Annotated in this window: 46 protein-coding genes (2 of these 46 cut by a window edge); 32 read left to right on the forward strand and 14 right to left on the reverse strand. The window is 60.1% G+C overall.

Annotated features, from left to right (window positions below; genetic code table 11):
- From QEP12_RS01035 to QEP12_RS01045, 3 genes are all read right to left on the reverse strand, one after another.
- Window positions 1–953, reverse strand: the 5' portion of a protein-coding gene (locus QEP12_RS01035; protein ID WP_284213091.1) for a DctP family TRAP transporter solute-binding subunit. It extends 85 nt beyond the left edge of the window; 953 of the gene's 1038 nt are visible here — the first part of the coding sequence; the start codon lies at window positions 951–953; the stop codon falls past the left edge of the window.
- 62 nt (window positions 954–1015) lie between these two features.
- On the reverse strand, window positions 1016–2314 hold the full coding sequence (locus tag QEP12_RS01040; protein WP_174862446.1) for a TRAP transporter large permease: 1299 nt from the start codon (window positions 2312–2314) through the stop codon (window positions 1016–1018).
- A complete protein-coding gene (locus tag QEP12_RS01045) occupies window positions 2311–2871 on the reverse strand; it encodes a TRAP transporter small permease (protein WP_284213092.1) in 561 nt (186 codons plus the stop codon). The genes QEP12_RS01040 and QEP12_RS01045 overlap by 4 nt, the downstream gene beginning before the upstream one ends.
- A 197-nt stretch (window positions 2872–3068) precedes the next feature.
- Here QEP12_RS01045 and QEP12_RS01050 point away from each other — a divergent pair, with 197 nt between their 5' ends.
- The 5 genes from QEP12_RS01050 to QEP12_RS01070 all read left to right on the forward strand — a co-directional run bounded on the left by QEP12_RS01050 (window position 3069) and on the right by QEP12_RS01070 (window position 7549).
- Window positions 3069–4019 (forward strand): LysR substrate-binding domain-containing protein, encoded by a 951-nt coding sequence (locus QEP12_RS01050; protein ID WP_284213093.1) that lies wholly within the window; start codon window positions 3069–3071, stop codon window positions 4017–4019.
- A 320-nt stretch (window positions 4020–4339) separates the two neighbouring features.
- A complete protein-coding gene (locus QEP12_RS01055; RefSeq protein ID WP_219162790.1) occupies window positions 4340–5236 on the forward strand; it encodes an amino acid ABC transporter substrate-binding protein in 897 nt (298 codons plus the stop codon).
- Window positions 5237–5345: 109 nt separating this feature from the next.
- On the forward strand, window positions 5346–6101 hold the full coding sequence (locus tag QEP12_RS01060) for an amino acid ABC transporter permease (RefSeq protein ID WP_174862451.1): 756 nt from the start codon (window positions 5346–5348) through the stop codon (window positions 6099–6101).
- A gap of 3 nt (window positions 6102–6104) precedes the next feature.
- Entirely contained in the window at window positions 6105–6776 is a 672-nt protein-coding gene (locus QEP12_RS01065) for an amino acid ABC transporter permease (RefSeq protein ID WP_174862452.1), read from the forward strand.
- Between the two features lie 32 nt (window positions 6777–6808).
- On the forward strand, window positions 6809–7549 hold the full coding sequence (locus QEP12_RS01070) for an amino acid ABC transporter ATP-binding protein (RefSeq protein WP_284213095.1): 741 nt from the start codon (window positions 6809–6811) through the stop codon (window positions 7547–7549).
- A 201-nt stretch (window positions 7550–7750) separates the two neighbouring features.
- Here QEP12_RS01070 and QEP12_RS01075 read toward each other — a convergent pair whose 3' ends face one another.
- On the reverse strand, window positions 7751–8530 hold the full coding sequence (locus tag QEP12_RS01075) for a siderophore-interacting protein (RefSeq protein ID WP_284213096.1): 780 nt from the start codon (window positions 8528–8530) through the stop codon (window positions 7751–7753).
- Window positions 8531–8620: 90 nt separating this feature from the next.
- Here QEP12_RS01075 and pyrC point away from each other — a divergent pair, with 90 nt between their 5' ends.
- The 6 genes from pyrC to QEP12_RS01105 all read left to right on the forward strand — a co-directional run bounded on the left by pyrC (window position 8621) and on the right by QEP12_RS01105 (window position 14157).
- Window positions 8621–9664 (forward strand): dihydroorotase, encoded by a 1044-nt coding sequence (pyrC, locus tag QEP12_RS01080; RefSeq protein ID WP_284213097.1) that lies wholly within the window; start codon window positions 8621–8623, stop codon window positions 9662–9664.
- Window positions 9665–9967: 303 nt separating this feature from the next.
- Window positions 9968–10663, forward strand: a complete 696-nt coding sequence (locus QEP12_RS01085) for a hypothetical protein (RefSeq protein WP_174862454.1) — start codon at window positions 9968–9970, stop codon at window positions 10661–10663.
- Between the two features lie 174 nt (window positions 10664–10837).
- Window positions 10838–11215, forward strand: coding sequence for a hypothetical protein (locus tag QEP12_RS01090; RefSeq protein ID WP_284213098.1), 378 nt, complete (start codon window positions 10838–10840; stop codon window positions 11213–11215).
- 125 nt (window positions 11216–11340) lie between these two features.
- Entirely contained in the window at window positions 11341–12210 is an 870-nt protein-coding gene (locus QEP12_RS01095; RefSeq protein WP_174862456.1) for an NYN domain-containing protein, read from the forward strand.
- A 230-nt stretch (window positions 12211–12440) separates the two neighbouring features.
- Entirely contained in the window at window positions 12441–13316 is an 876-nt protein-coding gene (gene htpX, locus QEP12_RS01100) for a protease HtpX (RefSeq protein WP_219162783.1), read from the forward strand.
- Between the two features lie 145 nt (window positions 13317–13461).
- Window positions 13462–14157: a chromosomal replication initiator protein DnaA gene (locus tag QEP12_RS01105; protein WP_284213099.1), complete on the forward strand. Its 696-nt coding sequence runs from the start codon at window positions 13462–13464 to the stop codon at window positions 14155–14157.
- A 207-nt stretch (window positions 14158–14364) separates the two neighbouring features.
- Here QEP12_RS01105 and QEP12_RS01110 read toward each other — a convergent pair whose 3' ends face one another.
- Window positions 14365–15267, reverse strand: a complete 903-nt coding sequence (locus QEP12_RS01110) for a LysR family transcriptional regulator (RefSeq protein ID WP_284213100.1) — start codon at window positions 15265–15267, stop codon at window positions 14365–14367.
- Window positions 15268–15405: 138 nt separating this feature from the next.
- Between QEP12_RS01110 and QEP12_RS01115 the strand changes: the two genes are divergently transcribed.
- From QEP12_RS01115 to QEP12_RS01160, 10 genes are all read left to right on the forward strand, one after another.
- Window positions 15406–17520: a 3-hydroxyacyl-CoA dehydrogenase NAD-binding domain-containing protein gene (locus tag QEP12_RS01115; RefSeq protein WP_284213101.1), complete on the forward strand. Its 2115-nt coding sequence runs from the start codon at window positions 15406–15408 to the stop codon at window positions 17518–17520.
- Window positions 17521–17688: 168 nt separating this feature from the next.
- Entirely contained in the window at window positions 17689–18885 is a 1197-nt protein-coding gene (locus QEP12_RS01120; protein ID WP_284213149.1) for an acetyl-CoA C-acyltransferase, read from the forward strand.
- A gap of 152 nt (window positions 18886–19037) precedes the next feature.
- Window positions 19038–20234, forward strand: coding sequence for an acyl-CoA dehydrogenase family protein (locus QEP12_RS01125; RefSeq protein WP_219162779.1), 1197 nt, complete (start codon window positions 19038–19040; stop codon window positions 20232–20234).
- A 24-nt stretch (window positions 20235–20258) separates the two neighbouring features.
- Window positions 20259–21395: an acyl-CoA dehydrogenase family protein gene (locus QEP12_RS01130; RefSeq protein ID WP_174862458.1), complete on the forward strand. Its 1137-nt coding sequence runs from the start codon at window positions 20259–20261 to the stop codon at window positions 21393–21395.
- Window positions 21396–21460: 65 nt separating this feature from the next.
- Window positions 21461–22267, forward strand: a complete 807-nt coding sequence (locus QEP12_RS01135) for an oxepin-CoA hydrolase, alternative type (protein WP_174862459.1) — start codon at window positions 21461–21463, stop codon at window positions 22265–22267.
- Between the two features lie 25 nt (window positions 22268–22292).
- Entirely contained in the window at window positions 22293–23543 is a 1251-nt protein-coding gene (locus QEP12_RS01140; protein WP_284213102.1) for a CaiB/BaiF CoA transferase family protein, read from the forward strand.
- 107 nt (window positions 23544–23650) lie between these two features.
- Entirely contained in the window at window positions 23651–24652 is a 1002-nt protein-coding gene (locus QEP12_RS01145; RefSeq protein WP_376747610.1) for a Bug family tripartite tricarboxylate transporter substrate binding protein, read from the forward strand.
- Window positions 24653–24695: 43 nt separating this feature from the next.
- On the forward strand, window positions 24696–25682 hold the full coding sequence (locus QEP12_RS01150) for a Bug family tripartite tricarboxylate transporter substrate binding protein (protein WP_284213103.1): 987 nt from the start codon (window positions 24696–24698) through the stop codon (window positions 25680–25682).
- 163 nt (window positions 25683–25845) lie between these two features.
- Complete coding sequence (locus QEP12_RS01155; protein ID WP_174862460.1) at window positions 25846–26595, forward strand: electron transfer flavoprotein subunit beta/FixA family protein; 750 nt, start codon at window positions 25846–25848, stop codon at window positions 26593–26595.
- A gap of 156 nt (window positions 26596–26751) precedes the next feature.
- Window positions 26752–27684: an electron transfer flavoprotein subunit alpha/FixB family protein gene (locus tag QEP12_RS01160; RefSeq protein WP_284213104.1), complete on the forward strand. Its 933-nt coding sequence runs from the start codon at window positions 26752–26754 to the stop codon at window positions 27682–27684.
- A gap of 159 nt (window positions 27685–27843) precedes the next feature.
- On the opposite strand, the gene QEP12_RS01165 is transcribed toward QEP12_RS01160, so the two are convergent.
- The 3 genes from QEP12_RS01165 to QEP12_RS01175 all read right to left on the reverse strand — a co-directional run bounded on the left by QEP12_RS01165 (window position 27844) and on the right by QEP12_RS01175 (window position 32149).
- A complete protein-coding gene (locus QEP12_RS01165) occupies window positions 27844–29664 on the reverse strand; it encodes a DUF3413 domain-containing protein (protein WP_284213105.1) in 1821 nt (606 codons plus the stop codon).
- Between the two features lie 243 nt (window positions 29665–29907).
- On the reverse strand, window positions 29908–30957 hold the full coding sequence (locus QEP12_RS01170; protein WP_284213106.1) for a porin: 1050 nt from the start codon (window positions 30955–30957) through the stop codon (window positions 29908–29910).
- Between the two features lie 214 nt (window positions 30958–31171).
- Window positions 31172–32149, reverse strand: a complete 978-nt coding sequence (locus QEP12_RS01175) for a GMP reductase (protein ID WP_219162771.1) — start codon at window positions 32147–32149, stop codon at window positions 31172–31174.
- Window positions 32150–32436: 287 nt separating this feature from the next.
- Between QEP12_RS01175 and QEP12_RS01180 the strand changes: the two genes are divergently transcribed.
- Window positions 32437–34884 carry a UvrD-helicase domain-containing protein gene (locus QEP12_RS01180; RefSeq protein ID WP_284213107.1) on the forward strand — a complete coding sequence of 816 codons (2448 nt, stop codon included), beginning with the start codon at window positions 32437–32439 and terminating at the stop codon, window positions 34882–34884.
- Window positions 34885–34971: 87 nt separating this feature from the next.
- Here the strand turns inward: QEP12_RS01180 and QEP12_RS01185 are convergent, their stop codons facing one another.
- The 3 genes from QEP12_RS01185 to QEP12_RS01195 all read right to left on the reverse strand — a co-directional run bounded on the left by QEP12_RS01185 (window position 34972) and on the right by QEP12_RS01195 (window position 37325).
- Complete coding sequence (locus tag QEP12_RS01185) at window positions 34972–35814, reverse strand: BPSS1780 family membrane protein (protein WP_174863015.1); 843 nt, start codon at window positions 35812–35814, stop codon at window positions 34972–34974.
- 150 nt (window positions 35815–35964) lie between these two features.
- The gene (locus QEP12_RS01190) at window positions 35965–36921 is read right to left on the reverse strand and encodes a homoserine kinase (protein WP_284213108.1); all 957 of its coding nucleotides are present in this window, start codon (window positions 36919–36921) and stop codon (window positions 35965–35967) included.
- 68 nt (window positions 36922–36989) lie between these two features.
- Window positions 36990–37325: a hypothetical protein gene (locus QEP12_RS01195; RefSeq protein WP_219162768.1), complete on the reverse strand. Its 336-nt coding sequence runs from the start codon at window positions 37323–37325 to the stop codon at window positions 36990–36992.
- Between the two features lie 135 nt (window positions 37326–37460).
- Between QEP12_RS01195 and polA the strand changes: the two genes are divergently transcribed.
- A complete protein-coding gene (polA, locus tag QEP12_RS01200) occupies window positions 37461–40304 on the forward strand; it encodes a DNA polymerase I (protein WP_284213109.1) in 2844 nt (947 codons plus the stop codon).
- Between the two features lie 113 nt (window positions 40305–40417).
- On the opposite strand, the gene QEP12_RS01205 is transcribed toward polA, so the two are convergent.
- Complete coding sequence (locus QEP12_RS01205) at window positions 40418–41542, reverse strand: type I restriction endonuclease (RefSeq protein WP_284213110.1); 1125 nt, start codon at window positions 41540–41542, stop codon at window positions 40418–40420.
- A 90-nt stretch (window positions 41543–41632) separates the two neighbouring features.
- Between QEP12_RS01205 and QEP12_RS01210 the strand changes: the two genes are divergently transcribed.
- The 3 genes from QEP12_RS01210 to QEP12_RS01220 all read left to right on the forward strand — a co-directional run bounded on the left by QEP12_RS01210 (window position 41633) and on the right by QEP12_RS01220 (window position 43679).
- Complete coding sequence (locus QEP12_RS01210) at window positions 41633–42346, forward strand: AzlC family ABC transporter permease (protein WP_174863017.1); 714 nt, start codon at window positions 41633–41635, stop codon at window positions 42344–42346.
- Complete coding sequence (locus QEP12_RS01215; RefSeq protein ID WP_284213111.1) at window positions 42343–42651, forward strand: AzlD domain-containing protein; 309 nt, start codon at window positions 42343–42345, stop codon at window positions 42649–42651. The genes QEP12_RS01210 and QEP12_RS01215 overlap by 4 nt, the downstream gene beginning before the upstream one ends.
- A 191-nt stretch (window positions 42652–42842) precedes the next feature.
- A complete protein-coding gene (locus QEP12_RS01220; protein WP_284213112.1) occupies window positions 42843–43679 on the forward strand; it encodes a ZIP family metal transporter in 837 nt (278 codons plus the stop codon).
- Window positions 43680–43750: 71 nt separating this feature from the next.
- On the opposite strand, the gene QEP12_RS01225 is transcribed toward QEP12_RS01220, so the two are convergent.
- Both QEP12_RS01225 and QEP12_RS01230 read right to left on the reverse strand, forming a co-directional pair.
- On the reverse strand, window positions 43751–44533 hold the full coding sequence (locus QEP12_RS01225) for a LytR/AlgR family response regulator transcription factor (RefSeq protein ID WP_219162763.1): 783 nt from the start codon (window positions 44531–44533) through the stop codon (window positions 43751–43753).
- A 30-nt stretch (window positions 44534–44563) separates the two neighbouring features.
- Window positions 44564–45553, reverse strand: a complete 990-nt coding sequence (locus tag QEP12_RS01230) for a sensor histidine kinase (RefSeq protein WP_284213115.1) — start codon at window positions 45551–45553, stop codon at window positions 44564–44566.
- A 142-nt stretch (window positions 45554–45695) separates the two neighbouring features.
- Between QEP12_RS01230 and argH the strand changes: the two genes are divergently transcribed.
- From argH to QEP12_RS01260, 6 genes are all read left to right on the forward strand, one after another.
- A complete protein-coding gene (argH, locus tag QEP12_RS01235) occupies window positions 45696–47153 on the forward strand; it encodes an argininosuccinate lyase (protein ID WP_284213116.1) in 1458 nt (485 codons plus the stop codon).
- A gap of 190 nt (window positions 47154–47343) precedes the next feature.
- Entirely contained in the window at window positions 47344–48384 is a 1041-nt protein-coding gene (locus QEP12_RS01240; protein WP_284213118.1) for a Bug family tripartite tricarboxylate transporter substrate binding protein, read from the forward strand.
- Between the two features lie 234 nt (window positions 48385–48618).
- Window positions 48619–54537 (forward strand): alpha-2-macroglobulin family protein, encoded by a 5919-nt coding sequence (locus QEP12_RS01245; RefSeq protein ID WP_284213119.1) that lies wholly within the window; start codon window positions 48619–48621, stop codon window positions 54535–54537.
- An 87-nt stretch (window positions 54538–54624) separates the two neighbouring features.
- A complete protein-coding gene (locus QEP12_RS01250) occupies window positions 54625–54927 on the forward strand; it encodes a YciI-like protein (protein ID WP_174863515.1) in 303 nt (100 codons plus the stop codon).
- A gap of 190 nt (window positions 54928–55117) precedes the next feature.
- Window positions 55118–57175: a BCCT family transporter gene (locus QEP12_RS01255; protein ID WP_284213120.1), complete on the forward strand. Its 2058-nt coding sequence runs from the start codon at window positions 55118–55120 to the stop codon at window positions 57173–57175.
- Window positions 57176–57292: 117 nt separating this feature from the next.
- Window positions 57293–57671, forward strand: the start of a protein-coding gene (locus QEP12_RS01260; protein WP_284213121.1) for an ABC transporter ATP-binding protein. 662 nt of this gene lie beyond the right edge of the window; 379 of the gene's 1041 nt are visible here — the first part of the coding sequence; its start codon is at window positions 57293–57295; the stop codon falls past the right edge of the window.

Here is a 57671-nt window from a genome sequence, read left to right on the forward strand (position 1 = left end):
TTGGTGGCGTCGGCAAACACCTTGCGTTGCGCGGCGTTCAGGTCGGTCACGGTCACGCCCAAGGCAGTCAGTTCTTTGACCAAAGGCTTGTCGGCTTCGCTCATGCCCTTGCGGGAAATGACGATTTGCTCTTTGGCGGCATCCAGTGCGGCTTGCTTGACGATGGCTTGGTCTTCCTTGGTCCAGCTGGCCCACACGTCCTTGTTCACCACGTAGATCAGCGGATCGTTCATGTAGCCCCACAGCGTCAGGTGCTTTTGGCCCACGGTGTTGAGCTTGGCCGCCATGTACACGGACACGGGGTTTTCCTGGCCGTCCACGGCGCCGCTGGCCATGGCGGGTTGGGCATCGGCCCAGCTCATTTGCGTGGGGTTGGCACCCAAGGCCGTGAAGGTGTCTAGGAACAGGGGCGAGCCAACCACGCGGATCTTCATGCCTTTCAGGTCTTCGGGCTTGGCAATTGCGTGCTTGGAGTTGGAGATTTCACGGTAGCCGTTTTCCCCCCAAGCCAGTGGCAGCACCCCGGCCTTGTCGATGGTCTTGAAGATTTCCTGGCCCACTTGGCCTTGCACCACGGCATCCACCGCCGCGTAGTCGGGGAACAGGAAAGGCAGCGAGAACAGGTTCAGCGCCTTGACCTGGGGCGACCAGTTGATGGTGGAGCCCACGGCCATGTCGATCACGCCTTGGCGGATGGCGCTGAACTCGCGCGTTTGGTCGCCCTGGACCAGGGAGGTGCCGGGGTACAGCTTGATGTTGATACGGCCCTGGGTGCGTTCGCGCACTTTGTTGGCCCACAGCTCAGCGCCCTTGCCCCAAGGGAAGGCCGTGCCCAGCACGATGGATAGGCGGTATTCATCTTTGTACTTGGCTTGCGCATGGGCGGCAGGCAGGCCCATGGTGAGCAAAGTGGCGGCGGCTGCCGTGACGGTCAGGAAAGTGCGCAATTTCATGGTTTGTCTCCTCTTGGGGTTTAAGTTTTTAAGCACTCAGAAAAATCAGTAACTCAGAAAAATCAGTAGCCCAGCTTGGCGGGCAGCCACAGCGCCAGCTGCGGGAAGGCAATGACCAGCAGCATGACGCCGAACATGGCGATCAGCATCGGGATCACCCAGCGGATGGTGCTTTCCATGCGCACGTTGGCAATCCGGCAAGAGACCATCAGGTTCACGGCCAGTGGTGGTGTGAATTGGCCCAGTGCCACCTTCAAGGTCAGGATGACGCCAAACCACACGGGGTCCCATTGGTAGTGGTTCATGATCGGCAGCAGCAGCGGCACAAAGATCAGGAAGATGGAGATGCCGTCGAGGAACATGCCGACGGTGATCAGCAGCAAGATCAGCAGCATCAGCACGCCGTATTCACCCAGGCCGGAGTTGACGATGGCAGCAGCCACCGGATCAATCACACCCAGCGTGGACAGTGAGAAGGCAAAAATACCGGCCAGCGACACCACCAGCATGATCACGGCCGACAGCTCACCGGCTTCGCGCAAGATGGTGAACAGGTCGCGCAGGCCAATCGTGCGGTGGATGCACATGCCGACAAACAGGCCGTAGAACACGGCCACCACTGCGGCCTCGGTGGGGGTGAACCAGCCGGCGCGCATACCGCCCAAAATCAATATGGGCGCGGCCAAGCCCCAAATAGCTTCTTTGAAGCTTTTCCACAGCTCTGGCCGGGGCAGTGCGGCTTCCAGGTGGCCCATCTTGTGTTTGCGCGCCATCCACACAGCAGGCACGATCAAGGCAATGCCCGCCAGAATGCCGGGCACCATGCCCGCGGCAAACAGCGCCGGTACCGAGGCGCCGGGCACCAGCACCGAGTAAATGATGAAGGCCACCGAAGGCGGAATCAGGATGTCGGTGGCGGCAGCCGCGCCCACCACGCTGGCCGAGAAGCTGCCGGGATAGCCTGCGCGGTACATGGCGGCAATCATCACGCCGCCCACAGCCGCCGCATTGGCGGGGCCGGAACCCGAGATGCCGCCCAAGAACATGGCCACCACAATCGCCACCAGCGGCAGCATGCCGGCACCACGGCCGACGATGGCAATCGCAAAATTCACCAAGCGGGCGGCGACGCCGGAGCGGTCAAAGATGGAGCCCACCAGCACAAACATGGGAATGGCCAAGAGCGGGTACTTGCCCAGACCCGCATAGAAGTTTTGCGGCACAGCCAGCAGGCCGAACCATTGCGTATCCAGACTGGCCAGCGCAATGCAGGCGGCGCCCGCTAAACCCAGGGCCGCGCCAATCGGCACGCCCAAGAACATCAATACCAAAAAGGCGACAAACAGGAGCGTGGCGATCATGGCTGCTCCTTGCTGGTGGCTTCGGCGGACTCGATGATTTCGCTCTCCAACGCGCCGGGCTTGCCTTGGCGGATGAACAGGCCAATGGCGCGGGCGGTGATGGCCAGCGAGCAAATGGGCAACCAGATGGAGTACCACCACTGCGGCACACCAATGCCGGGCGAGGTTTCTTCATAGCGCCAGTCGTCCCACACGACGCGGGCGCTCAGCACCACCAGCAATCCAAAAAGTAGAGCTACGGACGCAGAACCCAAGCGCGCCAGCGCCCTTTTTCGTGCTGCAGTGCCGCGACTGGTGAGGAATTCAATGCGGATGTGCTGATCGCGCGCGACGGCTGCGCTGCCAGCCACCATGGCCAGCAAAATCATCAGAAATATGGAGATTTCTTCGGTCCAGGCAAAGGAGGCATCGGTGAAATAGCGCACCAGCACGTTGCCAAACGTGATCAGGGCCAGCAGCGCCATGATGATGACGGTGAGCCAATCTTCAATGCGAAGGGAACGTGGCTCGTCAGAGCCTGCGGCCTCAGGGGCCGGGCTGGATGTGGGTTCGGACATGTCGCGGAATCGAAAACAGAAGCAAGAGAGGGCGCTGGTGCGATTCCGGAGCAGGCTGTGTTGTGCACGCCAGCCGGACGCTGAGCTCGGGCACGGATGGGCGCGCAAGCTCAAGCAGCATTATTGGAGCTTTCTTTTACATTGACTATGCGGAACCTACTGAGGCGTCAGATTCCGGCAAGGCGATAATCACGGCTATGGAAACAAAATGGCTTGAAGACTTTGTAAGTCTGGCTGAAACGCGCAGCTTCAGCCGCTCCGCCCAACTGCGCCATGTGACACAGCCCGCGTTTTCGCGCCGTATTCAGGCGCTGGAGGCGTGGGCCGGTACCGATTTGGTCGATCGCAGCTCTTACCCTACGCGTCTGACGTCGGCGGGCAAGACCATGTACGACCAAGCGCTGGAGATGCTGCAGTCGCTGCAAAGCACGCGCTCCATGCTCCGCGCCCACTCCAGCAGCGACAAAGGCATGGTGGGCTTCGCCGTGCCGCATACGCTGGCGTTTACCTTCTTCCCCTCGTGGGTGTCGCAGGTGCAAGAGCAATTTGGCTCTTTCAAAAGCCGCCTGATTGCGCTGAATGTGCACGATGCCGTGATGCGGCTGGTGGAAGGCGGCTGTGACTTGCTGATCGCCTACCACCACAGCTCTCAGCCTTTCCAGCTTGACTCTTCGCGCTATGAAATGGTGCGTTTGGGTGAAGAGCTGCTGGCTCCCTACGCCAAGCCGGATGCCAAGGGCCAGCCTATGTTCATGCTGCCGGGCACGGCGGCAGAGCCCTTGCCGTTCCTGGCTTATGGGCCTGGAGCCTATTTGGGGCGCTTGACGGAGTTGCTCCTCAAAGAAGCAGACATGCCGGTGCACCTGGAGCGTGTCTACGAAACCGATATGGCCGAAGGCCTGAAAGCCATGGCGATCGAGGGGCATGGCGTGGCATTCCTGCCGTATAGCGCAGTGCGCAACGAATTGGCCAGTGGGCGCCTGGTCAGCGCCGTGCCGGCAGGGTCGAGCAAATTTCAGCTGCCCATGGATGTGTTGGCCTACCGTGAAAAACCCACGGGCAAAGACGCACAAAAAACCGTGGTGCAGGCCTTGTGGAGTTTTTTGCAGCAACTGGCTGCCGAGCAAGAGCAGCGCAAGGCCAACTAGCTGGCACAGAGATTGCAAAGAGGGTGGTAGCACCCTCTTGCGAAGCGATTTCCCGGGAGACCGGGACATCGCTTTTTTTTGCCTTTTTCACCAAATAAGTGCAAAAAATGGAGCTTTTTAGGGGTTTGTACGCATCAAACTTTTTCTTGGAAGCGGTTTCAACCTTTTACGATGGAAGACATTCCGCTTGGCGATGTGAGAGGGGCGGTAATTTCTGTCACATACCGGACAAAGTGTGGCAGATTATGTACATCATGCATGACCCTATGCGTTAAGCGATGGGCTGCTTGTTCACCAAGATTGACTTTGAGGAGCTCTGTATGAAGAAACATTTGCTGGCAGTCGCCGTATTGGCGTTGGCAACTGGAAGCGCGATGGCGCAAGCCAATGACACTTTGGCGAAGGTCAAGGCATCTGGCAGCCTGACGCTGGGCGTGCGTGAATCTTCGGGTGCACTGGGCTACACCTTGGGTGACGGCAAATACGTGGGTTTCCACACTGAAATGGCTGAAAACATCACGGCCGATATTGGCAAGCAGCTGGGCACCAAGGTGCAAGCCAAGTACCAGCCCGTGACGTCGCAAAACCGTATTCCGCTGGTCGTGAACGGCACCGTGGATCTGGAGTGCGGCTCCACCACCAACGACCTGAACCGTCAAAAGGATGTGGATTTCGCCAACACCACTTACGTGGAGCAAGTGCGCATCGCCGTGAAGGCCAACTCTGGCATCAACGATGTCAAGGACTTGAATGGCAAGACCGTGGCCACCACCACGGGCACCACTTCGGTGCAGTTGCTGCGCCAGAACAAGCGCGCTGAAGGCATCGAGTTCAAGAACATCATGGGCAAGGACCACGCCGACAGCTTCTTGCTGCTGGAAACCGGCCGCGCCGATGCGTTCGTGATGGACGGTTCGATTCTGGCGGGCAACATCTCGAAGTCCAAGAATGCCAAGGATTTCAAGATTGTGGGCGAGCCGCTGTCCACCGAGCCAATCGCTTGCATGGTGCGCAAGAACGATCCTGCCTTCCTGAAGGCCGTGAACGATTCCATCGCCCGCCAGGTCAAGGACGGCACGCTGGCCAAGCTGTGGGACAAGTGGTTCATCCAGCCGATTCCTCCAGCCAACGTGGCGGTAGGCTTGCCTTTGTCGGATGCGACCAAGGATGCTTGGAACCACCCCAACAACAAGCCTAAGGAAGATTACAACAAGTAATTCTTAGCCGACGGGATGCGCGCCCCACCTGCATCTTGCGGGCCGGGGCGTTTTCCGTTGGAGGGCCTGTCCGAGACAGGCGTAAGGTGGTTAATTGGAAGGAAATCCTATGAATTGGGATTGGCAAATGTTCTGCGAAGACACGCTGGATCGCACGGTGCGCGAAGGCTGTTTTGGCAAGGACGGCGACATCACCTATCTGGACTGGATGCTGTCGGCCTGGGGCTGGACGGTCTCTGTGTCCATCTTGGCGCTGCTGCTGGCGCTGGCTGTTGGTGTAGTGATCGGTACCTTGCGTACCTTGGAAAACCGTCCCTGGACGGTGCGTTTGGGCAATGCGTGGGTGGAGTTTTTCCGCAATATCCCGTTGCTGGTGCAAATTTTTATCTGGTACCACGTGGTGCCATCCATCTTCCCGGCGATGAAGTCCGTCTCGGGCTTTGTGCTGGTGGTGTTGGCCTTGGGTTTCTTCACTTCGGCGCGGATTGCCGAGCAAGTGCGCTCGGGCATTCAGGCCTTGCCCCGTGGTCAGCGCTATGCGGGCATGGCCATGGGCTTTACTACCTGGCAGACCTACCGCTATGTGCTGCTGCCCAATGCGTTTCGCATCATCATTCCGCCGCTGACTAGCGAGACGATGAACATCTTCAAGAACTCGTCGGTGGCGTTTGCCGTGTCGGTGACCGAGCTGACCATGTTCGCCATGCAGGCGCAGGAAGAAACAGGTCGCGGCATTGAGGTCTATCTGGCCGTGACCGGCCTGTACATCGTGTCGGCCTTCACCATCAATCGCATCATGGCCTTCATTGAAAAGCGCACCCGTGTGCCGGGCTTGGTGGCAACCACTGCAGCGGGAGGTCACTAAGCCATGAACTTCTCTTTGGATTGGTCTTTCTACAACTGGGACCTGATCAGCAACTTCGTGATCAAGGGCCTGGGTTTCAGCCTGATGCTGACCGTCATCGCGACGCTGGGCGGTATTTTCTTTGGCACTTTGCTGGCGCTGATGCGCTTGTCGGGCAAGCAGTGGCTGGTCGTGCCCGCCACCATCTATGTCAATGGCATGCGCTCCATTCCGTTGGTGATGGTGATCTTGTGGTTCTTCTTGCTGGTGCCGCTGGTCATTGGCAAACCGATTGGCGCCGAAATGTCGGCCATCATCACCTTCATCGCGTTTGAGGCCGCCTATTTCTCGGAAATCATGCGCGCGGGCATCCAGTCGATTCCACGGGGGCAGGTGTTTGCAGGGCAGGCCATGGGCATGACCTACGGCCAGAACATGCGCCTGATCATCTTGCCCCAGGCATTCCGCAACATGCTGCCGGTGCTGCTGACGCAAACCATCATCTTGTTCCAAGACACCTCGCTGGTGTATGCGATTGGCGCTTACGACATGCTCAAGGGCTTTGAAGTGGCGGGCAAGAACTTTGGTCGCCCCATGGAAGCGTATTTGGCGGCGGCTGTTATTTACTTTGTGATCTGCTTTGCCCTGTCGTATATGGTCAAGCGGCTGCACAAAAAGATCGCCATCATTCGTTGATGCGCACGGTCTGAAAGATTGAGGATTTATTCATGATCGAACTCAAGAACGTCTCCAAGTGGTATGGCAGCTTCCAGGTGCTCAACGACTGCTCCACCCGCATCAAAAAGGGTGAAGTGGTGGTGGTGTGCGGCCCTTCGGGCTCTGGCAAGTCCACGCTGATCAAGACCATTAACGCGCTGGAGCCCATCCAAAAGGGTGAGATTTGGGTGAATGGCACGGCCGTGCACGACACCAAGCACACCAACTTGCCCAAGCTGCGTTCCACCGTGGGCATGGTGTTCCAGCACTTTGAGCTGTTTCCCCACCTGACGGTGACGGAGAACCTGACGATTGCCCAGATCAAGGTGTTGGGCCGCAGCCCCGACGAAGCCAAGGTGCGTGGCCTGAAGATGCTGGACCGCGTGGGCCTGATGGCGCACAAGGACAAAGTGCCCGGCCAGCTCTCGGGCGGTCAGCAGCAGCGCGTGGCGATTGCCCGTGCGCTGTCCATGGACCCGAACGTGATGCTGTTTGACGAACCCACGTCGGCGCTGGACCCTGAAATGGTGGGCGAAGTGCTGGACGTGATGGTGAGCCTGGCCAACGAAGGCATGACCATGATGTGCGTGACGCACGAAATGGGCTTTGCCAAGAAGGTGGCCAGCCGCGTGATCTTCATGGACGTGGGCGGCAAGATTTTGGAGGACTGCACCAAGGAAGATTTCTTTGGCAACCCCGATGCGCGCCAGCCGCGTACCAAGGATTTCCTGAGCAAAATTTTGCAGCACTGATGCCAGGCCTGCGGCCCGCAAGGCCGCCACGCGCATGAGTCGATAAAAAAAGCCGCTGACCACAGCGGCTTTTTTTGTTGGGAGTGCGTGCCCCAAGCATGCACGGGGTAAGCATGCCAAGCATCAAAAGCGGCGCTAGCGCTTATGCAGCAAGCGCTGGTAGCTATGAATTTCTGTAGGTGGGCGCTATGGGGCTGGGTGTTATTCCTTGTCAGCCAGCTCTTCGTGGTGTGCCACTTCGCCGTGCTTCCAGTACGCGGCGATGCGCATGCGCTTGGGGCTGGCGCCCTTGGATACAGCCATTTTGCGCAGCGCGGCCATTTCGCTGTGCTCGCCCGCTGCCCAGACAAAGCCATGGCCTTCGGCTGGGGGCAATGCTTCCATCGCGCGGGTCAACGTGTCCACCCACTGCACATCCAGTTGCGCCGGGGATTGCAGGGGCCGGCGGTCGGCTTCGGGCACGGCCAGGCGCACCGTGACTTTGGCTGTGGCAGGCAGCTGCGCCAAACCGCGCTCGATGGCAGGCAAGCCGCTGGCGTCGGCCAGCAGCCAGTACCAGTCAAAGTCTTTGGCAATCACCATGGAGCCGCGCGGCCCGGCCACGCCCACCCAGGAGCCCATGGGTGCCGTGCGTGCCCATTCGGTGGCGGGGCCGTGCTCGTGCAGGGCAAAGTCCACGGTCAGGGTGTTGGTGGTCCAGCGAAGCGGGGTGTAGTCGCGCATGGTGGGGCGGGGGCCGTCGATGAAAGGCTTGCCATCCACCATCTGGGGCAGCAGGGGCTTTTCCAGACCTTCTTGCGGCAGGATGAGCTTGAAGTGGTCGTCAAACCCCGCGCTGGCAAAGTCACGCAGCTCGCCCACCAGGGTCAGGCGCAGAAAGCCGGGGCTGATTTGCTCGCGCGAGAGCAGTTGCAGGTGGCGGGCCTTGAAAGGGTGGCGCACGCGTTCAAAAGCAGGGGCAGCGGTCACTTCGTTGGTCATGGTGTTGTGTTTTTTTAAATGAGAGTGTTTCTCATTATGCCCACAAGATTTGCAGCCCTGCTGGCAGGCAGTCAATGGGACAATAGCGGCATGACTGCCCCCACCACCCTCACCATTACCCGCCCCGATGACTGGCACCTGCACGTGCGCGATGGCGATGCCATGCGCTGCGTGGTGCCGCACAGCGCCCGCCAGATGGGCCGTGCCATCATCATGCCCAACCTCAAGCCGCCAGTGACGACGGCCGAACTGGCCGTGGCTTACCGCGAGCGCATTCTGTCGGCTGTGCCCGCTGGCAGCCAGTTCCAGCCGCTGATGACGCTGTACCTGACGGACAACCTCACGCCCGACGAAATCGTGCGCGCCAAGGCGGCTGGTGTGGTGGCCTGCAAGCTGTACCCCGCCGGGGCCACCACCAACTCCGACCACGGCGTGACTGATCTGCGCAAGATCTACCCCACACTCGAAGCCATGCAGCGCGAAGGCCTGGTGCTGCTGGTGCACGGTGAAGTCACCGACCCCAGCATTGACCTGTTTGACCGCGAGGCGGTGTTCATCGAGCAGCAGCTCCAGCCGTTGCGCAAGGATTTCCCGGAACTCAAGATCGTCATGGAGCACGTGACGACCAAGGAAGCGGCCGAGTACGTGGCTGCGGCCGACGACTTTCTGGCCGCCACCATCACGCCCCAGCATTTGCTGTTCAACCGCAACGCCATCTTCCTGGGCGGCGTGCGCCCGCACTTTTACTGCCTGCCCGTGCTTAAACGCGAAACCCACCGTTTGGCCTTGGTGCAAGCGGCGACCAGCGGCAGCAAGAAGTTCTTCTTGGGCACCGACAGCGCACCGCATGCGGCCCACCTGAAAGAAGCCGCCACCGGCTGCGCGGGCTGCTACAGCGCGCATGCGGCCATCGAGATGTATGCCGAAGTGTTCGACGGCGTCGGTGCGCTGGACAAGCTGGAAGCCTTTGCCTCCTTCAACGGCGCCGATTTTTACGGCCTGCCGCGTAACACCGACACCATCACCCTGGTCAAGGAAAGCTGGACTCCCCCCGTGAGCTTTGAGTACGGCGAAGGCGCCCAGCTCAAGCCGCTGCGCTTTGGCGAAGCCCTGCCTTGGAAGATGATGGATTAAAAACAGGAGCTTGTAGCGCAAGTATTTACTGGATTTGCAAGTAATTTGTGTCTGAAAACAAGCAAGGGGCTGCGTAAGTAGCTCCTTTTTTTATGGTTCTACAGAAGCTGACTTTTCCTGGAAGAAGACTGCTTTCAGACTTCCCTTCTCATGTGGGCTATTTGTGAGCAGAGGTAAGCTGCGTGTGGTAATGCAGCGCTTTATTCCTAAAATGCCTTCATCATTGACCTTTTACAGGCTAATGCTCGTGCAGGCGCCTGTCTACGCAGACCGTCTTGCTGCGGCATTATGGAAAAAAACAATATGCAATACCGCCCTCACGTTCTGGCAGCGAGTCTGATGTTGGCCGTTACCTCGGCCATGGCGCAGACGACAGTTGCGAACCCTGCCGCAGTTTCCTCTGCGAAGACGTTTCCGCTTCAGGGTGAGTACGCGCAGATCGAGACGAGCAACACCCGTGCCATGGTGGGGCTGCTGAATGGCGGTACTGCCGCAGACAAAGCCATGGTGGTGGACACCTTGGTGCAGCGACCCGGAAAGTTTCAGCCGCCCGTGCTGTTTGCAGTGTCTCAGACCCTGTTTCAAGCCGACAAGAAGGATGATGCGGCCTTCTTGTTTTATGCGGCCCAGCTGCGGGCACGCATGGATGCCAATCTGAGCACTGACCCGAGTGCCGGGCAGGCGGTGGGTGTCTTGAGTCAACACTATGGAACACAGATCAACCACTACATGCTGCAGGATCTGGACAAGGCGCAGCAGTTGATGGCTCAGGTGCAGGCTTGGGATCTCCAAACACCCTACGACTATGACCGCCGCTGGATCAGCCTACATGGCATGGGCGCGTTCCTGGCATCTTCCAACCCAGGCCAGGCTGCCAAGCCGTTGATGGTGGCCGAGGATCAGTGGCAGGCCGTGATCGCAAAGACGCGCAAAGACTACTTTGACGGCTTTCGCGAATCTTTGGACGAGCTGCGAGCCAGCGCAGCGGCCAAGCGTTAAGAGTTGATCACACCGTTTTTGAAGCGCTGCTGCCTTGCCTGGCCGTACGAAGGTATTGCCTGTGAGTTTGCATCGCACTTCAAACGCAAGCCTGTGGCTTGCTCGGTGGTGATCTGAGCTTTGGGTGAAGCCGGGATTTCAATATGTGCAACGAGAAACAACTAGGAGACAAGCGTGAGAGCACTTAAAAAAACAGGAGCAGCTATTGCTCTGGGCGGCATGTTGATGACTGCGGTACATGCCGCCGCTTTGGATGAAACCTCGTCCAAATTGATCCACATGACAGCTCAGTTTACTGAGATGGGTCTGGCCTGTGGCGAAACGTCTGCCAGCGATGCCAGTGCAGGCAAGGCCAAGCAGCGTCAGGTCATGCAGGCCCAAGGCATTGATGCACAAAGCTATGACAAGGCTTATGACGCGGCAAGCGCAGACTTCCGTAAAAAGTGGGCGGCTCTACCTGCCGAGAAGCAAAAAAGCACTTGTGCCGGGATGAAGCGTAAAAGCCAGGAAAGCGCGGCCCGCCTCAAGGAAAGCGCAGTCAACCTCAAATAAGCTGCCATGGCAGAACCAGTCCAGCTGGCGGTAGTGGATGATTTGCATGCAAAGGGGAGAGAGTCGGTTTACTCTCGCTGGAGTCGATGCATGAAAAATATGCCCTATTGCACACAGGAGACTGCATGCCCGTTGATACCCAGCCCCGTATTGCTCTGTTGATTGATGCGGACAACGCGCCCGCCGAAATGATTGATGAGATCTTGACGGAGCTTTCCACCTTCGGTGTCATCAACACCCGCCGCGCCTATGGCAACTGGACCAAATCGGGCCTGCATGGCTGGCAAAACAAATTGCTGGAATACGCCGTGCGGCCCATGCAGCAGTTTGATTACTCCAAAGGCAAAAACGCCACTGACATGGCCATGACGGTGGACGCGATGGAGTTGCTCTACACCGAAAAGCCCGATGCGTTTGGCATTGTTTCGTCCGATGCGGATTTCACTCCACTGGTCATGCACTTGCGCGCCAAAGGCGCGGCCGTGTATGGCTTTGGTGCCGAGCAAACGCCCAAGGCGTTTGTGAATGCATGCTCGCGCTTTTTGTATTTTGATGCCTTGCTGGAGCTGGGCGATGGCATAACCAGCCGCAGTGACCGGCGCGGGCTGTACGAGGCCGACGCTGAGCCACGCTTGCCCGCAACGTCCCCCCCGCCGTCGGAGCTGAATCCGCATGTCAGCAACGGCAACGTACCCGGTGGCACGGGTGTGGCTGCGCCTTCCTCCTGCAGCTTGCGGGTGCCAACGCACCTGCTGCGGCAGAACACACAGTTGATTGACATGCTGCGTGATGCTGTGAAAGCCACGCAGGATGAAACAGGCTGGGCGCGGGTGGCTGCAGTGGGCACGCACATTGGCAATAAATTGTCCTTTGATGCGCGCAACTACGGCTATGCCACGTTGACCAAGCTGCTGGCGGCCACACAGGCTTTTGAATTGCGCGATGAAGGCACGCCCCGGGTGGCGGTGCGCGATTTGTCGTGCGTGGAGATGTAGCAGGGCCGCCCAGAGCCTCAGAATGCGTGGAACTTCGGCGGCACAACACTGCTCCAAACAGCGATTGCTTCTATGATGGCTGTCGTAAAAAAGCGTGCACTCCAACAAGACCTAAATTCAATAACAGACGGGGTGTGGCAGGTGACAACGCTTGAATCCGCAGATTGGGCCCTCATTTTGCAAGCTGAGGCCATGAACCTGTTTTTTCCCCACCGTGGAGAAATCTAAGAATGAAACGTATCGCTCTCTTTTTGTTGACCAACATTGCCGTCGTGGCGGTGCTGGGTATCACGGCCAGCTTGCTGGGCGTGAATCGCTTTTTGACCGCCAACGGACTGAATCTGGGCGCCTTGCTGGGCTTTGCCTTCATCATGGGCTTTGGCGGCGCCATCATCTCGCTGCTGATCTCCAAGCCTGTGGCCAAGTGGAGCTCGGGCGTGCACGTGATCGAGCAACCCCGCAACGCCGATGAGGCCTGGATTGTGGACACCGTGCGCAAGTTTGCCGACAAGGCCGGCATTGGCATGCCTGAAGTGGGTATCTACGAAGGTGAACCCAATGCATTCGCTACCGGCGCCTTCAAGAACAGCGCGCTGGTGGCGGTGTCCACCGGCCTGCTGCAAGGCATGACGCGTGAAGAGGTGGAGGCCGTGATTGGCCATGAGGTAGCCCACGTTGCCAATGGCGACATGGTGACCATGACGCTGATCCAGGGTGTGATGAACACCTTTGTGGTGTTTCTCTCGCGCGTCATCGGCTATGCGGTGGACAGCTTTTTGCGCAAGGGTGATTCGGAAAACTCCGGCCCCGGCATTGGCTACTACGTGACCACCATCGTGATGGACATTTTGCTGGGCTTTGTGGCTGCCATGATTGTGGCCTGGTTCTCGCGCCAGCGTGAATTCCGTGCCGACGCCGGTGCCGCACAGTTGATGGGGCGCAAGCAGCCGATGGTCAATGCCTTGGCCCGCTTGGGTGGCATGGTGCCCGGTGAGCTGCCCAAGAGCATGCAAGCCATGGGCATTACCGGCAACATCGGCAAGCTGTTCTCCAGCCACCCGCCCATTGAAGAGCGTATTGCCGCACTGCAAAGCGCGCAGCCATAAACGAAGCGGTGGCGATGGCGGCGTGCGCTGGCCTTGTCACAACTTGTGCGCAGTCTTTACCCGCGCTTTACCAGTTTAAGAAGAACCCCGGTCAACATTTGGCCGGGGTTTTCGTTTGAGAGGTATACCCCTGAAAGGAGTTGCCATGTCATCCACTGTTTCTTCTCGTTCACGCCATCTCAGCGTCCGGTTATGGGCTGCTGCCGCGGCTGTGGCAGGTGCCGCGTTGCTAAGCGGCTGTGTGGTGGCTCCTTTGGAGGATGGCTATAACGACTACGGCTACACCAGCACTACGGTCTACACCACCTATGGCCACCCACCACCACCGCGTGTGGAGTACCGTTATGCGGCGCCATCCCCCTCGCACATCTGGATAGGGGGTGATTGGTTCTGGGCCGGCAGCCGTTATGACTGGCGACCTGGTTATTGGGCGCCTCCGGGCTACCGGCCTGTACCGCGTCCACCCCACCTGGGATACGCGCCACCCCCGCCCGTGCGGCCGATGCCGCCCATGCCCAGCCGCCCATCGATACGCCCGGATGAGCAGCCGCGCCCACCGTATTGGCGTCCCGAAGGGGGGCAGCCACCCCAGGTGCGCCCTGAACGGCCCCGTCCTGGCGCAGATCGCCGGCAGATCTTGCCCTCGTATCCCTCGCAGCCAGGCATGGAGCGCCCAGAGCGCCCCCGTCCGCCGCACATTCGGCCCGATGAGGGAGAGCGCCCACGGCCAGATATGCGGCCTGACCGCCCCCGCCCCGAGGCCAGGCCTGCATGGCGCTCGGATGCCGAAGAGTCGCGCCGACCCTTCCCACGCCGTGAGCGCGACCGTCGTGACGAATGAGATTTTCGGCTGACAAATCCGCTGCCCAAGCTGCAACCCGCTGGTGCCTTCCAGCGGGTTTTTTTTATGCTTGACTCCCTTATTCCCGATTGCATGCTGGCTGCGTTGCACAGGCCGCCATAGAGACAGCCACCGAGATCGTGGCTGAGGCTGCGTGGTGGGAGTGGGTTGGTTTGGTTTGTGGTGGCGTGGGTATGTCGCGCGGGTTTACAGCGCCGTAGTGTCTGCACCGCGTGCCTTGGCCAGCAAAAAATCAATGCAGGTGCGCACCGCCCGCGTCTGGTGGCGGTTGGGCAAATACAGCAAATACATGTGCGTGCCAAAAATACTCAGGCGGTAGTCGCTCAGGGTGGTCAACACCTCGCCGCTGGCAATCTTGTCTTGCAGCACATAGTCGGGCACCAGGCCCACGCCCAAGCCAGCCAGAATGCCTTCGCGCAAAAACGGAAAGTGCTCGGAGCTGAGAGTGGGCTCCAGGGTGACTTCCTGGCGCTCCATCCCTTGGTAGGCGGCCACACGCAACTGGCGGCCCATGACACCTGCCGTAATCAAAGGGCTGGCGCGCAGCTCCATCAGCGTTTGTGGCAGGCCGTGTCGTGCCGCGTAGTCTTGGGAGGCACAGGCGATGTAGCGCACATCCCCCAAGCTGCGCGCAATCACGGACAGCGGGGGCTCTTGCATCACGCGGATGGCAATGTCCACCTCATCGCGCAGGTTGTCGGCGCGGTTCTCGAACAGCACATCCAGCACGATGCCAGGGAACTGGCGCTTGAACTCAATCAGCCACGGGCTCATGACGATCTGCCCGTAGCCGCTGGGCACGCTGATACCCACGCGCCCGCGCAGCTCCTGGCCCAGGCTGGTGATGGTTTCGCGCGCGGCCAGCATTTCGTTGTGGATGTTGCGCCCGTGCTCGTACAGGCGCAGCCCGACCTCGGTGGGCTCTACCCGGCGCGTGGTGCGTTTGACCAGTTGCACGCCCGCTTGCTTTTCCAGTTGTGCCAAGTGGTAGCTGACGTTGGCACGCGTCATCTTGAGCTTGCGCGCGGCCTGGCTGAGGTTGCCGCTATCAATGATTTCCACCAGCAGGGTGAGCGATTGCAAATCCACAGGGGGTACTCCTAGGGTTAACCCTTTGCGTTGTCAAAACTTATTTGACAGTCTGTCAATTAATCAAGTGATTGTAAAGAAGCATTGTCGTAGTAAAAACGGCTTTTCCCCTGAATACCGATAGCCGGAGACACGCGCATGAGTTTCGAAAACACTGCTTCTGTGGTTCAAACCCGCCTGGATGGCGAGGTACTGGTCGTTAGCATCAACAACCCGCCGGTCAATGCCCTGGGCCAGGCGGTGCGTGCTGGTTTGCTGGCTGCCGTAGAGCAAGCTGCGGCCAATGCGGCCGTGCAAGCCGTGCTGATCGTGGGTGAGGGCAAGGCCTTCATCGCCGGTGCGGACATCCGTGAATTTGGCAAGCCCGCCATGCCCCCTTCCTTGCCCGAAGTGTGCAACGCCATCGAAGCCAGCAACAAGCTGGTAGTGGCTGCGCTGCACGGTGCCGCACTGGGTGGCGGTCTGGAAATCGCGCTGTCGGCCCACTACCGCCTGGCGTTGCCCAAGGCGCTGCTGGGTCTGCCCGAAGTGAATCTGGGCCTGCTGCCCGGCGCCGGCGGCACCCAGCGTGCACCGCGTGTGATGGGTGTGAAGGCCGCGACCGAGTTGATGCTCAGCGGCAAGCACCTGAATGCCAAGGCCGCCGCAGCGGCAGGCTTGGTCGACAAGCTGGTGGATGGCGACGACGTGGTCGCTGCAGGTTTGGCCTACACCCGCGAACTGCTGGCGGCTGGCACTGCCGTGCGCCGCACCCGTGACATTGAGATTACCGACAAGGTGGGCGCACTGGCCGATCTGGAAGCGCTGGCCATTGACACCGCCAAGAAGGCGCGTGGCCTGTTCTCGCCGCTAAAAATCATCGAGTGCGCCAAGGCGGCCGTGAACCTGCCCTTCGAGCAGGGTCTGGCCCATGAGCGCGCCCTGTTCGTGCAGTGCCTGGAAAGCCCCCAGCGCCAAGGCCTGATCCACGCTTTCTTTGCCGAGCGTGAAGTGACCAAGATTCCCGAAGCCAAGGCCGCTGCACCGCGCGCCTTTGCCAAGCTGGCCATCATTGGCGGCGGCACCATGGGCGCTGGCATCACCGTCTCGGCCTTGGATGCAGGCTTTACCGTGACCATGATTGAGCGCGATGCCGAGTCCATCGCCCGTGGCCAAGCGAATGTGGAGAAGGTCTACAACGGCTTGATCGCCAAGGGCCGTATGACCGAAGAAGCCAAGGCCGCTGTGATGGCCCGCTACACCCCTTCGACCAGCTACGACGACATTGCCGATGTGGATCTGGTGATCGAAGCCGTGTTTGAAGACCTGGAAGTCAAAAAGGCGGTGTTCAAGGAACTGGACCGCGTGTGCAAACCCGGTGCCGTGTTGGCCACCAACACCTCCTACCTGGACATCGACGCGATTGCTGCGTCCACTAGCCGTCCGCAAGACGTGATTGGCCTGCACTTCTTCAGCCCCGCCAACATCATGAAGCTGTTGGAAATTGTGGTGCCTGCCAAGGTGTCCGCAGACGTGGTGGCTACCGCGTTTGAGCTGGCCAAGAAGATGAAGAAAGTGCCGGTGCGCGCGGGTGTGTGCGATGGCTTCATCGGCAACCGCATCTTGGCCGTGTACAAGCAAGCGGCCGACTACATCATGGAAGACGGTGCTTCGCCCTACGAAATTGACGAAGCCGTGCGTGGTTTTGGCTACCCCATGGGCCCCTTCCAGGTGACGGATTTGGCCGGTGGCGACATTGGCTGGGCGACCCGCAAGCGCCGCGCAGCCACGCGCAACCCTGCAGCACGCTACGTGGAAGTGGCCGACCGCATCTGCGAGAACGGCTGGTTCGGCCAGAAGACCGGCCGCGGTTTCTACCTGTACCCCCAAGGTGCCCGCGTGGGCCAGCCTGACCCCGAAGTGCTGGCGATTGTGGATGCCGAGCGCGCCAAGAAGGGCGTGACTCCGCGCAAGTTCACACCGGAAGAAATCCTGCGCCGCTACATGGCCGCCATGGTCAACGAAGGCGCCAAGGTGGTGGAAGAGGGCATTGCCCTGCGCCCCCTGGATGTGGACGTGACCTTTATCTCCGGCTACGGCTTCCCGCGCTACCGCGGCGGCCCCATGAAGTGGGCCGACATGCAAGGCCTGGACAAGGTGCTGGCAGACATCAAGGAATTCGAGCAAGAAGACCCGCTGTTCTGGAAGCCCGCAGCGCTGCTGGAAAAGCTGGTGGCCGAAGGCAAGAACTTCGACAGCCTGAATCAGGGCTAAGCCACTTCGCTGGCGCGAAACCCGCAGCGCACCCCGTGTGCGCTGCATCAAATAAAGAAGCTGTTAGCGCAGGAAATACAAGGACTTCAAGCTGAAAAGACTTTGAAGTACAGGAAACACCAGCGCTAACAGCTATCAAAAAACCAAACTGAGACAAACACCATGAACATGCGCGAAGCCGTCATTGTTTCTACCGCCCGTACCCCGTTGGCCAAGTCGCACCGCGGCGAATTCAACGTGACACCTGCTGCACAACTGGCCGCTTTCTCGGTCAAGGCGGCGGTGGAGCGCTCGGGCGTGGACCCAGAAATGATCGAGGACTTGATCCTCGGCTGCGGCAACCCCGATGGTTTTCAGGGGCGCAACCTGGGCCGCCAGACCGTGATCCGTGCGCAGCTACCCTTGAGCATTGCGGGCACCACCATCACCCGCTACTGCGCCTCCGGCCTGCAATCGATTGCGATTGCGGCGGGCCGCGTGGTGGCGGAAGGTGTGGATGCGATGCTGGCCGGTGGCGTGGAAACCATCTCGGGCATTCGTGCCGGCAACAATTTGCCCACCGACATGGACCCCTGGCTGATGCAGCACAAGCCCGAGCTGTTCATGGCCATGATCGACACCGCCGATGTGGTGGCCAAGCGCTACCACATCTCGCGTGAAGACCAGGACGCTTTCTCGCTGCGCAGCCAGCAACTGACCGCCGCCGCGCAAGCCAATGGCGTGTTCGACAACGAGATCATTCCTTGCGCCACCACGATGGCGGAAAAGAACAAGGAAACCGGCGAAGTCACCTACCGCGACGTGGTGGCCACCAAGGACAACTGCAACCGCGCCAGCACCACGCTGGAAGGTCTGGCCAAGCTAGAGCCGGTGAAGGGCCCTGGCAACTTCATCACCGCAGGCAATGCCTCGCAGCTGTCCGACGGCTCCAGCGCCTGCGTGGTGGTGGAGGCCAAGGTGGCCGAGCGTCTGGGCCTCAAGCCCCTGGGCGCTTTCCGTGGTTTTGCGGTGGCCGGTTGCGAGCCCGATGAGATGGGCATTGGCCCCGTGTTTGCCGTGCCCAAGCTGCTCAAGCGCCATGGCCTGACCGTGGATGACATCGACTTGTGGGAGCTGAACGAAGCCTTTGCTTCGCAAGCCCTGTACTGCCAGCGCCAGTTGGGCATTCCGCTGGAGCGCCTGAACGTCAACGGCGGTGCGATCTCGATTGGTCACCCCTTCGGCATGACCGGCGCACGTCTGGCCGGTCACATCCTGCTGGAAGGCCAGCGCCGCAAAGCACAGGGCCAGCGCGTGAAATACGGCGTGGTCTCTATGTGCATTGCCGGTGGCATGGGCGCAGCAGGCCTGTTTGAAATTTATTGATACCCCCTGAGTCGCTGCGCGCCTTCCCCCTGAAAGGGGGACGACAGCCTCGCGTCGGGGCGGCCCTAGCTCGCTGTCTCTGACCTCAGAGTCAGCGGTGCGAATGACCGAAGCGCGCAGTACAAGGAACAGGAATTACTGAGGAAAAAGCAATGGATTTGCAATTTACCCCCCAAGAACAAGCCTTCCGCGCGGAAGTGCAAGCCTTTCTGAAAGAAAAGCTCAGCCCCGCGTTGGCCAACAAGGTCCGTGGTGGCCAAATCCTGAGCAAGCAAGACTTGCAAGGCTGGCACGACGTGCTCAACGAGCGTGGCTGGCTGGCCAACCATTGGCCTGCCGAGCACGGCGGCCCAGGCTGGGGCGCGGTCGAGAAGTTTATTTTTGAGAACGAGTGCGCGCTGGCTGGTGCCCCCCGTCTGGTGCCGTTTGGGGTGAACATGCTCGGCCCCGTGCTGATCAAGTACGGCAATGAGCAGCAAAAGAACTACTGGCTGCCCCGCATCCTGAACGGTGCGGACTGGTGGTGCCAGGGCTATTCCGAACCCGGCTCGGGCTCGGACTTGGCCTCCGTCAAGACCACTGCGGTGCGCGATGGCGACCACTACATCGTCAACGGTCAAAAGACCTGGACGACGCTGGGCCAGCACGCCAACATGATCTTCTGCTTGGTGCGTACCAACAAGGACGTGAAGGCACAAGCGGGTATCAGCTTCTTGCTGGTGGACATGAACACCCCCGGCGTGGAAGTGCGCCCCATCATCACGCTGGATGGTGAGCACGAAGTCAACGAAGTGTTCTTCACCGACGTGAAGGTGCCCGTGGAAAACCTGGTGGGCGAAGAAAACAAGGGCTGGACGTATGCCAAGTACCTGCTGACGTACGAGCGCACCAACATCGCCGGCGTGGGTTTCTCCGTGGCTTCGCTGGAAAAGCTCAAAGTGGCGGCCAGCCGCACCCTGTACAAGGGCAAGCCCCTGTCGCAAGACCCGCTGTTTGCTGCACGTTTGGCCAAGGTCGAGATCGATCTGGAAAACATGAAGACCACCAATATGCGCGTGATCGCTGCAGTGGCGGGCGGCGGTGTGCCCGGCGCGGAAAGCTCCATGCTCAAGATCAAGGGCACCGAGATCCGCCAGGAAATCCTGTCGCTGATTCGCCGCGCCATGGGCCCCTACGCAGCACCGTTTGAAGAGGCTGCCATGCACGGCACCAACACCGAGCCTACCGTGGGCCCTGAAGAGGCGTACTCGGCCGCTGCCGCTTACTTCAACTACCGCAAGCTGTCGATCTTCGGCGGCTCCAACGAAATTCAGAAAAACATCATTTCCAAAATGATTTTGGGTTTGTAAGCAGAGCACAGAAGGAACAAGACCATGAACTTCGAACACACCGAAGACCGCCGCATGCTGGCGGACACCTTGAACCGCTTTGTCTCTGAGCAATACGGTATCGAGCACCGCAACAAGATCGCTTACGGCGAAGAAGGCCACAGCGCGCAGCTGTACGCTCAATTTGCCGAGCTGGGCGCCATTGGTGCGCTGTTCAAGGAAGAAGACGGCGGTTTTGGCGGCGCAGGCTTTGACATCAGCGTGGTGTTTGAGTCGTTGGGCCGTGGCCTGGTGGCCGAGCCCCTGCTGGGTGCGCTGGTGGTGGGCCAGGCCTTGATCGCTGCGGGCACTGAGTCGCAAAAAGCCAAGCTGGAAGACATCGTGGCCGGTGGCGTAATCGCTGCGCTGGCGCACGACGAACCTGGCAGCCACTACGAGCTGAACAACGTCAAGACCACCGCAGCCAAGTCGGCCAGCGGCTGGGTGCTCAACGGCGCCAAGGGCGTGGTGGCATTCGGTGCCAAGGCTGATTTGCTGCTGGTATCGGCACGCACCTCGGGCAACCAGTATGACCAGGACGGCATCAGCCTGTTCCTGGTGGATGGCAACACCGCAGGCATCACCAAGCGCAGCCTGCAGCGCTTTGAAGGCGGCCGCGTGGCAGAGCTGACATTCAACAACGTACAGCTGAGCACCGACGCATTGCTGGGCGCCGAAGGCAAGGGCTACGGCGTGCTGGAGCACATCAGCGGCTACGCACTGCTGGCGCTGGCAGCCGAATCCGTGGGTGCCATGGACGTGGCCAAACAGCACACGCTGGAATACCTGCAAACGCGCAAGCAGTTTGGCGTGGCTATCGGCACCTTCCAAGCCCTGCAACACCGCATGGCCGATGTGCTGCTGGAAATCGAGCAGGCCCGCTCGGCCGTGATCAACGCGGCAGACGCTATCGACAATGCTGAAGGTATAGCCCAGCAAAAGGCGCTGTCGGCTGCCAAGTACACCGTGGGCTATGTGGGCACCAAGGTGGCGCAAGAGAGCATTCAGCTGCACGGCGGCATCGGCATGACCTGGGAGCTGCCGCTGGCGCACTACGCCAAGCGTCTGGTCATGATCGATCACCAGTTTGGTGACGAAGACTTCCACTTGGCACGCTTTAGCGAGCTGGGTCAGGCAGCCTAAGCACCTGTGGTGGCGCGCGCAATTTTTTGCGCGCGGTCAAGCGATAAGAACAAAGGAGACACACTGTGAGCCAAGCACTGCTGGTACGACGCGAGGGGCATGTCCTCATTCTCTCCAACAACAATGTGGCGGCGCGCAACGCGCTGTCCCCCGAGTTCTATGCGGCCGTCACGACCGCGCTGGCGGACGCCGCTGCCGATGCCAGCATCGGGGCGGTCATCCTCACTGGCGAAGGCGGGCATTTCTGTGCAGGCGGCGATCTGCGCCAGCTAGCCAAGCGCCGTGAGCTGCTCGTGGCGCAGCGCCGTGAAAAGTTGGAAGGTTTGCACGATTTGATCCGCGCCGTGCGCGATTGCCCCAAGCCTGTGATTGCCGCGGTAGAAGGTGCTGCGGCGGGCGCAGGGCTGTCGCTGGCCTTGGCCTGCGACATGCTGGTGGCGGCCAAGAACAGTGTGTTCTCGGTGGCGTATGTGAAGGTGGGCTTGACGCCCGATGGCGGCGCCACGGCGTTCTTGTCGGAGTTTGTGTCGCGCCAGGTGCTGACCGAGCTGTGCCTGACGGGCGAGCGCATCAGCGGCGAGCGCATGCACGCATTGGGCCCTGTCAATCGTTTGGCAGAGCCCGGGCAAGCCGTGGAGCAGGCCATGGTGCTGGCTCAGCAAATTGCCCAAGGCCCTGAACTGGCGAACGCCCGCATCAAAGACCTGTGCCGCCAGGCACCGCGCAGCACGCTGGAGCAGCAACTGGAGCTGGAAGCGCAATACATGGTGCAGTCGCAAGAGACTGAGGAATCGCGCGAAGGCATTGCGGCGTTTTTGGAAAAACGCGCGGCCAATTTCCGTCAGAGCGCCGCTGTGGCACTGACGAAATAAACACGTATCAGGGAGCAAAAAAGTAATGACCGCCAATCAAGCCGTGCCTGAAGGCATGGATTTTCCGCTGGAAGGCGTGCGCGTTCTGGACTTGTCGCGCGTGTTTGCCGGCCCCTTGTGTGGGCAGGTATTGGCTGACTTCGGTGCCGACGTGGTCAAGGTCGAGCACCCCGGACGCGGTGACGACACCCGCGACTGGGGCATGCGCATCGGCAAGACCGAGACCACCTACTACAACAGCATGAACCGCAACAAGCGTTCGGTCACGCTGGATTTGCAAAGCGCTGAAGGCGTGCAAATCATTTATGACTTGCTGCCGCAGTTTGATGTGGTGATTCACAATTTCAAGCACGGCGGTGCGGACAAGCTGGGCCTGGGCTACGAGAAGCTCAAGTCCATCAAGCCCGATCTGATTTACTGCAGCGTGGCGGGCTACAACAGCGACACGCCCGAGGCCAAGCGCCCCGGCTATGACTTGGTGATTCAGGCTGAAGCGGGCCTGATGGCCATCAACGGCGAAGAAGGTACGCCGCCCCTGAAGTTTGGCGTGGCCGTGGTCGATTTGATGACCGGCATGTACGCTGCGCAGGCTGTGCTGGCGGCGCTGTACCGCAAGAGCCGCAATGGCCGAGGCCGCCAGATTGAGCTGGCGCTGTACGACTGCGGCCTGACCATCAACGGCTACTACGCGCTGGATTCCATGCTGCTGGGCCACGACACCCAACGCTACGGCAATGCCCACCCCTCCATCGTGCCCTACGGCCTGTTTGATGCGGCCGATGGCCCGCTGATCATCGGCGTGGGCAACAACCGCCAGTACGAAGCGTTTTGCCGCAACGTGATTGAGCGCCCGGATTTGTTTGAAGACCCGCGCTACGCCACCAACGTGGAACGCGCCAAGAACCGTCTGGAAATTTTGCCGCTGCTCAAGTCCATCATCGCCACGCATCCGCGCAAGCAGTTGCTAGCACGCATGCAAGCGTGCGGCATTCCTTGCGGCGAGGTGGCAGGCTTGCACGAAGCGCTGACCAGCGAGCGCACCCAGCAAACCGGCATCTTCCAGCAAATGCCCCATCCCGTAGCGGGGCAGACCTGGGTGTTTGCACCGCCGTATCGCCTGGACGGCCAGCGCCTGCCAATTCGCCACACCCCACCTACGCTGGGGGAGGCCACCCGCGAGGTGCTGCAAGAGCTGCTGTCCATGAGTGATGCACAGCTGCAGGCACTGAAAGACAAGGGTGTGCTCACCTTGCCAGAGGCACCAAGCAGCACTTGATTTTGACGGTCAGGCCCGTGACAGGACCGCTCCAGCAGAGGGCGGCTTGCAGGGTAGGAGGCCTGACCACTTTGCGTGAACCCACGCGTACCCAGGGAGACAATTACATGGACAAGCTTCACCCCAACCGCCGCCAGTGGATGGCCACCGCCGCTGCTGCAGCAGGCACCAGCCTGGTCGGTTTGCCCGCGTGGGCCAAGTCGGCCTATCCGAACAAGCCGATCCGTTTCATCGTGCCCTTTAACCCCGGCGGTGCAACCGACATCGTCGCTCGCGTGCTGGCCGAAGCCATGAGCAAGCGCCTGGGCCAGCCCATCGTGGTGGAAAACAAGGCGGGTGCGGCCGGCATGCTGGGCACAGACCAAGTCGCCAAGTCAGCACCGGATGGCTACAACGTCTTGTTATCGCTCAGCACGTCCATGCTGATCAACCAGTACCTCTACACCAAGATGGCCTACAACCCGCAAAAGGACTTGTTGCTGCTGTCGGAGCTGGCCTCGGCCCCCGTGACCTTGGTGGTACACCCTTCGGTGCCCGCCAACACCATGCCAGAGCTGCTGGCGTGGGTGAAGGCCAACAAGGGCAAGGTCTCGTATGGCAGCTGGGGTGTGGGCTCGTACGCACACCTGGGCGGCGCGTACATGAGCAAGACCATGAACGCCGACATGTCCCATGTGGCCTACCGGGGCGAGGCGCCCATGATCCAGGAGCTGATTGGTGGCCAGCTGCAGCTGTGCTTCTCCAGTGCCCAAAACACCAAGCCCTTCATTGACAACGGCCGCCTCAAAGCGATTGGCGTCACGGGCAAAGCGCGCATGTCGGTGCTGCCCAATGTGCCCACGATTTATGAGCAAGGCGTGACCGATGACGCCTATGCGATTGCAGGCTTTGTCGGCATGGCGCTGCCTGCAGGCACTCCCCAAGCCGTGGTAGATGCGCTGTCCGCAGCCATCCAGCACGCCGCCCAAGACCCCAAGGTCAAAGAGCGCATCGACGGCGCAGGCTTCCTGCCCGTTTTCAGCAGCCCCGACGCATTTAGCAAAACCTATGCGCAGGCGGCACCCGTATGGAAAGCATTGGTCGAATTGGCAGAGGCCAAGGTCGACTGAACCCCTTAACCGTAAAAAGTAATAGCAACAAGAGACAACCGTTATGCAAACAACACGCACCATCACCCGCCGCCTGCTGCTGGCTACCGCCGCGACCGTGGTTGCAGGCAGCGCTTTTGCGCAGCAAGCCTGGCCCGCCAAGCCCATCACCCTGATCGTGCCCTTCCCAGCAGGTGGCCCGACGGATGTGGTCTCGCGCATTGTGGGTAAAGAACTGGCAGACCGTTTGAAGCAGCCCGTGATCGTGGAAAACCGCGCTGGCGCTTCGGGCTCGATTGCCGCCATGCAGGTCAAGCGCGCAGCACCCGATGGCTACACGCTGATGACCTTGGCCACCCCCACACTGTTTGCACCGCTGTTCTACAAGGGTGCTGGCTACGACGTGACCAAGGACTTCACGCCGATTTCCATGATTTATGACCTGCCCATCGTCATGGTGGTCAACCCCACCAAGCTGCCCGGTGTCAACACCCTGCCCAAGCTGATTGAAACCGCACGGGCGCAGAAAGACCCGCTCAACTACACCACCAGCGGCGCAGGCAGCTTTGGCCACATGAGCATGGAGTTGCTCAAAGAGCTGGGCAAGTTCGACATGCAGCACGTGGCCTACAAGGGGGGCGTGCCTGCCATTACCGACACCATTGGTGGTCAGGTGCCCATCATGTATGCCGACTTGGTCGCTGCGCTGCCGCACATCAAATCCGGCAAGCTGGTGGCTGTGGCTGTGGGCTCGCCCGAGCGTGTGAGCGTGGTGCCAGAGATCAAGACCATTGCCGAACAAGGCATTGATGGCTTTGCCGCGGTATCGCTGGGCGCTTTGCTTGGCCCCAAGGGCATGCCTGCCGATGTGGTGGCCCGCCTGAACAAGGAAGTCAAAGAAATCCTGGCAGACAAAGCCGTGCAAGAGCGCATCTTGGGAGCGGGCGCCATTGCCAACTTCATGCCTGCGCAGCAGTTGCAAGACAGCCTGGCCAAGGACTACGCCAAGTGGAGCAAAGTGGTCAAGGACAAGGGCATGGTGGCGGAATAATGCCCTGCTGTGCGTCCCCCGCAGGGGCGCACAGCATTGCGAATGAAGCCTGCATTAGCCATTGGTGAAGCCTCATTTCTGAAATACTGAATTCATAGCTGCCAGCGCTTGCTGTATAAGCGTTAGCAACCGTTTTAACCAACAACTTCCGAAAGAGAAAACCATGAAGGTATTGGTACCCGTCAAGCGCGTGGTGGACTACAACGTCAAGGTTCGCGTCAAATCCGATGGCACAGGCGTAGACATCGCCAACGTCAAGATGAGCATGAACCCGTTTGACGAAATCGCGGTGGAAGAAGCCGTGCGCCTCAAAGAAAAAGGTGTGGTCACCGAAGTGATCGCCGTCTCCTGCGGCGTGACCCAGTGCCAGGAAACCCTGCGCACCGCCATGGCCATTGGCGCTGATCGTGCCATCCTGGTGGAGACCGATGCCGAGCTGCAGCCCCTGGCCGTAGCCAAGCTGCTCAAAGCCTTGGTGGACAAAGAGCAACCCGGCCTGGTGATTCTGGGCAAGCAGGCCATTGACGGCGACAACAACCAGACCGGCCAGATGCTGGCTGCGCTGGCCGACCTGCCTCAAGCGACTTTCGCCTCCAAGGTGGAAGTGGCTGGCGACAAGGTCAACGTGACCCGTGAAGTGGACGGTGGCCTGGAAACCCTGGCGCTGAGCACCCCCGCCATCATCACCACCGACTTGCGCCTGAATGAGCCCCGCTACGTCACCTTGCCCAACATCATGAAGGCCAAGAAAAAGCAGCTGGATGTGGTCAAGCCTGAAGACCTGGGCGTGGACGTCGCACCCCGCATCAAGACCTTGAAGGTGGCCGAGCCCGCCAAGCGCGGCGCTGGCGTGAAGGTGCCCGATGTGGCGACGCTGGTCGACAAACTGAAGAACGAAGCCAAGGTGATCTGACCTCCTGAGCGGCTTCGCGTCTTCCCCCAGGGGGGGGACGACAGCCTCGCGTCGGGGCGGCCCTCGCTCGCTGTCCCTAACTTTGGGGCGTGCGGGTTTTGAAGGCCGCGCCCCATGCGCAGACTTCGCAAGAACGTAAAGAATTTTGGAGTTGATATGACTTCTCTCGTAATCGCTGAACACGACAACGCCTCCATCAAGGGCGCCACCCTCAACACCGTGACCGCGGCCAAGGCCTGCGGCGGTGACGTGCACGTGCTCGTCGCTGGTGAGAACGCCGCAGCGGCCGCCCAGGCTGCCGCCCAGATCGCCGGCGTGTCCAAGGTCATCCACGCCGATGGCGCTAGCCTCAAGGACGGCCTGGCTGAGAACATCGCAGCCCAGGTGCTGGCCATCGCCGGCAATTACAGCCACATCCTGTTCCCCGCCACCGCCAGCGGCAAGAATGCCGCCCCCCGCGTGGCTGCCAAGCTGGACGTCGCCCAGATCAGCGACATCACCGCCGTGATTGCCGCCGACACCTTCGAGCGCCCCATCTACGCGGGCAACGCGATTGCCACTGTGCAAAGCGCTGACGCCACCAAGGTCATCACCGTGCGTGGCACCGGCTTTGATGCCGCAGCGGCCACCGGTGGTTCTGCGACAGTGGAAACCGCAGCCGCTGTCGCCGACTCTGGCAAGAGCGCCTTCGTGGGCCGTGAAGTGACCAAGAGCGACCGCCCCGAGCTGACGGCCGCCAAGATCATCGTCTCCGGTGGCCGTGCCCTGGGCAGCGCCGAGAAGTTCAACGAAGTCATCACCCCCCTGGCCGACAAGCTGGGCGCCGCCATCGGTGCCAGCCGTGCGGCGGTGGATGCGGGCTACGCCCCCAACGACTTGCAAGTGGGCCAGACCGGCAAGATCGTGGCGCCCCAGCTGTACATTGCTGCCGGTATCTCGGGTGCGATCCAGCACTTGGCGGGTATGAAGGACTCCAAGGTGATCGTGGCGATCAACAAGGACCCCGAAGCGCCCATCTTCTCGGTGGCCGACTACGGTCTGGAAGCGGATTTGTTTGCGGCAGTGCCAGAAATGGTGGGCAAGCTGTAAAAAGCTTTTCAGCCATAGCACAGAATGACAAAAGGAGCCGCATGGCTCCTTTTGTTTTTGTAGCTACCAGCGCCCGCAGAATAAGCGGCAGCGCCTGTTTGAGGGTAAATCGGCAGTGTGTTGAAGGGGGCACAACCAGCGCTGCGAATGCCCGCCTATTTATTTGTTGAAACGGCTCATCTGTTCCATCGCCTGCTGCACATGCTCAAAGTTGGGCGAGTCTTTGAGTGGCCGGTAGCGCTTGTCGACCAGTTGGAACTGTCCTGCCGAGCCGACTTCCAGAATACGGTCTTTGCCGATGATGGCGTATTGGCTGTAGCCAGAGGACAGCAGCCAGTCGCGATCGCTGGGGGTACCCAGCAGGTCAATCCCGGTAGAAAAATCCTGTGCCGGGTTTTGCACCCCGAGGTAGTTTTTCATCAGGGTCGGCACGATGTCTGCGTGGCTGGTGAAAAGGCCTTGCCAGCGCGCATCGGCTGCCAGCCCTTGGCCCACCATCACAAACGGCACTTTCACCTGAATGTCGGAGAAGTTGCTGTTGTGGCCCCAGTAGTTCAGGCCGTTGTCGTTGATCTCTTCGCCGTGGTCGCCGGTAATGATGACGATGGTGTTGTCCAGCGCACCCGAGGCTTGCAGGGTGTCGAGCACTTTTTTGGCCTGGCTGTCGACAAAATGCACACTGGTCTTGTATGCGTTGATCCAGGGCTGGGTGTCGGCACTCGGGGTGCGCTGTGTGTAGTCCAGCCGCTGTGGCAGGGGTTCGTAGCGGTGCGGGTAGTCCTTGGGGTATTCGTAGCCGTGCGGCGCATCGTAGAACAGGAACGAGAAAGAGGGCTGGTTGGGGTTGCTGTGCTTGAACCAGTCGATCCATTCATTGGTGATGGCGATGTCGCGCTCGACGACGGTGGCGCCGGGGCTGGCGGTGCGCAGGTTGGGAACCTTGGAGAACACCGTCTGGTCAAACTCGGGATTGTTGAGCTGTGCAGAAGCAAAAATGCCGAGCTGGTAGTTCAGCGCCTGGAGGCGATCCATGAACAGCGGGCTGGTGCGGTTGTCCAGCATGCTGTGCCAGTAGGAGCCGGGCAGCCCGTAAAACATGCCGAAAATGCCTACGCGTGTGGCATTGCCCGTTGACATGTGCTGGTTCAGCATGCGGCCTGACTGCGCAAATTTCCACAAGTTGGGCGTGTTTTCTGCATTGAAGGTTTCTGCCCGCCAGGAGTCGATGACGAGAAACACCAGGTTCACCGGCTTTTCCACGGCATTCACTTTCAGCGGTTGGACGGGGTAGCGCAAATCACTGTTTTGCTTTTGTGCGGTCAGCAGTTTCTGGCGCTCCAGCGCTTCTTCGTCCACCCAGCCATATTTGCGCATGGTGCTGTTGGAGGTGGCGGGATAGAACAGCGGCAGGTAGCGCTTGATCTGGGTGATGGGCTGGTAAGCGTGCGCCGCAGCCCAGACGTGCATGGAGTTGCATGTCAGCAGCGACAAAATGGCCAGCATGCCGAATTTGCGCGTGGTCTTGAGGCTCTGCGCGGTGGGGCTGCGTTCCAGCAAGTGCAAAAGTCCATATTCCAGTGCCCACAGCAAGGCAACGCCAGCCCCCGCCATGAGCCACATGGAGATGGGAAACTCAATCACCTGGCCGGCCATGAACATTTCCAGCACCACCGCATTGATGTGGAAGCGGTATTGCGCAAACACATTCGTGTCTACAAAGAGCAGCGCAATCACCAGCGTTGCTACGGCAGAAATGCTGAGTTTGCGTGCCAGCCCTGGCAAAAAGGCACAAGGCAGCGCCAGCAATGCCACGGCGGCGCCCAGCAGCGCCATCTGAGAGAACGTGCCTGTGATGATGAACAGCCAGTCGAGCAGGCTGTCTGGCATTTCAGGCAAAAAATGAAAATAACGGGTAGCGATCAGCGACGCTATCAAGATATTGATGGAAATGAATTTTCCGTAGTTTCTGATTTTCAGCATAGAAATCCGGGCACACGCACAAACTAAGGCACCGATTGTGCCGCTTTCTCTCTATCTGCCCTGAACGCACCAGTCAAAGCCGTGTGCAGATGGCGAATGGCGCAGGCAGGCGCGTGCGGCCATGTCCGGAATTACACAAGAAAATAGCTTCCAGCCCTTATGTTTCAAGCGCTGGAAGCTATCAATTCAGGTAGCGAAAAAGGAGCCCCGAAGGACTCCTTTCCCCACCAGGAAGTTCACACCTTAGAAGGAGTGGCGCAGACCCACTTGCACGGCATGCTGTTTGCCGCTGTCGCTCAGGGTGGCGCCCGAGTCAGCCACCAGGCTCATGGTGCCGCCGTCCTTGTTCTTCAGGTAGGAGTACGTGCCGTACAGCGCGGTGCGCTTGGACAGGTTGTGCTCATAGCCCAGTGAGAACTGGTCGGCCTTTTGCGCATCCAGGCTGGCCATGTTGTGGCGCTCGTAGCGGTTGTATGAGGCCTTCACCACACCTGCAGCGCCCACGGGGGCCGCTGCACCCAATGTGTAGGTCTTGTCCTTGTAGTCCGCCATGCCTTGGGGCTGGTTGTTGGTCTGGCGGTAAGCGCCCACCATTTTGACAACGCCAAAGTCATAGCCTGCGCCCAGTGCGTAAGAGCGTTGGCGCGTGTCCAGGCCACCCAGCAGGCTGTTGTTTTGCTGTTCCGCCGCAAAAGTGGCAGACCATGGGCCTTGTGCGTAAGACACGGCGGCGTCGTAGTAAGCCTTGGTCTTCCAGGTGCTGTTGGACTGCTCACCGAACGCATAGTTGGCCGCGAAGGTCAGGCCGCCAAAGTTGGGCGAGACGTAGCCAATCAGGTTGTCTTTGCGCTTGTCATCGTTGTTGCCCAGCCCCCAGGATTGCGTGCCGCCGATGCCGGCGTGGTTGAACACGTCATAGCGTTGCATCGCCTTGTAGGCGGCGGTTTCGTCGCGGCCCAGGTGTACTTCACCGAAATTGCCCAGCAGGCCCACGGTGGCGCGGCGCTTGAAGTCCAGACCGCTGCCGCTGTCCCCATTGCCGGTGTCTGCATTGATGCCCGACTCCAGCACAAACTGCGCTTTCAGGCCGTTGCCCAGATCTTCGGTGCCGCGCAGGCCAAAGTAGCTGTCTTTGTTGCCCCCGGAGTTCAGGCCGGACCATGTGTTTTGCCCATCGACCACAGTCACTGCCTGGTCGATGTTGCCGTACAACTGCACGGACGACTGCGCAAATGCAGCACCGGTGGTTGCCATGGCCAACAAAGGCAGAGAAGCGATGATTTTTTTCTTCATGTAGGAACTCCAATCAAACAAATGAACTTGCGTAGTGTTGGTGCTTGCTTCGCTGTAAAAGTTCGCTGTGGCTACAAACTGTTGCGGGTGTTTGCAATTTCTTTACGTAGGTTTACATAGTCCTCAGGCAGCAGCAGCGGGGACTACTGCGCGCTCAGTGCAGGCGTAAAAAAAGCTGCACGAGGCAGCTTTTTTTAAGGGGGAGACTGCGGATTTACATCAGCAGGTGTTCACCAGCGTTGTCGCCACCCAAGATGACGTAGTTGACCTTGCGGATGTCCATCAGCTTGGTGCCACCGGCATAGCTGATGGAGGACTGCACGTCTTGCTCCATCTCGATCAGCGTGTTCTTCAGCGGGCCCTTGATGGGCTCCAGAATGCGCTTGCCTTCCACGTGCTTGTACTCGCCCTTGTTGTGGTCCGACGCCGAGCCGTAGTATTCCTTGTACAACTCGCCATCCACTTCCACGGTCTTGCCGGGCGACTCTTCGTGCCCTGCAAACAGCGAGCCAATCATCACCATGGTGGCGCCAAAGCGAATGCTCTTGGCAATGTCACCGTGGCTGCGGATACCGCCGTCGGCAATGATGGGCTTGGTGGCCACGCGCGCGCACCACTTCAGGGCCGACAGCTGCCAGCCGCCCGTGCCAAAGCCGGTCTTGAGCTTGGTGATGCACACCTTGCCAGGGCCTACGCCCACCTTGGTCGCGTCGGCGCCCCAGGCTTCCAGGTCAATCACGGCTTCGGGTGTGGCCACGTTGCCGGCAATCACGAAGGCGTCAGGGATCTTGGCCTTCAGGTACTGGATCATGTTCTTCACGCTGTCGGCATGGCCATGGGCGATGTCGATGGTGATGTACTCGGGGCAGATTTCCTGCTCCACAAACTTGTCGACGGTGGCGTAGTCGGCAGGTTTGACGCCCAGCGAGATCGAGGCGTACAGGCCTTGCGACTGCATGTCCTTGGTGAACTGGACGTTGTCGATGTCAAAACGGTGCATCACGTAGAAGTAACCGTGCTGCGCCAAATACTTGCAGATCTTCTCGTCCAACACGGTCTTCATGTTGGCAGGCACGACAGGCAGTCGGAAAGTGCGGCCACCCAGCTCTACGCTGGCGTTGCACTCCGAGCGGCTTTCCACGCGGCACTTGCGGGGCAGCAGCAGGACGTTGTCGTAGTCGAAGATTTCCATGGTTCCAAGCTCCAGAAAAAGGTCATGGTGGGAGTCTCACCCACCTGCATTTCAAAAGAAAGGCGCTTGGCTTGGTGCCCGGTTTGGCTGGCCTCGACAAAAATTTGGGCCAAAAAAAACCGGACCACAAAAACTTGGGCCCGGTGATTGATTCTATACGTCGGGGCATGCCTGCAGTACAGGCTGGGGCGAATGAACGCTATACGCCTAGGTGTATACCGCTGTGGGAGCGGGCTGCATGCACGGCTGCGCCCAAGGGGCGGCGGCACTTTCTACAATGGAGGGCTATGTTCCCCATCGACCTGCTTGACGGTGCCCATGACGGCACGCCCCCTTCCCAGAATTCGCCCTTGCTGCAAGGCTTGAACGACGAACAGCGTGCCGCCGTGACCCTGCCGCAAGGCCATGCACTGGTGCTGGCGGGCGCAGGTTCGGGCAAGACGCGGGTGCTGACCACGCGGATCGCGTGGCTGCTACAGACCGGGCAGGTCTCGCCCGGCGGCATCATGGCCGTGACGTTCACGAACAAGGCCGCCAAGGAGATGAATACGCGCCTGTCGGCCATGCTGCCCTACAACGTGCGCGGCATGTGGATTGGCACTTTCCACGGCCTGTGCAACCGCTTGCTGCGGGCCCACCACCAGGCGGCGGGGCTGCCCGCCACGTTTCAGATTCTGGACACGCAGGACCAGCTCTCGGCCATCAAACGCCTGTGCAAGCAGTACAACGTGGACGATGAGCGCTTTCCGCCCAAGCAGCTGGGCTGGTTCATTGCCGGCTGCAAGGAAGAGGGCTTGCGCCCCAAAGACGTGGTGGCGGCCGATCCGGACACCAAAAAGAAAGTGGAGCTGTACCAGCTCTACGAAGCGCAATGCCAGCGTGAAGGCGTGGTGGACTTTGGCGAGCTGATGCTGCGCAGCTTTGAGTTGCTGCGGGACGATGTACACCTGCGCCAGCATTACCAGCGGCGCTTTCGCTACATCCTGGTGGACGAGTTTCAGGACACCAACAAGCTGCAGTACGCCTGGCTCAAACAGCTGGCCGGTGAGATGGTCAATGGTCAGCTGCAAGGCAGCTCCAGCGTGCTGGCCGTGGGGGACGATGACCAGAGCATCTACGCCTTCCGTGGCGCGCGCGTGGGCAATATGAGTGATTTTGTGCGCGAGTTTGGCGTGCAGCACCAGATCAAGCTGGAGCAAAACTACCGCAGCTACGGCAATATTTTGGACAGCGCCAACGCGCTGATTGAGCACAACAGCCAGCGCCTGGGCAAGAACCTGCGCACCGACCAAGGCGCCGGTGAGCCGGTGCGCGTGATGGAGTCGCCCACCGACCTGGATGAGGCCAGCTGGATCGTCGGTGAGATCAAAGATCTGGTGCGCAATGACGGTTACAGCCGCCAGGAAATCGCCATCCTCTACCGCAGCAACGCCCAAAGCCGGGTGATTGAAAGCAAGCTGTTCAACGCCGGCATTCCGTACCGCGTGTATGGCGGCATGCGCTTTTTTGAACGTGCTGAGGTCAAGCACGCGCTGGCCTATCTGCGCCTGATTGAGAACCCGCACGACGAAACCAGCTTTTTGCGGGTGGTGAACTTTCCTGCACGCGGCATTGGCGCGCGCAGCATTGAAACCTTGCAAGAAACCGCGCGTGCGGCGGGCTGCTCCTTGAGCGACGCCGTCACCGCCGTGGGCGGCGCTGCGGGCACCAAGCTGCAAGGCTTTGTGGCCAAGATCGATGTGCTGCGCGAGGAAACCGAAGGCAAAACCCTGCGCCAGACCATCGAGCGCATGCTGGAAGTCAGTGGTCTGATTGATTTTTACAGCACCGAAAAAGAAGGCGCTGACCGCATTGAAAACTTGAAGGAGTTGATCAACGCGGCCGAAAGCTTTGTCACCCAGGAAGGCTTTGGCAAGGATGCCGTGGCGCTGCCGGTGGATGAAACGGGCAAAGCACTGACGCAAAGCCCCGCCAGCCAAGGTATTGATAGCAGCTTGCCCATGCTGGACTTGCCTTTGGGCGGCGTGGGGGCCGCAGCGGGCACCGATGCCGAAACCGGTGAAACCCTCTCGCCCCTGCAAGCCTTCTTGGTGCATGCGGCGCTGGAGGCGGGCGACAACCAGGCCCAGGCCGGGCAAGACGCCGTACAGCTGATGACGGTGCACGCCAGCAAGGGGCTGGAGTTTGACGTGGTGTTCATCGGCGGGCTGGAAGAGGGCTTGTTTCCCCACGAAAACGCCATGAGCGACAAGGGTGGTCTGGAAGAAGAGCGCCGCCTGATGTACGTGGCCATCACCCGCGCGCGCAAGCGCCTGTACTTGAGCCATTCGCAAAGCCGCATGCTGCATGGCCGCACCACGTTCAACTTGCCCAGCCGTTTTCTGGATGAGCTGCCCGAAGGCGCACTCAAGTGGCTCAGTGCCAAGGGTGGATTTGGGAGTTTTGCACCTAAAAGTGCAGCTGCTGGCGCTTATGGGACGGGCGCTAGAGGCCAATTTGGCGCATATACGCCGAAAGGCCCGGAAATCTTTGCCAACCCGGTCGTGCCCGTGCAAAAAGCCGTGCCTGGCCACGGGATTGTCAAAGGCAAGTCCGTGTTCCACACCAAGTTTGGCGAAGGCAAAGTGCTGGCGGTGGAAGGCACGGGCGACGATGCCCGTGCGCAAATCAGCTTTCCGCGCCACGGCACCAAGTGGCTGGCGCTGGCGATTGCCAAGCTGACGGTGGTGGATTGAACGGGCGGGCGCCCGCGCCTGCCTGCAGGCACAAAAAAGGACGCTGGTGAGCGTCCTTTTTTGATGGTGATTGGCGGCGGATGCGGCTTATTTGTAGTCGTACGTCACATCGTCCACGTGCAGCGTGCGCTCATGGTCGGGGGGCGAGAAGCAGTCGCGGAAGGTGAACACTGCAGAAGTTAAAAACATGGTGACCAGGGCCATGCCCAGCATGATGGTCAAAATGCTGGCCGCCAGATTGACGGCAGAGCCCAGCAGTGCCGACAGCAGCAAGGTCACCAGCGACAGGGCCAAGCCCGCGCCAACTGCCAGACCAAACCAGCCCAGCGCATACATCAGGAAGGCGCGGAAATTGCGCACACAGGCAATCACGCTGAAGAAGATGGCTTTGACCGGGGAGACGCCGTGCCAGTGCACCAGTGCAGGGGCATGCCACATCAGCATGGCCAGCAGGTTGTACAGCGCAAAGCCACCCCAGAGCGCGATTTGAAAGCCAGGTTGCTGCACCAGCTCTTCGGCCAGCTCGGGCGTCATGGGTTCGTTGCCCAGCGACATTTTGGCCAGCGTGCCGTCGTCAAACAGCGAGGTCAGCAGCGTAATCAGCACAATGCCCACGCTGTAGAACACGCCCAAAATCAGCAGAGACTGGATGTGGGTTTTGCCCCCGCGAAAAGGCGCAAGCACCAGATTGGGGCGGGGTGCGCGGTCTTGCGAGACTTCGGCAGCGCCCAGCATCATGACCAAGAACACCGAGGGCATGAGAATGAGTGCGGCGTAAGGGCCGAGGATGGGGAACATGCCGATCAGGGACACGGCCGCCATGCTGATGAACAGCAGCGCAGTCAGCGCCATGGGCTGGCGCCAGAAGGTTTGCATGCCGAGTTTGACCCATTGCAGGCCGGTACTGGCAGGAACGATATGAAGTTTCATGTCTGTAAAGAGGCAAGCCTAAGGCTGCAAACGGCAGCACTTGCCACGCGGTGAACTGTACCCCACTGCCCTGGGGTGGAGCAGGGTGTAGGGCTGCTGCTGCCCAGGCTGTACAGCTGCAGCGCCCGCGCAGGGCGTGCGTGCCGTGCTTTAGGCCAGGACAACGGGGTAGGCCACGCGCTGGCGCAGCACGCGCTCAAAGTGCGTGGGGTCGTGGGGCACCAGCATGGCGGCTTCGCGCGGCAGGTAGTAATCCCACAGGCGCGAGATCCAAAAGCGCAGCGCCCCGGCACGCAGCATGGCGTTGAACAGCTGGCGCTCTGCGGCTTCCAGCGGGCGCACCGCCTGGTAGGCATCAATCATGGCCTGGGCCTTGGCCGCATCGTGCGCGCCCGTGGCGTGGTCAATGCACCAGTCATTCAGGCATACACACAGGTCGAACAGGAAGGTGTCGCAGCCCGCAAAGTAAAAGTCAAAGAACCCGGTGAGTGCTTCACCATCAAACATCACGTTGTCGCGGAACAGGTCTGCATGCACAGGGCCACGGGGCAGGGCCTGGTAGGCGCTGGAGGCGGCAGTGTGGTTCTGGAAAGCCAGCTCGGCCTGCAGCAGGTCTGCAGCGTCTTGTTCCAGGTGGGGCAAGACGGTGGGCACCGTGGCATTCCACCAGGGCAGGCCCCGCAGATTGGGTTGCTCGCGGTCGTAGTCTTGGCCTGCCAGGTGCATTTTGGCCAGCATGTCTCCCACGGCAGCGCAGTGCATAGGCGCTGGTTGCAGCTGGCTTTGGCCACGCAGTTTTTGCACGATGGCGGCAGGCTTGCCGCAGACCTTGTGCAGGATGTCGCCGCTTTTCTCGTCGGCCTGAGGGTCAGGCACGGGGATGCCCTTGTGGGCCAGGTGCTTCATCAGGTACAGATAAAACGGCAGTTGCTCGGCGCTCAGGCGCTCGAACAAAGTTAACACCCACTCTCCTTGATCCGTCGTCAGGAAGTAGTTGGTGTTTTCAATGCCACCTTGAATGCCACGCAGTGCGGTGAGTTGGCCCAGGGGAACGCGGCGCAGCAAATCGCGCGCGTCTTTGTCAGAGACTTCGGTAAAAACGGCCATGCTCAGGCTAAAAAAATGAAAAACCTGCTGTGGCTCAGGCGCGACAGCAGGCGTAGGGATGGGAGTGCTTAAAACTGGAGTGCGCGCCAGACGCGGCGGCCATTGGTGCCGTCGCTGCCCTCGGTGTTTTGCGGCTGCACCTCATACGAGGGCAAATTACCGACCTTGGGTTGCACGGTGATGTTCTTGGTTTCACCGCCCACGCGCAGCTCGTCCACGCGGCTGCCACCGTCTTCAACCCGAATGCGCTCAATGCGCTGGTTGCGCTTGTCACCTTTTTGCTCTGATTTGGTGAGCTGCTCAGGTGCCTGGGCATTGGGTTGGGGCGAATTTTCGCCCTTATCCTGGGCCAGCACAGGTGCTGAGAGCAGGAGGGAGGTGAGGAGGAGGGTGGCTGCGCGCATGTCGCCATTGTATTTCTGTTGCAGCGCGCAGGCTATGTGGGATCGGTGTTGGGCCTGGGCGCAGGTGGTCAAAGTGTGCAACGGCAAAACCATTCCCATTCCAGCGGTGCCGCGCGGCAGGCACAATCGGCCGCTATGAGCAAATCCAAGACCTTGGTGCTGGTAGACGGCTCCAGCTATCTGTACCGCGCCTACCATGCCATGCCCGACCTGCGTGCCGTGCCCGGCGACCCGAGCAGCCCGGCCACGGGTGCCATTCGCGGCATGATCAACATGATGCAGGCGCTGCGCAAAGACGTGGTGGCGGACTACGCGGTGTGCGTGTTCGATACGTCTGGCCCCACCTTCCGTGATGCCATGTACGACCAGTACAAGGCCACGCGCTCGCCCATGCCCGATGACTTGCGCACCCAGATCGAGCCCATCCACCAGGTGGTGGACCTGCTGGGCTGGAAAGTGCTGGCGGTGCCCGGCGTGGAAGCCGACGACGTGATTGCCACGCTGGCCCACATGGCCGCGGTCCAAGGCATGGAGGTGATTGTCTCCAGCGGCGACAAGGACTTGAGCCAGTTGGTCAACGAGCGCATCACCATCATCGACACCATGAACGGCAAGCGCCGCGATGTGGCAGGGGTGACGGCCGAGTTTGGTGTGCCCCCGGAGAAGATGATTGATTACCAGGCCTTGGTGGGCGACACCGTGGACAACGTGCCCGGCGTGACCAAGGTGGGGCCCAAGACGGCTGCCAAATGGCTGGAGGAATACGGCTCCCTGGACAACCTGATTGCCAACGCTGATGCCATCAAGGGCGTGGCGGGCAACAACCTGCGCGAAGCGATTGCCAACGGCCAGCTGGCGCTGAGCCGCCAGCTGGTGACCATGAAAACCGACTGCGAGTTGACCGACTACATTCCGGGTCTGCCCGCGTTGGATGACATCACGCTGGATGCGCCGGACAATGCCCAACTGCTGCCGTTTTATGAGCAGTACGGCTTCAAAGGCCTGGCACGGGCGATTGCCGGTGCCGCTAGTGCAGCCAGCGCCGCTGTCGATGAACCCGCCGCCCCATCCAAAGCAGAGAAAGCGGCCAAGCCTGCTCCTGCCTCGCCCCAGGGCGATATGTTTGACATGGACGACGCAGCCGCCACCGAAGTGGCCGTGGTTGCCCAGCAGCGCGATGTGGTCTACACCACCATCCTCACGGAAGAGCAGTTCCACAGCTGGTTGGCCAAAATCAACGCTGCCGACTTGACGGCGATTGATACCGAAACCGATTCGCTCGATGAAATGGTGGCGCAGATCGTCGGCATCAGCTTGAGCGTGCAGGTGGGCGAAGCGGCCTACATTCCGTTGCGTCACGAAGGCATGGAGGTGTCGCAACAACTACCTATGGATTGGGTGTTGGCACAGCTCAAGCCCTGGCTGGAAGACGCCAGCAAGAAAAAGCTGGGTCAGCACGTGAAGTACGACCAGCACGTGTTTGCCAACCACGGCATCACCGTGCGCGGCTATGCGCACGACACCATGCTGCAGTCCTATGTGCTGGAAGTGCACCGCCCGCACAACCTGACCAGCCTGGCGCTGCGCCACGTGAACCGCACCGGCATCACCTATGAAGAACTGTGCGGCAAAGGCAAGGGCCAGATTCCGTTTGCGCAGGTGCCTGTAGACCAAGCGGCGGCCTACAGTTGCGAAGATTCCGATCAAACCCTGGACGTACATGGCGTGCTGTGGCCGCAAATACAGGCCAATGCCGGCTTGCTGCACATCTATGAATTGGAGATGCAGACCAGCGAGGCGCTGTTCCGCATTGAGCGCAACGGTGTGCGCATTGACGCGGGTGAGCTGGCGCGCCAGAGCAATGACTTGGGCGTGCGCATTCTGCAGCTCGAAAACGAGGCCTATGAGATTGCGGGCCAGCCCTTCAACCTGGCGTCTCCGAAACAGCTGGGCGAAATCTTCTTTGACAAGCTGGGCATGCCCGTGGTGAAGAAAACCGCCACCGGCGCGCGCAGCACGGACGAAGAGGTGCTGGAAAAACTGGCCGAAGACTACCCCTTGCCCGCCAAGTTGCTGGAGCACCGCAGCCTGTCCAAGCTCAAAGGCACGTACACCGACAAGCTGGCGCAGATGGCGCTGCCACGCACCGGCCGTGTGCACACGCACTATGCGCAGGCCGTGGCCGTGACCGGGCGCCTGTCCAGCAACGATCCGAACCTGCAAAACATTCCCGTGCGCACCCCCGAAGGGCGCCGCGTGCGCGAAGCCTTTGTGGCCCCAGAAGGCAAGCTGATTGCCAGCGCCGACTACTCGCAAATCGAGCTGCGCATCATGGCGCACCTGAGTGGTGATGAGGCGCTGCTCAACGCCTTCAAGCACGGTCTGGACGTGCACAAAGCCACCGCCGCCGAAGTGTTTGGCGTGGCTGTGGATGAAGTCACCAGCGAGCAGCGCCGCTACGCCAAGGTGATCAACTTTGGCCTGATTTACGGCATGAGCAGCTTTGGCCTGGCCAAAAACTTAGGCATTGAAACCAAGGCGGCTGCGGCGTACATCGACAAATACTTCCAGCGTTACCCCGGCGTGAAGCGCTATATGGACGACACCGTGGCGCTGGCCCATGCGCAAGGCTATGTGGAAACCGTGTTTGGCCGACGTTTGTACCTGCCCGAGATCAACGGTGGCAGCGGCCCCCGCAAGAAAGCTGCCGAGCGCGCCGCCATCAATGCGCCCATGCAGGGCACGGCCGCCGATTTGATCAAGAAGGCCATGGTGGCCGTACAAGCCAAGCTGGATGCGGAGAAGCCCGGCATCATGGTCATCATGCAGGTGCACGACGAACTGGTGTTTGAGCTGCCCGCCAGCGAAGCCGACTGGCTGCGTGCACACATTCCCGCAGTGATGGCAGATGTGGCGCAGCTATCGGTGCCGCTGCTGGCCGAAGTGGGGGTGGGTCAGAACTGGGAGAAGGCGCATTGATGATCGATGCGCTCATCAAAACAAGAGCTGCTAGCGCTTGATATCAAAAGGTTTCAGATGGATTTCTATCTGAAACCTTTGCTTGGTAAGCGCAAGAAGCTATAAAAATTTCTTTACGGTGTTTCGATGCTTTCTTCCGTGTACTGCTTGGCGGCATTGCGCAGCGCTGTGGTGAACGCATAGATATCGTCCAGCCCGTTGATGGGGTGGCGTTTTTCCACGCGGTGTTCGTCCATCAACCCAATGTATTTTTGGCTGCGGTTGAAGTGCAAACGGCAGATCGGGCGACGGTTGTTGTCATCCACCAAGATGCCGAAATAGCTTTGTGTGTCTCTGTAGTGCACGCGCTTGACGTCAATCACCTTGCGCACAATGGCCCGCACGATGTGAAAACCCTCCAGCTCCTCCACCGTGGTTTTCACAGCGTGGTCGTCGCCAGCATCGCCGCTGGCTTCGCTGGGCGCCAAGGTGGGGGCTTGCGCTGGCATATGCCCAGCCGCAGGCGCTAGTAAAGCGGGTGATGTGCCGTGCAGTGCATTCTTGAGGCGGTCATTGATCTGGTCATTCAAAAACTGCACCATGGCTTTTCGGGTCAACGCCGTGAATTGATCCCGTACTTTTTGCGTCACGATACCGTCATACACGCGGGCACAAATCAGTTTGACGAGGGCTTCCGAGGGGAGGGTGAATTCATTGGCCAGTTGCTTCTTGATTTGGCTGATGTACTTCAGCTCTTCGGCCGAGTTGATGATGGATTCCAAGTCAAAGGCTGTCTTGGTCAGCTTGGCGAGTTCTGGAATCACATGCTCATCAAGATCCAGCAGATCCAGTTCTAAAAATGGCTTTTCATCTATTTTGTTGACGGCATCCAAATCGGTGAAAAATTTATAGTGCCGACCATTCGTCAGTATGGAGATGCGAGCAGTCGTGACGTGAAAGTAGCGGAATAACTGCGAAGCATGGTTGACGTTCAAAGTTTCACCGAGCTTTTTGCACTCGATGAGAATTTGCACTTCGTCGTTCTTCAAAATGGCATAGTCAATTTTTTCCCCTTTTTTGGTGCCGACATCGCACGTGAACTCGGGGACAACTTCGTGCGGGTCAAAAACGTCGTATCCAAGTACGGATTGGATGAAGGGCATGACCAACGCATTTTTGGTGGCTTCTTCGGTTTGAATCGTGGCTTGAATGCTTTGCAGCTTGGTGCTGAGGGCATTGAGTTTTTCAACAATTTCCATGGTTTTCTCACTCCTTTGTCGAACGAAGGTATGGAATACACACGCTTTGTGAGTGCAGTGAAAACCCCAGTGTTTGTTTGATGGGTTGAAATGTTTCTAAATCAAAAAAGTAGGTTTACCCCTGCGGTGCGCATGGGGCTGTCGATTTCCGTGGCCACCGGGCTGTACGGCATTTCCTTTGGTGCCCTGGCGGTGGCTGCGGGCTTGAACGTATGGCAGGCCATGGTTTTGAGTGCGCTGATGTTTACGGGTGGTTCGCAATTTGCCTTCATTGGTGTGATTGCCGGGGGCGGGGCAGGCTCAGCTGCCTTGGGCGCGGCCAGCTTGCTGGGCGTGCGCAACGCGGTGTACGGCATGCAGATGAATCGCATGCTGCAGCCCTCGGGCTGGCGCAAATGGCTGGCCGCGCAGGTGACGATCGATGAATCTGCGGCCACAGCCTCGGGGCAGCGTGACCCTGCGGAGCAGCAGCGCGGTTTCTGGACAGCAGGCATCGGTGTGTTTGTGCTGTGGAATGCGTTTACCTTGCTGGGGGCGATGCTGGGCGATGCGTTGGGAGACCCTCGCCAGTGGGGGCTCGATGGTGCGGCCGTGGCAGCTTTTCTGGGGCTGCTGTGGCCGCGTCTGCAGCAGCGTGAGCCGGTGGCGCTGGCCGTGCTGTGCGGCGTGGTCACGGCTTTGGCGGTGCCGCTGTTGCCGCCGGGCTTGCCGATTTTGGTCGCTGCCGTGGTGGGTGCAGCCTGGGGGTGGTGGCGCAGTGCACGGCTGGCCCAGGATGCGGTGAAAGAGGTGGTGGCAGCATGAGTTTGTGGCACTGGATTGTGTTGGCCTGTGGCATCGCGTTTGCGACCAAATGGTTGGGTTACGCCATCCCCGCACGGTTTTTGCAAAACCCCCGCATGACGCACATCGCCGCGTACATGACCGTGGCGTTGTTGGCGGCATTGACGGTCATAAATACCTTTGCCCAGGGTGACAGCTTGGCGCTGGATGCACGATTGGCCGCCCTGCTGGTGGCGGCTGTGGCTTTATGGTTGCGCGCGCCATTTTTGCTGGTGGTGGTGCTGGGGGCGGCCAGTGCAGCGCTGCTGCGGTGGCTGGGGTATTGAAGCCGCTGGGTTGCGGGCAATTTGCAGGCTTGGCCTCTTGACAGCTTGTGTACGCTGTTCTGTGAAGTGGTTCACCAACGTGCTGAGCACCCACGTGAGCCACTCAGTCAGCCGCAGGCATCGCTGCACTGCTTGCGGGGATTAGAGAAAATGCTGCGCAGTTGGGGACACAGTCCCGAGAGAAAACATCTATGACATTGGTCGCTATTATTTTGGCCACCCTGGCTTCCGGGATTGGAAGCGTGTGGGTGGCTAACTTGCTTTTGAAGGTGGGCTTTGGCAAAAACCAGAGTGACCGCGCGCAACAGGGTTTGTTGAGTTTGGCTGCCGGCGCTTTGCTGGCCACGGCGTTCATGCACTTGCTGCCGGAGGCCTTCAACAGCGAAGCCAGCGCGCACGATTTGTTCATGACGCTGCTGATTGGCGTGGTGTTCTTTTTCTTGCTGACCAAGGCAGAGTTGTGGCACCACGGACATGAACACAACCATGGGCATGTCTACCACGACCATGATGAGGCGCACGCACATTCCCATGACCACGCACATGCACACGGTCACCAGCACGGCACGAAAAGCAGTGGCTGGTCGCTGCTTACCGGTGACAGCGTGCACTGTTTTGGCGATGGTATTTTGATTGCCTCTGCTTTTGTGGCCGATATTCGCTTGGGGCTGATTGCCGCAGTATCGGTGTTGGCCCACGAGGTGCCGCACCACATTGGCGACCTGGTGGTGTTGCGCAATAGCAAGCACCGTAATTTGGCCTTGCTCAAGGTGTCACTGGCTGGGGCTGTGACCGCACTGGGCGGTATTTGTGGCTATTTCTTGGTCGGTCATCTGGAAGAGTCGCTGCCGTATTTTTTGGTGGTGGCATCGAGCAGCTTTGTGTATGTGGCGCTGTCAGATTTGATTCCCCAGCTGCAAAAACGCCTGTCTGCCAAAGAAAGCCTGGTGCAAGTGGCGTGGCTGGTCACGGGCATTGTCTTGGTCACGCTGGTCAGTGGTTTGGCGCATGGCGGCCACGGGCACTAAAGGCTGGCACCATAAAAAATGGCACCTTAGGGTGCCATTTTTTATGCCGGTTTGGTTGGGTTGACTGCGGTTCAGGCCGGCTCTGTTTGTGGCGCATCGGTGCGGCGCCCCGCGTTTTGGATGGCAGCACGCACCGTGGACAGCTGGCGGCGCGAGACCTGCAAGATTTCAGGCACGCTGTGCAGGCGCATGGCCCAGCATTCCCCTTCTTCATCGTTGTAATGCTTGTCCAGCTTGAGCATCTGGGCAGGATTGACCAAGGCATTGCGGTGGATACGAAGAAATTGGTTCGGAAAACGGTGCTCCAGTTCACTCAATGAACTGTCCAAAATGTAGGTGCGTGCAGCAGTGCGCACGGTGACATATTTTTGCTCTGCTTTTAAATACACGATTTGGTGCAAAGGCACGCGCTCGGCACGGCCGCGATCACGAATTACCAGTGCAGGCGCCGCCTCGCTGTTGTCGGCAGCGCCTTCCAGGGTACGCAGGCGGCGCACTTTGGCAATGGCTTGGTGCAGCCGCTCCAAGCGCACGGGCTTGGTGAGGTAATCCACCGCTTCTACCTCAAAAGCACTGGCGGCATACATGGAGTGCGCAGTGACAAACACCAAGGCTGGAGGCTGTGCCATGGTGCGCAGTGTTTGTGCCAGCACCATGCCGTCCGGGCCCGGCATTTGGATGTCGAGCAACAGCAAATCCACTGGGAGTTCAGTGCGCCGCAAAAATTCTTGGGCTTGCGCGACATTGGCGGCCTCTTCCACCACAAAGGGGGCGGCGGGGTCTTCACACTCACTGAGCAGAACGCGCAAACGATTGCGGGCCAACAGTTCATCATCAACAATCAGCACATGCATCTCTTATCTCCGATGGTTATGGTTGTGCATTTAACTGGACGGTAGAGAAATACGAACCTCAAAAACACCGTGTTTGGGTGCTGCACTGAATGTGGCATCGACATCGTGCAACAGGCGCAAACGTCGCTCTACGTTAGCAAGAGCAATCCCCTGACCTTTATGTATCAACGGCTTATCGCCGAGATGTTTGGACGAAGTCAGTGTATTGGTGACACGTAGCAAAAGAAATTTTTTTTGAGTGAGTTGCGCGGAGATTGTTACTTTTGCGCCAATCTGCGAGGGTTCCACCCCATGCTTGACGGCGTTCTCTACCAAGGGCTGCAGCAGCAGCGGAGGCAGCCGAACGTGCAGGGCGTGGGGGTCTAAATCCCATTGCACTTGCAGTCGTGGACCAAAGCGGGTTTGCTCAATATCCAAATAGCGTTGTGCCAACGCAATCTCTTCGCTCAGTGGAATGGTGCTGCGAGGGTCTTGCAGCGTGGCACGAAACAGATCGCTCAAATCTTCCAATAAACGCTCGGCTTTGGAGGGTTCGTCGCGCACCAGGGCAATCGCACTGTTGAGGGCGTTAAATAAAAAATGCGGGCGTATGTGCGCTTGCAGGGCCGTGAGTTGCGCCTTGGTGGCCGCAGGCGTTCGGCCTTCTGCGCGCAGCACCAAATAGCCCACCAATACTGCGGCCAAGATGCCGCCGGTGATGGCATTGGCAAGCCAGTGCATGCGCGCTACCTCCCCAGAAATGGCCAGCATCGTGGTGGCGTAAAGCCCCGCTACAACCCCAAGCACAATGCCGATGGCGTACTGGTGCGGGCTGTCCATACGGTGCAAAACGCGCTTGAGGCTGCAGGCCAACAGCAACCAAACAAGGGTGCCGGGTAGCCCGCCACTGGTGAGCCAGGCGGTATACATCAGCCAATCCCATGCGTTGTGGCTGGTGTAGAGCGCTGCAATCGCCAAGGTTAATTCCACCCCCAAAACGGCGCGCAGCACCACGCCCAGATGGCAGGAATCGAAGATCAAGACCGGCAGCGCTGCACTAGGCTGAGGGGTTGTCGCCTCTGAATATTCGTCGGTTGGCAATTGGCTCGATAAAATTTGCGGCTTGTGCATAGGGCATCCGGGTGTTCCGGGTGTCTGTCGTAATTGGAAATTCTGCCCGCCCATGTCTGATAACACCACCACCCAGCCCTCCCACAACCAGCTCGATACCAAGGCGCAGGCGTGGTCCGCGTTGTTTTCTGAGCCTATGAGCGATTTGGTCAAGCGCTACACCTCCAGCGTGTTCTTTGACCAGCGTATGTGGAAGGCGGACATCACCGGTTCTTTGGCCCACGCTGAAATGCTGGCAGCCCAAGGTGTGATTGGTCAAGATGACTATGCGGCCATTCAAAAGGGTATGACCCAGATCAAGCAAGAAATCGAATCTGGCGCGTTTGAGTGGAAGCTGGATCTGGAAGACGTGCACCTGAATATTGAAGCGCGCCTGACGGCATTGGTGGGGGATGCAGGCAAGCGATTGCACACCGGCCGCAGCCGCAATGACCAAGTCGCCACCGATGTGCGCCTGTGGTTGCGCGATGAAATCGATTTGATCGAAGGTCTGCTCAAGGAGCTACAACTGTCGCTGGTCGAAGTGGCAGAAAAGCATGTGGACGTGATTTTGCCCGGCTTTACCCACTTGCAAGTGGCGCAGCCCGTGAGTTTTGGCCACCACATGCTGGCCTATGTGGAAATGTTCAAGCGCGATGCTGAACGCATGCTGGACGTGCGCAAGCGCGTGAATGTGCTGCCCCTGGGTTCAGCCGCACTGGCTGGCACCACCTACCCGCTGGACCGCGAGCGCGTGGCAAAAACCTTGGGCATGGAGGGTGTGTGCCAGAACTCCTTGGATGGCGTGTCAGACCGCGACTTCGCCATCGAATTCACGGCAGCCGCTTCGCTGTGCATGGTGCACATCTCGCGCCTGTCGGAAGAGCTGATTGTGTGGATGAGCCAGAACTTTGGCTTCATCAAGATTGCCGACCGCTTCACCACCGGCTCGTCCATCATGCCGCAGAAGAAAAACCCCGATGTGCCCGAGCTGGCGCGTGGCAAAACCGGCCGTGTGGTGGGTCATTTGATGGGCTTGATCACCCTGATGAAGGGCCAGCCCCTTGCCTACAACAAGGACAACCAGGAAGACAAGGAGCCGTTGTTTGACACCGTCGATACGCTCAAGGACACGCTGCGCATCTTCGCGGAAATGATCGGCGGCCAGCTCAATCCTGCGACCGGGGCCAAGGAAGGTGGTATCACCGTGAATGCGGCCAATATGCGTGCGGCTGCGCTCAAGGGCTATGCCACAGCGACTGACCTGGCTGACTATCTGGTGAAGAAGGGTCTGCCCTTCCGTGACGCCCACGAAACCGTGGCACACGCCGTGAAACTGGCCACCCAAAAGGGTGTGGACTTGAGCGAGTTGCCTTTGGCCGAGCTGCAGTCCTTCAACCCGAATGTGCAGACCGACGTGTTTGACGTGCTGAGCCTGGAAGGCTCGCTGAACGCGCGCAACACCTTGGGTGGCACCGCCCCAGCGCAAGTGCGCATGCAACTGGCCAAGCACCGTGCACGGTTGGGCTGAATCACAGCGGTAGCTCACGCTGGGTCTGCCAGGCAGAGCGATAAGCAAACAACAAGGGACGCAGTGGCGTCCCTTGTTGTTTGTGGCTGGTGAGCAAGCCTGTGTTTGGTTGGCAAAGAGTGATGTGATACATCGCTATTTGCTATTAATTTTTCGTGAATTATGGAGGGTCTGCCTGCTAGGCTAGCAGATGGCCGTGTATGGCTTTTTCTGTTTTTCATTGTTGGAGAAATTTGTGACCCACGCATCTCGTCGTCGATTCCTGGCCCAAACTGCGCAACAAGCAGCAGTGCTGGCAGTTGCCAGTGGGGCCGGGTGGCGATGGTCGTGGGCTGCTGACAAACCCATCCGCATCTTGGTCGGTTTTCCTCCCGGTGGCGGCACCGATGTGATTGCGCGTTTGTTGCAAGAGCCTTTGAGCCAGCGCCTGGGGCGTACCGTCATGATTGAGAACAAGCCAGGTGCGGGCGGTCAAATTGCAGCCCAGTTGCTCAAAACCTCGCCAGCCGATGGCAGCACCCTGTTTCTGACACATGACCACACCATCTCTATCTTGCCGCAGGTGGTGCGCCATGCTGGTTTTGTGCCGGGGCTAGATTTTGAGCCCATGGGGGGCTTTGCCTCATTTGTGAATACCTTTGCCGTATCGGCCCTGCACCCTGCCAAAACCTTTGAGGAGTATCTGGCGTGGGTGCGCAAGGATGCGGGCGGCCGCAGCGCGATAGGTATTCCAGCGCCAGCTTCCACCCCCGAGTTTTTGGTGAAGCAATTGGCCAGCCGCTATCAGGTGGATCTGATCTCTGCACCTTACAAGGGCAGTGCGCCCATGATTGCGGACTTGCTGGGCCGCCAGATTGAGGCAGGCATCGGGTCGGTGCAAGACTTTGTGCACTACCACAAGCAAGGCAAGTTGCGCGTGCTGGCGGTGCTGGGTGGCAAGCGCCAGCCTTTGTTGCCCGCGGTGCCTACGTTCAGCGAGCTGGGCATGCAAGGGCTGGAAGATATGCCGTATTACGGCATTTATGCCCCCAAAGGGGTGCCTGCACGCTTCACACAGCGCTTTGCGCAAGCGCTGGCGGAGAGCGTGCAAGAGCCAGCCATTCGCAAACAGCTGGAAGAGATCGGCTTGGTTGTCGAGCCGATGACGCCCCAGCAGTTGCACCAGCGTGAGCAGGCCTACTCCGGCGTTTGGCAACGCATCATCCAGAGCAGTGGTTTTCAGCCCCAGTAACCGCGCTTGTTTGGGTGCAAAGCGGCAGGCCTTAGGCCGCGGCTTTTTTGGTGAGGCAGGCTAACTACCCCGTATCCGGGCTAGGAGTGGTGGTCGCTCAATGCTAGGCTATGGCCCATTTCCTAACAAAGATCAGTTGGCATCTGTGGGCGCGTACAAGCTGAGACCGCCTTTGCGCACACCGCAAGAGGGTGCAGTGATGGTGTTGGCTGCTCTCTCCAAAGAGGCATGGGCATGTATTCGACACGGTTATGGGTGCTGGTAGCGCTGGGTGCGGGCCTGAGTGGGGGCGCCCATGCGCTGTCTATCAGCCAGGTGACGCCCAGCGGTAGTGTCAATGAGGTCCAGCAAATTGTGGTGCAGACCTCTGCCGATGCAGTGCGGCTGGGCAACGCCCAAGCGCCAGCGCCGGTGCGGGTGCAGTGTGTGCCAGCACAGGCTGCCCAAGGCATGGGGCGTTGGAACCATGCGCGCGAGTGGGTGTGGCAATTCAACCAGCCCGTGCCTGCAGGCACGCGTTGCCAGATTCAGCCCGAAAAATCATTCAAATCGCCTTCTGGCGCAGTGTTGACGGGCGCTGCTAGCTATCAGTTTGAAGTTGCTGGGCCCACCATCATTCAGACATGGCCAGCCACGTATGAAGCCGTGGATGAAGCGCAGACCTTTGTACTCAAGCTCAACGGCGCAGCCACCGCTCCCAGCTTGCAGCAGCACGTGCATTGCCGGGCTGAAGGTGTGGGCGAGCGCATTCCGGTGCGCCTGCTGGATGCCAGCAAGACGCAAGCAGTGCTCAAAGCCTTGGACATCCAGGACAAAGGCAGTTATGTGGCGCTGGAGTGCAACCGGCGTTTGACCGCAGGCAGCCGCATGCAACTGGTGTATGGCGCCGGCGTACAGATGGCCAGTGGGGTGAGCAACAAGCACCCTCAAACGCTGGATTACCAGGTGCGCCCAGCCTTTACGGCAGAGCTGCAGTGCCAGCGTGAACGCGCGAACGCCGGTTGCTTGCCGATTCGTGATCTGGTGCTGTCTTTTTCTGCACCGGTGCCGCAGGCACAGGCCAAGCAGGTGCAACTGGTGCTCCATGGCAAAAAAATCCAGCCGGTGCTGGATAAAGAGACCCTAACCACCTTCAGCGAGGTACGTTTTCCAGCACCGCTGGAGCCTTTGGGCAAATACCAGTTGGTGTTGCCCGAAAATTTTCAAGACGATGCGGGGCGCAGTCTGGCGAATGTGGGGGCTTTCCCCATGGCTCTGACCATGGGAGATACACCACCGCTGGTGAAGTTTGCGGCCGCACCGTTTGGCGTGCTGGAGCGCTTTGCGGAAGGCGAGGATGGCACCGCCGTGTTACCGGTGACGGTGCGCAAGGTGGAGACCATGGACAGCAGCGCAGGCGCCCCAGCCCGCGCTGCGGGGGCACAAGTGCGGAATCTGCGGGTAGGCACTGATGCCGACATCATCCGCTGGTGGGACTTGGTGCAGCGCTATGACCGCAGCTGGATGCGCCGCAAGGATGCGCAGCGGGATCTGAAATCTCCCCTGCCTGCACCGCTGGATGAGGAAGATCGCGATTCCATCGCGCCACGCACGGTGTCGCTGCTCCAAGGGCAAGCGGGTGTGCAGACCTTGCATCTGCCCAAATCCCAGGATGGCGATCCGCGCCCTTTTGAAGTGGTGGGCATACCCATTTCCACACCGGGCTTTCATGTGCTGGAGGTGGAGTCGCCCCGGCTGGGCGCTGCGTTGCTGGACGAACGCATGGGGGCCCAGCGCAGCATGTTTGTGCGTACCTCGGCCTTAGTCACCAATTTGGCGGTGCACCTCAAGCTCGGGCGTGAAGGCGCTGCAGTGTGGGTGACTTCGCTGGACAAGGGCAAACCTGTGGCGGGTGCTGATGTGCAAGTATCAGATTGCCGGGGCAAGCCCCACGCTGCAGGCAAGACCGATGCCCAAGGTCTGCTGATGCTGCCGGATTTGGACAAGGAGGCGCCGCGCTGTAACAACCACGAAGGCAGCGGCCAGTGGTTTGCCAGTGCACGCTACAGCGACAAAGGCGTGCCAGACATGGCGTTTGTCTGGAGCGATTGGCAGCGTGGTATTGAGCCATGGCGTTTCAATATGCCTACTTCTTGGGGGCGCGGGCCCGAATTGGTGGCGCATACGGTGCTGGACCGGAATCTAGTGCGCGCCGGTGAAACCGTGTCGATGAAGCACTTTGTGCGCCAGCAAACCTTGCAAGGGCTGGCGCTGCCACAAGACTGGCCTGCAGAACTGGTGATTACCCATGTCGGCAGTGGCCAGCAATACAAGCAGTCACTGCAATGGGCGGCCACGGACAACGGTGGGCGCAATGCCATCAGCAGTTTTGTAGCCCCCGCAGCCGCCAAGCTGGGCTTGTACACGGTAGAGCTGCGCTGGCCAGAGCAGGCCCATGGCGGCCAGCGCGTGCTGCAGTCGGGTGAGTTCCGGGTGGAGGCATTTCGCCTGCCGGTCTTTCAAGGCAGCGTGCAGCCTGTGGACAAAACGGCACTGGTGCAGCCCAAGGCAATTCCGGTGGCGGTCAGCCTGAACTTTATCAATGGCGGTGCCGCCAGCGGCCATCCTGTGCAAGTCAGTGCCCTGCTGCGTGAGCGTGGGGTGAGTTTTGAACGCTGGGCGGGCTACAGCTTCCGTGCGCCGCGTTCCCAGCAGGAGGTGGATCGTGCGGCGGAAGACAGTGGTGGCGATGGCGCACGCTTGGTGGCTGATAAGCTGCCCGTGAGCTTGGATGCACAGGGGCAGGGCCAGGTGACGCTGCCTGCTTTAGCCCCGGTACAAGCCGCACAAGATTTGGTGCTGGAGGCCAGCTTTGCTGACCCGAATGGCGAAATCCAGACCCTGCGCAGCAGCCACAGCGTGTGGCCTTCGGCAGTGTTGGCGGGGATTCGCACCGAGGGGTGGATGTCGGTGGGCCGCAAGATGCGTTTGCAAGCGGTGGCGGTGGACACCCAAGGCAATCCGCAAGCCGGGGTGCCATTGAAGGTGCAGGCGGTGCAGCACACCACCACCACCACCCGCAAGCGTTTGGTGGGCGGTTTTTATACGTATGACAACCAGCGTAGCAGCAAGCGTTTGGGCGAGGTGTGCAGCGGCAAGAGCGACGCACGTGGTTTGCTGCTGTGCGAGGTACAGGTGGTGGAAACCGGTGAGGTGGAGCTGATTGCTTCTGCCCAAGACCAGCAAGGCCATACTGCGCAGGCGTCAGACACCGTATGGGTAACGGGGCAAGGCGAGTTGTGGTTTGGGGGGCAAGACCATGACCGTATGGATGTGCTGGCGGAAAAAACCAGCTACAGCCCCGGAGAAACCGCCAAGCTGCAAGTGCGCATGCCTTTCCGTGAAGCGACGGCCTTGGTGAGTGTGGAGCGTGAAGGCGTGCTGTACACCCAGGTCATGCAGTTGGAGGGCAAAGATCCAACGATTGCATTGCCCGTGCAAGCTGGCTGGGGCCCCAATGTGTTTGTGAGTGTGCTGGCCTTGCGTGGGCGCTTGTATGAAGTGCCGTGGTACAGCTTCTTCACCTGGGGCTACAAAGCACCGCGCCAGTGGTGGAACGCGTTTTGGTATGGCGGCAAAGAATATGTGGCACCCACCGCCATGGTGGATTTGAGCAAGCCCGCGTTCCGCTTGGGTGTGGCTGAGTTGCAGGTGCAAGACCGCTCGCAGCAGTTGCACGTGGTGGTGCAGGCCGATAAAAGTGGCTACCAAATCCGTGAAACAGCCAAAGTCACCATCCGTGCCACGCTGCCCGATGGCAAGCCAGCTGCGCATGCCGAAGTGGCAGTGGCCGCAGTAGACAAAGCCCTGCTGGAGTTGTCGCCCAACCGCAGCTGGGATTTGCGCGCTGCCATGTGGCAGCGCCGTGGCTGGGCGGTGGATACCGCCACGGCACAGATGGAAGTGGTGGGGCGCCGCCACTATGGGCGTAAGGCTGCAGCACCGGGCGGTGGCGGTGGCCAAGGCGCACCCACGCGAGAGCTGCTCGACACGCTGCTGCTGTGGAACCCCAAGGTGCAGTTGAATGCACAAGGCCAAGCTGTGGTTGAGGTGCCGCTCAACGACGCACTCACCAGCTTCACCATCGTGGCGGTGGCGGACGACGGGGTGCAGCGCTTTGGCACGGGGAGTGTGGACATTCGCACCAGCCAAGACTTGCAAGTGATCAGCGGTCTGCCGCCAGTGGTGCGCGAGGGTGATCAGTTCCGCGCCATGCTGACCGTGCGCAACAGCACCGCCCAGTCCATGCAGGTCAAGTTGCAACCCCATGCAGGCGGTGTCGCGTTGAAAGCGCAAACGGTGGAGGTGCCCGCCCAAGCGGCACGGGAAGTGACGTGGGAGGTGACGGTGCCCAACAGCTTGGCACAAGCCGCCCAGAGCGAGTGGCCGTGGCGCATTGATGCCCAGGATGCCCGAACCGGTGCCAAAGACAGTCTGGTGGTGCAACAGCGCTTGCTGCCCGCTGTGCCGCTGGCGGTGCAGCAAGCCACCATCACACAAATTGATGGCCGCTGGGAGCAAGCTTTGAGCTGGCCTGACAACGCCCTGCCCGGCAGGGGCGGGGTGCGCCTGTCGTTCAGCGACAAGCTGGCCGACAAGGATGAAGGGGTGCCCGGGCTGCGTGACTGGTGGGCAGCCTACCCGTATGCCTGCCTGGAGCAAACCGTGGGCAAGGCCATTGGCTTGCGCGACCCAGCGCTGTGGCAGCAAACCATGGCGCAGCTGCCAACTTATCTGGACGACGATGGCCTGGCCATGTATTTCCCGCCGCAGGACAGCCGCCGCGCACAGGGCAGCGACACGCTGACGGCACATTTGCTGGCGGTGCACCACAGCCTCAAGGCCGTGGATGCAAGCCTGCAACTGCCGGCCGCCGAGCAGGCGCGCATGGAATCGGGCCTGATCGCCTGGGTAGAGGGGCGCATAGAGCGCAAGCACTGGAGCCCGCGCAAAGATCTGGATGTGCGCAAGCTGGCGGCCATTGCCGCGCTGGCGCGCAGTGGCAAGGCGCGGCCTGCCATGTTGGAGAGCATTCGCCTTGCGCCGCAAGAGTGGCCAACGCATGCGCTGATCGACTGGCTCAGCATCTTGCAGCACATGCCGCAAGTGCCGGGCCATGCTGAACGCTTGGCAGAAGTGCAACAACTGCTCAAAACCCGCTTGTCCTACCAAGGCTCTCAAGTGGGCTTTAGCACCGATGCCCAAGACCAGTGGTGGTGGCTGATGCAAAGCGCGGATGTGAACGTGGCGCGCCTGCTGCTGACCACCATGGACGATCAGGCATGGGAGGCCGAGCGCACGCGGCTGGTGACGGGCTTGCTGGCCCGCCAAAAGCAGGGTTCCTGGGGGACGACCACGGCCAATACCTGGGCAGGGCTGGCGCTGCGCCAGTTCTCCCAGCGCTATGAGCGCGAAGCGGTCACGGGCAATACCACCGCCTTGCTGGGTACTGCCACCCAGACCGTGCACTGGAATGCTGCGCCTGCAGCGGCAGGGGGTGAGCCTGTGGCTGCCACTGCGGTGCCCGCCGGCAGCGCGCAAAGCGCAGACAGTACGGGCCGCACCGTATTCCTGCCGTGGGGTGAGCGCCGGATGGGCCAGCTCAGCGTGCAACACCGTGGCACGGGCAAGCCGTGGGTGGGTTTCCAGTCGGTGGCTGCCGTGCCGCGCACCCAAGTCATGAATGCCGGTTACGTGCTCAAGAAAACCGTGACGGCAGTGCAGGGCGCCAACAGCCAAAACTGGAAGCGCGGGGATGTGGTGCGCATTCGGCTGGAGGTGAGCGCCAGTGCAGACATGACCTGGGTGGCGTTGAGCGACCCCATTCCTGCTGGAGCCACCATTTTGGGCAGTGGCCTGGGGCGCGACTCGGAAATTGCCCAGCAAGGCGAGGCTGCGGCTGACGGCGCGAGGCCTGATTTTGTGGAGCGTGGCCAAGACAGCTATCGGGTCTACTGGAGCTATCTGCCCAAAGGCAACGCTGCCGTGGAATACACCGTGCGCTTGAACAACGCGGGCGACTTTGCGCTGCCGCCCACGCGGGCGGAAGCCCTGTACGCGCCCGAAATGTTTGGCGAGTTGCCCAACGCGCGCTGGAAGGTGGCGCAGCCTTGAGCAGCAGGCTTTGCGTCGGCCGTGTGACGGTGCTGCACCTGCATCCGGCCGACAATCCCCGCTTTACCAATACCTGAAAGACGTTGTATGCACTATTTGCTGACCTACCACTACACCGATGATTACCTGGAGCGCCGGGGGCAATTCCGCAACGCCCACTTGCGCCAGGCCTGGGAGTGGCAAGCGCGCGGCGCATTGCTGCTGGGGGGCGCCGTGGGTGATCCGGCGGACAGCGCCGTGCTGGTGTTTGACTGCGACAACGCACAGGCGGTCGAGCAGTTTGTGCAAGCCGATGCGTATTTTCAAAATGGCCTGGTGCGCAGCTACCGTATTCAGCCGTGGACCACGGTGGTGGGTGACCAGGCGCACACGCCGATTCGGCCGGAATAATTAAAAAAGTAGCTGCCAGCGCTCGTTTTTAAAGGGGTTTAATGTAATTTAGCCTTGAAAATAAGGTCTGGAAAGCGTTGACTGTTACTTTTTTGGAAGCAAGCAGCCAGACTGCGTGCTTTGTCTGACGTGCTGCTTGGCGGCGGGGTGCACATACTCCGACTCTCAGTCCTTTCGCCGCGTGACGACCATGAACACTCCAGTCAATGAACCGGGTGCACGCACTGCACCCAAGACGACCTTCTCAGCCCCGGTGGTGGTGCCCGCTTTGCTGGTGTTGGTGGCGCTGCTGGTGCTGTGTGGCGCTTTTCCCGCGCTGGCCGACCGCATGTTCTCCCGCGCCCAGACCTGGGTGGTGGGGCATTTTGACTGGTTCTACACCGTCATCGTCACGCTGTTTTTGCTGTTTCTGGTGCTGCTGGCGGTCAGCCGCTATGGCGATATCCGCCTCGGCCCGGACGATGCCAAGCCTGAGTTCAGCTTTGTGTCGTGGACGGCCATGCTGTTTGCTGCGGGCATGGGCATTGGCCTGATGTACTTTGGTGTTGGTGAGCCGCTGCAGCATTACCTGAATCCTCCCACCCAGATGGCAGGCACGGCAGGCGCGGCCAAGGAGGCGCTGGCGTCCACCTTCTTTCACTGGGGCTTTCACGCCTGGGCCATTTACGGTGTGATGGGCTTGACGCTGGCCTACTTCGGCTTTCGCTACAACCTGCCGCTGACCATGCGTTCTGGCTTGTACCCCTTGCTGCAGCACCGCATCAACGGCCCGATTGGCCACGGGGTGGATGCGTTTGCCTTGGTGGGCACGATTGCGGGCTTGGCGACCACGCTGGGCTATGGGGCCATGCAATTGGCTGCGGGCCTGAATCTGGTGACGGGGTGGGACACCAGCACCTCGGCATTTCGCATCGGCGTGATTGTGGGCGTGGTGGGGTTGGCAGCCCTGTCGGCCGCTTCCGGGCTGGACAAAGGGGTGCGCCGCCTGTCTGAGCTGAATCTGATCCTGACGTTTGTGCTGCTGGGCTTTGTGCTGGTGTGCGGCCCCACGGTGTTTTTGCTGCAGGCCTTCAGTGAAAACATTGGCCACTACGCCTCTGAGTTGATCAGCATGTCGCTGCGCACCTTTGCCTATGAGCCTGCCCAAGACCCGCAGTGGTTTGGTGGCTGGACCATTCTGTACTGGGCATGGTGGATTTCGTGGTCACCTTTTGTGGGCATGTTCATCGCCCGTATTTCGCGCGGCCGCACCGTGCGCGAGTTCATCATCGGTGTGCTGCTGATTCCCACGGCCTTCAATCTGCTGTGGATGACGGCATTTGGCAATGGCGCCATCTGGATCGACACCCATGTAGCCCAGGGCGCGCTGGCGCAATCCGCTGGCAATGTGGATGCCTTGCTGTTTCGCTTTTTTGAATACCTGCCGCTGACCCGGGCCGTGTCATGGCTGGCGATTGTGTTGATTGCGCTGTTTTTTGTGACCTCGGCCGACTCTGGCGCCTATGTGGTGGATGCCATTGCTTCGCGCGGTGATCCGCAGTCACCCATCTGGCAGCGGCTGTTCTGGGCAGCGGTACTGGGTGTGACCGCCGTGGTGCTGCTGCTGGCAGGGGGGCTCAAGGCCTTGCAGGCCATGACGCTGGTCGCGGCCATGCCAGTGGCTGCCATCATGGGGGTGCTGTGCATCGGCTTGTGGCGCGGCATGAAGGCCGACGTGACGCATGCCCGGCAAGACCTGTCGCCTGCCACCAATTTCTGGACGGGCCAGCACTGGCGCAAGCGCTTGGAGCTGATCGTGCACCAACCCTCCGCCAGCGATGTGAAAAGCTTTTTGCAAAAAACCGTGCTGCCTGCCATGCGTGATGTGGCGGCCGAGCTGCAGCGCCAAGGCGTGCAGGTCCAGGTGCATGACGATAGTGCCAGCACCGAAGGCGCGGAGGCGGGCACGGTGCGCCTGGTGATACCCGCGCCGCAGCTGCGTGACTTTGTCTACGGCGTGCGGCCCCTGGCACGCAAGTTGCCAGGTTTTATGCTGACCGAGGTGACCGATGAAGCGGCCAACCAGCGGCGCCATGTGGTGGAGCCGGTGACCTTCTTTGCCGATGGCCGCGAGGGGTATGACATTCAATACCTGCGCCATGAAGAATTGATTGCAGACATTTTGCGTAACTATGAGCGTTACCTGTCGGTCAGCGCCGACCAGCGCGCGGTGCTGCTCAACCGGGCGCCAGGGCATACCGAGTCCTGAGCGGTGGTGTGGGGCGATGGGGTGATGAAGTATTTGTGACGATGCGTGATTTTTAGAGGGTTATCACCGACGAAGTCGTCATGACATAGACATATAGCCTGCATAAACTGGTTCGCTATGTCGACCATTGAACTCGAACAAGTCGCCAAGTCGTGGGGAGACACCACGGCCTTGCGCGCCATGAATTTGCAGATTCCTGCAGGCTCATTCTGTGTGCTCCTCGGCCCCTCGGGCTGCGGTAAATCCACCACGTTGCGCATCATTGCTGGGCTGGAAAGCGCCACTTCCGGCCGCGTGCGGATTGGTGGCAAAGATGTCACGCACCTGCCGCCTGCCGAGCGCGGCATTGCCATGGTGTTTCAAAACTACGCGCTTTTCCCGCACCTGAGCGTGCGCGACAACATTGGCTTTGGCTTGTCGGTGCGCAAAGTGCCCAAAGCCCAAGCGCAGCAGCGCTTGGCAGAAGCGGCGGATTTGCTGGGGCTGTCGCATTTGC

Source organism: Comamonas jiangduensis (assembly GCF_030162955.1).
Classification (GTDB): Bacteria; Pseudomonadota; Gammaproteobacteria; order Burkholderiales; family Burkholderiaceae_C; genus Comamonas; species Comamonas jiangduensis.

What these genes read in the sequence shown, in the direction of transcription:
- QEP12_RS01040 (WP_174862446.1), bottom strand. Translation starts at nt 2,314, where the DNA reads ATGATCGCCACGCTCCTGTTTGTCGCCTTTTTGGTATTGATGTTCTTG.
- QEP12_RS01045 (WP_284213092.1), bottom strand. Translation starts at nt 2,871, where the DNA reads ATGTCCGAACCCACATCCAGCCCGGCCCCTGAGGCCGCAGGCTCTGAC.
- QEP12_RS01050 (WP_284213093.1), top strand. Translation starts at nt 3,069, where the DNA reads ATGGAAACAAAATGGCTTGAAGACTTTGTAAGTCTGGCTGAAACGCGC.
- QEP12_RS01055 (WP_219162790.1), top strand. Translation starts at nt 4,340, where the DNA reads ATGAAGAAACATTTGCTGGCAGTCGCCGTATTGGCGTTGGCAACTGGA.
- QEP12_RS01060 (WP_174862451.1), top strand. Translation starts at nt 5,346, where the DNA reads ATGAATTGGGATTGGCAAATGTTCTGCGAAGACACGCTGGATCGCACG.
- QEP12_RS01065 (WP_174862452.1), top strand. Translation starts at nt 6,105, where the DNA reads ATGAACTTCTCTTTGGATTGGTCTTTCTACAACTGGGACCTGATCAGC.
- QEP12_RS01070 (WP_284213095.1), top strand. Translation starts at nt 6,809, where the DNA reads ATGATCGAACTCAAGAACGTCTCCAAGTGGTATGGCAGCTTCCAGGTG.
- QEP12_RS01075 (WP_284213096.1), bottom strand. Translation starts at nt 8,530, where the DNA reads ATGACCAACGAAGTGACCGCTGCCCCTGCTTTTGAACGCGTGCGCCAC.
- pyrC (WP_284213097.1), top strand. Translation starts at nt 8,621, where the DNA reads ATGACTGCCCCCACCACCCTCACCATTACCCGCCCCGATGACTGGCAC.
- QEP12_RS01085 (WP_174862454.1), top strand. Translation starts at nt 9,968, where the DNA reads ATGCAATACCGCCCTCACGTTCTGGCAGCGAGTCTGATGTTGGCCGTT.
- QEP12_RS01095 (WP_174862456.1), top strand. Translation starts at nt 11,341, where the DNA reads ATGCCCGTTGATACCCAGCCCCGTATTGCTCTGTTGATTGATGCGGAC.
- htpX (WP_219162783.1), top strand. Translation starts at nt 12,441, where the DNA reads ATGAAACGTATCGCTCTCTTTTTGTTGACCAACATTGCCGTCGTGGCG.
- QEP12_RS01105 (WP_284213099.1), top strand. Translation starts at nt 13,462, where the DNA reads ATGTCATCCACTGTTTCTTCTCGTTCACGCCATCTCAGCGTCCGGTTA.
- QEP12_RS01115 (WP_284213101.1), top strand. Translation starts at nt 15,406, where the DNA reads ATGAGTTTCGAAAACACTGCTTCTGTGGTTCAAACCCGCCTGGATGGC.
- QEP12_RS01120 (WP_284213149.1), top strand. Translation starts at nt 17,689, where the DNA reads ATGCGCGAAGCCGTCATTGTTTCTACCGCCCGTACCCCGTTGGCCAAG.
- QEP12_RS01125 (WP_219162779.1), top strand. Translation starts at nt 19,038, where the DNA reads ATGGATTTGCAATTTACCCCCCAAGAACAAGCCTTCCGCGCGGAAGTG.
- QEP12_RS01130 (WP_174862458.1), top strand. Translation starts at nt 20,259, where the DNA reads ATGAACTTCGAACACACCGAAGACCGCCGCATGCTGGCGGACACCTTG.
- QEP12_RS01140 (WP_284213102.1), top strand. Translation starts at nt 22,293, where the DNA reads ATGACCGCCAATCAAGCCGTGCCTGAAGGCATGGATTTTCCGCTGGAA.
- QEP12_RS01145 (WP_376747610.1), top strand. Translation starts at nt 23,651, where the DNA reads ATGGACAAGCTTCACCCCAACCGCCGCCAGTGGATGGCCACCGCCGCT.
- QEP12_RS01150 (WP_284213103.1), top strand. Translation starts at nt 24,696, where the DNA reads ATGCAAACAACACGCACCATCACCCGCCGCCTGCTGCTGGCTACCGCC.
- QEP12_RS01155 (WP_174862460.1), top strand. Translation starts at nt 25,846, where the DNA reads ATGAAGGTATTGGTACCCGTCAAGCGCGTGGTGGACTACAACGTCAAG.
- QEP12_RS01160 (WP_284213104.1), top strand. Translation starts at nt 26,752, where the DNA reads ATGACTTCTCTCGTAATCGCTGAACACGACAACGCCTCCATCAAGGGC.
- QEP12_RS01165 (WP_284213105.1), bottom strand. Translation starts at nt 29,664, where the DNA reads ATGCTGAAAATCAGAAACTACGGAAAATTCATTTCCATCAATATCTTG.
- QEP12_RS01170 (WP_284213106.1), bottom strand. Translation starts at nt 30,957, where the DNA reads ATGAAGAAAAAAATCATCGCTTCTCTGCCTTTGTTGGCCATGGCAACC.
- QEP12_RS01175 (WP_219162771.1), bottom strand. Translation starts at nt 32,149, where the DNA reads ATGGAAATCTTCGACTACGACAACGTCCTGCTGCTGCCCCGCAAGTGC.
- QEP12_RS01180 (WP_284213107.1), top strand. Translation starts at nt 32,437, where the DNA reads ATGTTCCCCATCGACCTGCTTGACGGTGCCCATGACGGCACGCCCCCT.
- QEP12_RS01185 (WP_174863015.1), bottom strand. Translation starts at nt 35,814, where the DNA reads ATGAAACTTCATATCGTTCCTGCCAGTACCGGCCTGCAATGGGTCAAA.
- QEP12_RS01190 (WP_284213108.1), bottom strand. Translation starts at nt 36,921, where the DNA reads ATGGCCGTTTTTACCGAAGTCTCTGACAAAGACGCGCGCGATTTGCTG.
- QEP12_RS01195 (WP_219162768.1), bottom strand. Translation starts at nt 37,325, where the DNA reads ATGCGCGCAGCCACCCTCCTCCTCACCTCCCTCCTGCTCTCAGCACCT.
- polA (WP_284213109.1), top strand. Translation starts at nt 37,461, where the DNA reads ATGAGCAAATCCAAGACCTTGGTGCTGGTAGACGGCTCCAGCTATCTG.
- QEP12_RS01205 (WP_284213110.1), bottom strand. Translation starts at nt 41,542, where the DNA reads ATGGAAATTGTTGAAAAACTCAATGCCCTCAGCACCAAGCTGCAAAGC.
- QEP12_RS01210 (WP_174863017.1), top strand. Translation starts at nt 41,633, where the DNA reads ATGTTTCTAAATCAAAAAAGTAGGTTTACCCCTGCGGTGCGCATGGGG.
- QEP12_RS01215 (WP_284213111.1), top strand. Translation starts at nt 42,343, where the DNA reads ATGAGTTTGTGGCACTGGATTGTGTTGGCCTGTGGCATCGCGTTTGCG.
- QEP12_RS01220 (WP_284213112.1), top strand. Translation starts at nt 42,843, where the DNA reads ATGACATTGGTCGCTATTATTTTGGCCACCCTGGCTTCCGGGATTGGA.
- QEP12_RS01225 (WP_219162763.1), bottom strand. Translation starts at nt 44,533, where the DNA reads ATGCATGTGCTGATTGTTGATGATGAACTGTTGGCCCGCAATCGTTTG.
- argH (WP_284213116.1), top strand. Translation starts at nt 45,696, where the DNA reads ATGTCTGATAACACCACCACCCAGCCCTCCCACAACCAGCTCGATACC.
- QEP12_RS01240 (WP_284213118.1), top strand. Translation starts at nt 47,344, where the DNA reads ATGGCCGTGTATGGCTTTTTCTGTTTTTCATTGTTGGAGAAATTTGTG.
- QEP12_RS01245 (WP_284213119.1), top strand. Translation starts at nt 48,619, where the DNA reads ATGTATTCGACACGGTTATGGGTGCTGGTAGCGCTGGGTGCGGGCCTG.
- QEP12_RS01250 (WP_174863515.1), top strand. Translation starts at nt 54,625, where the DNA reads ATGCACTATTTGCTGACCTACCACTACACCGATGATTACCTGGAGCGC.
- QEP12_RS01255 (WP_284213120.1), top strand. Translation starts at nt 55,118, where the DNA reads ATGAACACTCCAGTCAATGAACCGGGTGCACGCACTGCACCCAAGACG.